Raw genomic sequence first — 57671 nt, 5'->3', positions numbered from 1 at the left:
GTCGCCTTCGGAGAGAACTTTAACGGTACCGGCCAGGTTGAATTTGCCCTGAGCCATAACCATTTTCACACCGGGGTGATCTTCGAGAGCGACGTCCCAGAAGTTTTCGGAGTCTTCGCCGTGGCCTTTGAAGACGGTCTCGCATTCCCACTTCTTTTCTTCGTCGGTGAGGGCGTACTTTTCGTCAACCTTCATGGTTGCGTAGATAACGCCGTCTTTACCAACGAGAGCGATTTCTTCGCCAGCAGCGACAGCTTCGTCGTTGGTGTCACAGACAACCGGAACCGGCCAGAAGGTGCCGTCCTGCATGAGCATTTTTTCGCAAACGCTCTTCCAGTCAGCTTTACCCATGAAACCGTTAAGCGGGGAGAAACCGCCGATACCCATCATGATAAGGTCGCCCTTAACACGGTTGGAGATCTCAACTTTCTTGAGACCTTCAGCTTTTTTCTGTTCAGCCTTAAGTGCTTCACCTTCGAGCAGGCAACAAACTAAGCCCTTACCACCATGAGGGGGCAGCAGATTGGACATTGTGGACTCCTTTACAATTGGAATTTGAGAAATTTCACTTACTCAACCACCACAGCCTATGTCGAGGCAGTCTCCCATTTTCCCCAAAAATTGGCATAGTTGGAAGGGGAAAGAGGTCTATGGGGAGAGCCACCGGACTCGTCGAAATTCACATTTCAAGCCCTGTAAGAGGGGTTTGTGAAAAATTTCCGCAATTGTCAAGTGCCCTTCTGAGTCATTTTAGGGGCAAAATCATGCCAAAACTCAACGAAACCAAGGCTCAAAGTGACTTTGCACTTTTTTTCACCAATGACGCAAAAAGATCAGATTCACCGCAACGGCTCCACCAGAGACACAGGAAAGACACTTTTTTACTCTAAAATATCGGATAGCTGACATTTTCCCGTCAACCGCCCTTTTTCCCATAGTATACCTTCCCTAGTGCAGAAGTTTCCGGTCCACTCTTGCCAAAATTTCCGCTTGGTTGTATAGGGTTTCGTGCATTGGATAAACGTTTTTACGCGTGATGCTATATATTGCATTAAGGTCATGATTCCAGCACCCTTGAGGAAAATTTCTGACGCTTGGGATATTATTCACTTTCGCCTTGACAGGCGATAGGAGCCTTGCTAGACCTGACCTTGCTTGTTCAATCCATCACAAACGTCGAAAAAGGCGCTAATTACCGATGCTTGTGCAAGCCCCCGTAAGGGCCGTTGTTTGACACGTAGCTCCAGTCTCCCCTGAACGGTTAAACCGCCAGACGCGGTCCAATTCGGCGAAGATCGGGACGCTGCACAACGTTCCGTAAAAAAAAGCGGAGAACCTTGCTTCCCTGTTTTTTCATTCTCCTTATTGGGGATGTTTTTGAAATGGTTGTTTTTTCAACCCTAATTTGTTGGAGGATTCACTATGCCTACTTTTGTTGATCCCTCAAAGTGCGATGGCTGCAAAGGCGGCGAAAAGACCGCTTGCATGTACATCTGCCCCAACGACCTCATGATCCTCGATCCTGAGGAGATGAAGGCCTACAACCAGGAACCTGACGCATGCTGGGAGTGCTACTCCTGCGTGAAGATCTGTCCTCAGGGCGCTATCACTGCCCGCCCCTACGCTGACTTTGCTCCTATGGGCGGCACCTCTATCCCGATGCGTTCTTCCGAAGACATCATGTGGACCATCAACTTCCGTAATGGCTCCACCAAGCGCTTCAAGTTCCCCATCCGTACCACCCCTGAAGGCTCTATTAAGCCCTTCGAAGGTAAGCCCGAACCGGCAGATCTCGAAAACGAGTACCTGTTCACCGAGACCGAGCTGACCACTCCGAAGGAAGCTCTTGGCAAGAAGTTTGACGTGGCCGAGGCCGACAAGACCTGGACCGTCAAGGACGTCCAGTAGTCCAACAGCTTTAGCACTGTCTCACTTATTACGCTTACTTAAGGAGCAAAGAGATGCCTAAGATTCCTGTTAAAGAAGCCCCTCGTGGTATTGCACTCGCAGAACCCACAATTGAGGAGCACGATGTAGATATCCTGATCGTTGGTGGTGGTATGGGTTCCTGCGGTGTTGCTTTCGAAGCAGTCACATGGGCCGACAAATTCGCACCCGAAGCAAAGATCCTCCTGCTCGACAAAGCTGCTCTGGAACGTTCCGGTGCTGTTGCTCAGGGTCTTTCCGCTATCAACACCTACATTGGTGAAAACGACGCTGACGACTACGTCCGCATGGTCCGTACTGACCTCATGGGCCTGGTTCGTGAAGACCTCATTTACGACCTCGGCCGTCACGTTGACGACTCTGTCCATCTGTTCGAAGAGTGGGGCCTGCCGATCTGGTGCAAGTCCGACGACAACAAGAACATGGACGGTGCTTCCGCAAAGGCAGCTGGCAAGGCTATCCGCAAGGGTGACAAGCCTGTCCGTTCCGGCCGTTGGCAGATCATGATCAACGGTGAATCCTACAAGTGCATCGTCGCTGAAGCTGCAAAGAACGCACTCGGCGAAGAACGCTACATGGAACGTATCTTCGTTGTTAAGATGCTCCTCGACGCCAACACCCCGAACCGTATCGCTGGTGCTGTCGCTCTGGACGCTCGTGACAACAAAGTTCATATCTTCCGCACCAACACCGCATGTGTTGCTTGTGGTGGCGCAGTTAACATCTACCGCCCCCGCTCCACCGGTGAAGGCATGGGTCGTGCATGGTACCCGGTTTGGAACGCAGGTTCCACCTACACCATGTGTGCTCAGGTCGGCGCCGAGATGACCATGATGGAAAACCGCTTCGTCCCCGCCCGTTTCAAGGACGGCTACGGCCCGGTTGGTGCATGGTTCCTGCTGTTTAAGGCTAAGGCAACCAACTACAAGGGTGAAGACTACTGCGTGACTAACCGCGCAATGCTGAAGCCCTACGAGGACCGCGGATACGCCAAGGGTAACGTTATTCCTACCTGCCTGCGTAACCACATGATGCTCCGTGAAATGCGTGAAGGCCGTGGCCCGATCTTCATGGACACCAAGACCGCTCTCCAGGATTCCTTCAAGACCCTGTCTCCTGCTGAGCAGAAGCACCTTGAAGCTGAAGCTTGGGAAGACTTCCTCGACATGTGTGTCGGCCAGGCTAACCTCTGGGCTGCCTCCAACTGCGCTCCTGAGGAACGTGGTTCCGAGATCATGCCTACTGAGCCTTACCTGCTCGGTTCTCACTCCGGTTGCTGTGGTATCTGGACTTCCGGCCCTGACGAAGCTTGGGTGCCTGAAGACTACAAGATCCACGCAGACAACGGTAAGGTCTACAACCGTATGACCACCGTTAACGGCCTGTTCACCTGCGCTGATGGTGTTGGCGCATCTGGTCACAAATTCTCCTCCGGTTCCCACGCAGAAGGCCGTATGGTCGGTAAGCAGCTGGTCCGCTGGTACGTTGACCACAAGGACTTCAAGCCTACCCTGAAGGAAAGCGCTGAAGACCTGAAGCAGGAAATCTATCGCCCGTACTACACCTACGAGGCTCACAAGAACGGTTCTACCGACCCGACCGTGAACCCCGAGTACATCTCTCCCAAGAACTTCATGATGCGCCTGATCAAGGCTACCGACGAGTACGGTGGCGGTGTTGGTACCTACTACACCACCTCCAAGGCTCTGCTCGATACCGGCTTCTGGCTGCTCGACATGATGGAAGAAGATTCTCAGAAGCTCGCTGCTCGTGACCTCCACGAACTGCTCCGCTGCTGGGAGAACTACCACCGCCTGTGGACCGTACGCCTGCACATGCAGCACATCCACTTCCGTGAAGAAACTCGTTACCCCGGCTTCTACTACCGTGGTGACTTCCTCGGCCTGGATGACTCCAAGTGGAAGTGCTTCGTAAACTCCAAGTACGACGTCGAAAAGAAAGAGACCGTCGTCTTCAAGAAGCCTTACTACCAGATCATCCCCGATTAAAGATGACTGAAATGGAGGTCGCGGTTCGCCGCGACCTCCTGCTCAGAAAAATGGTCTAAGCCTGAGCAGACAAGAACCCTCTTTGTTCAGGGTTGTTGTTCAGGATTAGGCCATTTTTCAAATGGCCCGAACCTGATTTCGTAGGGAGGATTGAAATGCCAAACAACAGCGTGCTCGTTGTCGGCGGCGGGTTCAGCGGCATGACAGCCGCCCTTGAAGCCGCAGAAGTTGGCCACGAGGTCTTTCTTGTCGAGAAGACTCCGTTCCTGGGCGGACGAGTATCTCAGCTCAACAAATATTTCCCCAAGCTTTGCCCGCCTTCCTGCGGGTTGGAAATTCAGTTCCAGCGCATCAAGAAAAACCGCCTGGTTAATGTCTTCACTTTGGCGGAAGTTGTCTCCGTCTCTGGCTCCAAGGGTGACTACAAGGTCACTGTCAAAATCAAACCCCGCTATACGACCCCCGGCAGCATCGACCTCACCGAAGCCGCAAACGAACTTGGCGGCTCCAAAGAGAGCGAATTTGAGCTTGGCATGGGTACCAGAAAGGCTCTTCACAAAGACATGCCTTTTGCCTACCCCAGCCGCTTTGTGCTCGAAAAAGACGAGTGCTCGGCCGCAGAACTGGAAGAACTTCAGGGTGTGACGGGCATTGATCTGGACGACAAAGAGAAGACTGTCGAGCTTTCGGTTGGCGCCATTGTTATCGCCACTGGCTGGAAGCCCTATGATGTTTCGAATTTGACGAATCTTGGTGCGGGCTCTCTCCAGAACTGCATTTCCAACATGCAGATGGAACGCCTGGCTTCCCCGTCTGGCGCAAGCCACGGGCTTATTCAGCGTCCCTCTGATGGCCGCTCTCCAAAGCGTCTTGCGTTTATTCAGTGTGCTGGCTCTCGTGACGAGAACCATCTCAACTACTGTTCATACATCTGCTGCATGGCTTCGCTCAAGCAGGCCAGCTACGTGCGTGAACAGCACCCTGACTGTCAGGTAACTATTTACTACATCGACCTGCGTACCCCCGGCCGTTACCAGAAATTCCGCGATCGCATCCTGAGCGACGAAGGTGTTCATCTGGTCAAGGGCAAGGTGGCCGAAGCCGCACAGGGCGAGGACGGTAATGTCATCCTGACTGTGGAAGATGCCGTTGCAGGTACCAAATCCCGTGAAGAATACGACATGGTCGTCTTTGCCACAGGTATGCAACCGACTCTGTCTCAGGAACAGCTGCCTATTGATGTTCACGTCGACGAAGATGGTTTCGCAGAGGAAAACGAAGGTAAGGGCATCTTCGTTGCCGGTTGTGCCAAGAGACCTCTCGACGTCATGAAGTCTGCTCAGTCTGGTACCGGAGCAGCCATGAAGGCAATTGAGGCAGTAAGAGGGAGGTAAGGACAATGGCAGAAAAAATAGGTGTTTATTTCGACGAGTCTAGCGTCGGACCGTACTTTAACGTGGAAGAGCTGGTCGAATTCGTCCAGACCCGCTGGAGCAGCGATTGCCCCGTGGTCAAGGCTCACCCGGTTCTTCCCGGCGAAGACGGTATGAATATGATTAAGTCGGACCTGGATGCTGGGACGATTGACTCCGTCCTCATCTGCGGTTCCTCCCCACGTATCGACTGGGAAATCTACGACTTTGGCAAAAGCATCCTCGTTGAGCGCGTCAACCTGCGTGAGCAGTGTGGCATGTGCTGCCCCGACGATGCTTCTGATGACAAAGTGCTCATGGCAAAAGATTACATCAACATGGGCGTCATCAAACTTCAGAAGTCCGCTCTCCCCGAACCCGAGCTGATTGACACCGTCAAGACCGTGCTGGTCGTTGGTGGTGGCTGGACTGGCCTGAACGCAGCACTCCACGCTGCCCGTTCCGGTTACGACACTGTCCTGCTCGAAAAAGACGGTGACCTTGGCGGCCACGCTGCAAAGCTCTACAAGACCGTTCCTCTGGTTCACCCCTTCACCGAAGCTCACAGCACTGGCATTGAAAAGCTCATTGCTGATGTTCGCACCGAGCCTCGCATCAAGATTATTACCGGTGCTACCCTCTCCGCCCTCGAAGGCGCCCCAGGTTCATACACCGCCAAGTATACCAACGGTCAGGAAGACAAAATCGGTGCAGTCGTTATGGCGACCGGTTGGGTCGAACAGGACCCCGAAGTGCTCGCCCCCATGGGTTACGGCAAGTTCAAAAACGTCGTGACCACATGGCAGATCGAAGAAATGGCCAAGAAAGGCCAGATCCTTCGTCCTTCTGATGGCAAGCCCGCCAAGCGCGTCGCTTTCCTGCTCAACACTGAGCAGCTGGAACCAAAGGACCTCTACAAAAAAGAAGAGGTTTCCGAGGAACCCACAGAAGAAGCCAAGACGGAAGACGGCGAGACTCCTCACGTTGACGAATACAAAGATCTCGAAAGCCTCCGCCACCTGCCTTACTCCAGCGGCATCAACTCCGTTGTTGCCCTGAAAGAAGCAAACTACATCACCGAGATGTACAACGACGGTCAGGCCTACATTATCTATCAGGACATGATCGTCCAGGGCATCCACGAAAAGTACTACAAGGCTGCTCAGGACAATCCAGGCGTCATGATGAGTAAGGGCACCATTGGCTCCATCCGCGAAGATCGCGATGGCGGCCTGCTCATTACCATCACGAACAACCTGCTCGGCGAAGACATCGAACTCAAGGCCGACATGGTCGTCCTGCCTACGGGTATCGTTCCCACCACGGCAAAAGACCCGGTCATGAACTTTGTCTACCGTCAGGGTCCTGCATTCCCGGATCTGGACCTCTTTGATGGCTTCTGTGATTCCAACTACATCTGCTTCCCGTACGAAACCCGCCGTACCGGTGTTTACGCCGCTGGCTGTGTTCGTCAGCCGATGTTCATGGACAACGCAGAAGACGACGCCGCAGGCGCAGCGCTCAAAGCCATTCAGTGCATTGAGTCCGCAAACCACGGTGTTTCCGTCCATCCCCGTTCCGGCGACCTCACCTTCCCGGTCTTCAACTTCGTGCGCTGCACACAGTGCAAACGCTGTACGGAAGAATGTCCGTTTGGTGCTCTGGATGACGACGAAACCGGTACGCCTAAGCCGAATCCGACCCGCTGCCGTCGCTGCGGTACCTGCATGGGTGCCTGCCCCGAACGCGTTATCAGCTTCGACAACTACAGCGTCGACCAGGTTGGTTCCATGATTAAGGCCATTCAGGTGCCTGACGACATGGAAAAAGACGGCCCGCGTATCGTTGTTCTCGCCTGCGAAAACGATGCATATCCGGCTCTGGATATGGCCGCCATGCGTGGCAAAAAATGGAGCCAGTATGTGCGTATCATTCCTGTTCGCTGCCTTGGCTCTGTCAACGCCATCTGGATCGCTGACGCCATGTCCAAGGGCGTTGACGGCGTGATGATGCTCGGCTGCAAGTACGGCGACGACTATCAGTGCCACTTCGTTAAAGGCTCCGAAATCTGTAACCGCCGTAAGGAAAACATCGCAGAGACTCTTGACCGTCTCGGCGTTGAACCAGAACGCGTGGAGCAGTATCAGGTCGCAATTGACGAATACGACAAGCTGCCGGGTATGATCGAAGAGTTCCAGAACATGATTCTGGAGATGGGTCCCAACCCGTTCAAGGGCTTCTAAGAGGAGTACGTCATGTCGAAAGCTGTACGGATCGAACCCGATGTGGAGTTTATTAAGGAACTCCAGTCGGTGGGTGGTGACACCCTGAAAAAATGCTATCAGTGCGCCACATGTTCGGTGGCCTGCCCGCTCTCTCCCGCTGATGCGCCCTACCCCAGAAAAGAAATGATCTGGGCACAGTGGGGACTCAAGGATAAGCTGGTCAATGACCTCGACATCTGGCTTTGCCATAACTGCGGTACCTGTTCTGACCTGTGCCCCCGTGGCGCCAAGCCCGGAGACCTGCTCTCCGCCCTGCGCAACATGGCATACAAGAACCTCATGGAACCGAAAATTATCGGTAAGTGGATGAGCTCCTCCAAGTATCTGCCCATCCTCATTGCCATCCCTGCCGTGCTCTGGGCCTTTGTCTGGTTCCTGACCACTGGCTTCGCCATCCCCGAAGGCGAAATCGTCTTTGGCAAGGTCTTCCCCGGAGACTACACCATCGACCCGATCATGATGCTGACCTTCTTCTTCATGCTCACGACCTTCGGACTCGGTGTTGTTAAACTCATCAAGGCATTCCAGGCTGCCCCCGGCACCTTCTTCATCGGCGCTCATGAAAAAGCTACCCTCTGGGCAAGCATCAAGGACGTCCTGATTAACGAAGTCGGTCAGCACACCAACTTTAAGGACTGCAGTGCAGGACAGGACAAGCCCGAAGACAACGAGCGCTTTAAAGGCCACCTCATGCTCTTTTACGGCTTTGTCGCACTCGCGATTACAACCGGTATTGTCGCTTTCTGCCACTGGGGTGGAAAAGTGGTCGAGTTCATCGCTCCAGCTGGTCACACCCCGCTGCCGCTTTGGGCTCCGCACAAACTGCTCGGTAATCTCGGCGCCATCCTGCTCATCATCGGCCTGACAAAACTCACCCGCCGTCGTATGAACCTCGACGAGTCCAAGTTCAAGTCTACCTATTATGACTGGTTCCTGCTCGGACTTATCTGGGTCATCGGCCTCACCGGTGTCTTTTGTGAACTGCTGAGACTCGCCGACGTGGCTACTCTCGCCTACCCGATGTATTACGTGCATCTGGTGTCTGTATGGATGCTCTTCGCCTACCTGCCGTGGTCCAAACTCGGCCACGTGGTCTACCGTACCGTCGCGCTGATCTATGCACGGTATATCGGCCGTGTACCGCTGGGCTAGGTTTCGAGCTACTTGGGTAACAACTCATTTTCCTTGATGACAATTTAGGAGGATATCATGGCTGAGAGCGTAGACCGCAAGGTTTTCCCCATGAGCACCTTTGCCGCGTACCTCACCGGCGAAGACTACGACGGACACCGTTCCAGCATTCGCGAAATGCTGGGCTACATGACCAAAATGGATATCGATGCAACTGCTGAACCCTTCGCAGCTGCTATCGCCAAGGCATGGATTTATGAACAGAACCCTGAGCTGACTGGCATCAAAGGTAATGCCGACAAGTTCGGCGCTCACGTCTCCCTGCCTCCGCTGCCGGAAGACGCCTGTGCCATGCTCACCGCTGTTGTGAGCGAACTCAAAGACACTCAGGCTAAAAATAAAGACCAGGCTTCCAAAATCTCCGAGCTTGAAAAGAAGCTCGCTGACACCGAAGCCCAGCTTAAAGACTCCAATGCAAAGGTGACCACGTACGAAGCTCAGCTCGCAGAAGGCGACAAAAAGCTCCAGGTCTCCGAAACTCAGATCGACTCTTACACCGGTAAGGTCGACACCCTCCTCGCAAAAATCGAAGAGGTTATTAAACACGGCGTCGTGACCGCCGCCGCAGGTGGTGCCGCAGCTGAGGCTGCCGGTGCCGCTGACGCAGGCGAAAGCTCCGACGGAAACGTCGACTCCCCAGGCGAAGTCTCCGCAGACTTCGGCTTCGGTACCGACGATGACGGCGGTGGCTTCGGTTTCTAAGCCCTTGCCTCCCGTTCTGACCAATAAAAGCCCTGCCCTGTGCAGGGCTTTTTCGTGGCCTCTCGGAGCCACGAGACTCTGTCTCGTGCTCTGCAAGGGGCGCCGGGCGGGTGGGGGTTACGAGACTCCGTCTCGTGCTCTGCAGGGGCGCTGCCCCTTGACCCCGCCCAAGGACGAGGCCCTTGGGAATCCCGCTATCGCCCAAAATTTAAGGGCCGGATGTAAGTGAAAGCCCTTGGCTTTCACTTACATCCGGCCCTTAAATTTTGGCCTAATCAACTGGGCGTGTGTTCTTTTTCTTTGCGCTCCAACCCTTTCTTTCTGAACGCTCGCGTTCAGAAAGAAAATGGTGACGAACTCGCAGAAGAAAAAGAGGCTCTTTACGCCTTCTCACCCAAGTTTAAAAGCCGTGCAAGCGAAGCTTGCACGGCTTTTAAACTCGATGAGGATACGTAAGGGAATCATTCCCTTACGCGGGGGTTTGGGGGCTGGCCCCCAATCTCTCTCCTCCCACCCATCCAGCCCTCGCGGGCTGGGGCTGTGGCCCCCAATTTTCCTTCTTCAACTAAAAATAATTTGCAGTCACGATAATCACGCCAAACACAGAGGCGAGGACGAGAGCGGCAGTACCGCCACAGACCTGATAGGAGTTGGCTCGCAGGCCATTGCGACGAATTTTCCACGCCATGGCACAGGGGAGGAAAATAGCCAAAATAGCGAGGGCTGCACCAGCATGAGAGAGCGCCTGAATAAACTTGCCGGGGGCAAGCAGCCCTGCAATCAGAGGCGGACCAAGCACAATCACAACGTTGAGAAAACGCTGCGCGTGGGAATTACCGAGACGAAAAACTTCGGCAATGAGATCAAAAAGAGCAAGCGCGACACCGAGAAAAGAGGTCAGCAGGGCAAGCGCAGCAAAAGAAGACAGGACAGAGCCGAGAAAGCTAGAACCTCCTGCAAGCGCAGAAACGAGCAGCTTCACACTCCCGTGCATAGAGCCAAGGTCTGCGGCAGAGGTGCAGCCAAGGGAAACAATGAGCCAAAAAATATAGCATAAGAGCGGCAAGGTGCTCCCGACAAGGACAACAGGACGAAGCCTTTTCGTGCCGACGCCAAGGTAGCGAACAATGCTTGGAATACAGGTCTGAAAACCAAAAGAAGTAAACAGAACGGGGAGGCTCATCACGATAAGCGTGGAGTCTGGGCCACCGACAAAAAGATTGCCGACCTGAACGTGAGGCGTGAGGCTAAAGAGCGCAACACCCATTGCGACGAGCATCGCATAAAAAAGAAGCTGATTCACTCGAACAACGATGTTGGTTCCGAGATAAATAATCAGCATTCCAATGATAGCAAAATAAACGGTTCCAGACTGCTGGGTAACTTCCATGCCGACCCCACCGGCCATGCGAGAAATCAGATCGCCTGTACCTGTCAGATAAGCCACGAGAAGGGCATAGAGCAGGAAAACCATACTTCCGGTTGCGACAAACTGCCCACCAGTGCCGAGAACTTTCTTTGCCATGTTGTTAAAGTTCTCGCCAGGAGCAACCTTGAGGTTAATCTCAAGCAGCAGCAACGCAGAAAAGGATGCCAAGATCCAGAGCAGGATAAGCAGTCCAATTCCCATAGTGATGCCGAGTCCACCAACGACCATTGGCAGGCCAAGCATACCTGCACCAATGGCAGTGCCTGCGACGATGCACGCCGCCCCCATTTCTTTAGACAGAATCTGTTTCATAATAACCAGCAGTTGTTAAAAGACTTAAATGAATGCGTTCGTGTGTCACGATGTCAGACGAATACCCAAACTCTCCCAAAAGCTGCGAATGCCTGTCGGAAAAGGAAAAGATATTTACTCAGGTAACGCCACCTGAGATTCTATGAATTTTAAAAGTCTCGCACGATATGTCTCCCCCCAGCATACGTCAAGCTATGGCGTTCAAAGGAAAACAACACAGGAAAAACAACGGGTAATGCAGTTGGGGGACAGAGGAAGGAGTGGCGCTCGCGAAAAGGAAAGGAACTGCCCCATACCCCCTACGTATAGGGCAGTTCGTTGAGAGCTGACGAGGTCATACCACATAACAGCGACAGTGTACCTTTCACTCTGGGCGTCCTCACAGTCTCAAAAAATCAAAAGATGAAAGGACCATATGAAACTTTTTATACAATTGCATTTGTATTCAACAACTGTTGCGTTCAAAAACTGCGTTTTCTCTGCAGAAAAAAGGCTTTTTTACGAGGACTTCCTGGTGCAAAACTAGGAGCAAGAAAAACTTTTTTTTTCTGTCATTTTCTCCCGGTCCTGGCATACACAAAAGCACGAGGCGGGCTAAACCTTGCAGGCACCTGACAGCAAGAGTATGCCCTTTCCGACGCATGACGTTTTTTTTTGCCGCACAGCAGGAAAAGACGTACAACAACATTTCGCATGTTTCTAAATGGTTGGGCTCGCCAGCCTGAACCCTGTGCAGAGCGCGGAGACTTCTCCCCCACTCTTTTCTGGGCGGCAGGAGCCGATAGCGGAATTTGCAGGAACGCCAAGATTGGACTACATGCGACAGTCCGAAAACGATTCTCCGCGCGGGGTATTTGTATAAAACAGGAATCTCCACGCGCAGCACCGTGTCACGGCCTACGACTTTTTACATCTGAGCGCATGGCGCTTTTTTCATATGTGGCACTCATGTGCAGTGCCAAAGGCTGAGGAACCACCCAAGGTTTTATGAAAACCACCTTGGAAAAGAACTCCCGCAGGAACGGTTTTGCGGATAACTGACAAAGGACATCCCCATGAGCTACAGGCTGCCTGAGAGCCATATCCCATACACTGACGCATACTTTTTGCACTCCAGAAAGATTCTTCACAAAGAGGGGCTTAACCCTCATGTCACCATGCAGGTTTTTCTGCGCAAAGGCCCCGGAAAAATCTACGGCATTGAAGAAGCTGTGGAACTCATTCGGACTTTTAGCGCAAACAATGCAAAGAATCTGAAAGTGCACGCCCTGCCCGAGGGGTCCGACTACGCTCCTCTCGAGACGCTCATGACCATCGAAGGTCCCATCTGCGACTTTGTCGAGCTGGAAACGCTGTATCTCGGAGCCATCACCGCTGCGACATCTGTCAAAAACGGTGGCCCAGAGCCAGACCTCGCCAGCATCACAGCACGCGCACGCGAAATTCGCGACGAGCTGCCAGACAAGACCCTGCTCTATTTTGGCTCCCGCCACTGGCACTGGAGCTGGGACGAGCGTATTTCCAAGGCCGCTATTGCTGGTGGTTTTGATGCCTGTGCCACGGATGCCGGTGCACACGCGAACAATCTCACCGGCGGCGTTGGCACCATTCCTCACGCCCTTGTGTTGAGCCTCGGCCATCACTACGGTCGCGACACTGGAACCGTTCGAGCCGCCGAAGCCTTTGACCGCCATATTTCTTCCTCTATTCCGCGCATCGCTCTGGTGGACACATTCAACCACGAGTGTGATGACGCCATCGCCACGGCACGCGCCCTTGGAAAGAATCTCTGGGGAGTCCGTCTCGATACTCCCGGAGAGAATCTCGGCCAGTGTGGCGCCCCGGATGATGGTCGACGCTACTGGACCGGCAACGGTGTGACAGTGGAGCTCGTTCATGGACTCAGGCAGCGCCTTGATGCCGAAGGCTTTGAGCACGTGAACATCGTTCTCTCAAGTGGCTTTGGAAATCTCGACAAGATTCGGGCTTTCAAGGAAGGTGAGGCCAAGTATGGCCGTCTCTTTGAATCCATCGGCATCGGAAGTCTTTTCCCCGCGCACTTTGCCACCGCCGACATTGTCCGCGTCGACGGCGAGGACTTCGCCAAGGCCGGGCGCTTTCTCCGCCCCAACTCCCGCCTTGTTCGTGTCATCTAGTTCAACTCCAGCGCCGGCCCCTCAACAGGTCGGCGCTTTTGTCTCGTGCACAGGCCCACCCCCTCACTGCACAAAAGGAAACGTGTAATGTCTCGCAAAAAAAATCGTCCGCTTCCAGAATCTCTTCAGCTCCCGGCTGGCGGTGTGGAAACTCACGCCCATCTCGACCCAGAGCACTTTGAAGGCGAAATCGACGCCGTCGTTGAACATGCCCGCCAGTGCGGCATCAGCCACATCGGAAACGTCTTTCTCAGTCCTGAGCGTTTTGAGGAAACCCTCCCCCTCTACGAAAAGCACCCCGAGATCTTTTATATTCTCGGCATTCACCCGCAGGACGCCAAGGACTACACTGACGAGCGTCTTGAGCACATGCGCCGCCTCTTTCTCGCCAACCCGCGCATCAAAGCCCTCGGCGAAATCGGCCTCGATTATTTTTACGAGCTGTCCCCGCGAGAGATTCAGTTTCACGCCTTTCGCAAGCAGCTCCAGCTTGCACGAGAACTGGACAAGCCCGTTGTCATCCACTCCCGTGATGCGCACGAGGACTCACTCCGCATTCTCATCGAAGAAGGATTCGACCAGCGCCCACTCCTTTGGCACTGCTTCAACGCCGACCGCGCTCTCGCTGAGGAAATCCTTTCCCACGGCTGGTATGTCTCCATCCCCGGCCCCGTGACCTACAAGAAAAACGTCGAATTTCAGGACGCCATTCAGTACATCCCACTCGACAGGATCGTCGTCGAAACTGACAGCCCCTATCTCACTCCTGAACCATACCGCGGCAAACGAAACGAGCCTGCCCTCGTCTGCTTCACGGCAAACAAGGTCGCGGAACTCCTCGGCATCGACCCCGCTGAATTTTGGCTCAAAGCAGGACAGAACGCCCGTACCTTTTTTGGACTTTAATACGTGGGTGGGGGGTGTTACGAGACTCCATCTCGCGCTCTGCAAGGGGCGCTAGGGTGGGCGGGTTACGAGACTCCGTCTCGTGCTCTGCAAGGGGCGCTGCCCCTTGACCCCGCCCAAGGACGAGGCCCTTGGGAATCCCGCTATCGCTCAAAAAATACGGCTGAATGGGATGAAAGCTTCGCTTTCCTCTCCATCAGCCGTATTTTTTGAGCTAGGGGAATTTCCTCAACGCGTGTACTTTTGCCTTTCCCAGAGCGCACTTCTTTTCTTTCTGAACGCTCGCGTTCAGAAAAAAAATGGCGGCGAACTCGCAAAAGAGAAAGAGGCTCTCGACGTTATGCCCAACAAGTTTAAAAGCCGTGCAAGCGAAGCTTGCACGGCTTTTAAACTCGATGAGGATACGTAAGGGAATCATTCCCTTACGCGGGGTCCGGGGCTGGCCCCGGTTCTTTCCCTCCCACCCATCCAGCACAACCGCGCTGGAACAGGTCTCCAATCTTTCTATGGCAGACGTCGAATAACGTGAACTTCTCGCAAGTCTTCAGCTTTAAGCCTGAGGAGTCCCCAAGAGGTTCTGCCATAAAAGGTAACTGCGGGGTCGATAGCGAGTGATTTTGAGCCACCTTTTTTCATTTCGACCTGCGCGACGATGGAACTGCCGCGACGGAAAAATTTTGCAGATCGAATGTCGGCGAGATCGATGCTTGCGTCTGCGCGTCCGATTTTCACAGGGATAAGGGTCAACCCTTCGACGGAAAAGTCAGTCACGGAATACGAAACATCGTCAATATCGACAATCTTGACGAGAAAATGCCTGTCGGGTTCGGGAATTTTCTTAATAATGCGAGAATCACCAAGGCCTCCCATACCGAGAGAGGCAAAGGCGAAGACACAAAGTACTGCAATCAGAATATTTTTCTTGAGCTGTCCCATCCAAGCCTTCCTTTTACGGTTGGAGCACGGCAGGATCAATTATCTCAAAATCGAGACCTTCATTTTGCATAGAGTGTAAGAAATCTCGGGCTTCACGTTCCTGCCCGGCAGTGAAAACACACTGCGCAATCCCGCCATACCGATCAATTGTACTCAAATATGCCAAGTTATCATAGCCCTCGAGGATAAACTTGAGGTACGCCATGTCACTGGTGTTCATCCGCAAATAGAGCCGCTTTGAACGGGCGGGCTGAATAGCCTGCTCGGCATACATACGGCTCTTTGCTTTTCCTATTCTTCGTTTTCTCACAAAACCTCACAAGCATCATCAGTCACGAGCACCATGTGCTCCCAGCGCACACCACCCCACTCGGGGTAATAGAGGCCCGGTTCTGCGGTCACAACCATACCGGGTTCAAAAAGCTGAATGCCGCGCATGGAAAGGCCGGGACCTTCGTGCGTTTCCAGACCAACGCCATGCCCAAAAGAGTGCGTAAAATACTTTTCGACACCATGCCGTTCAAAAACGCTGTTGGCCCGGTCGTAGACTTCCGGGATTGGTTCGCCACCGGCAATGGCGGAAATTCCAGCGCGCTGAGCCTCCTGTACAAGCTCAAGCGTGCGCTTGAATTCGTCAGAGGGGGAGTTACCGACCCAAAAAGTCCGCGTCTGGTCAGAGCAATATTCGTCAACGCGACATCCCTTGTCGATCAAGACAGGGCAATTCTCTGTGATGATGTCATCACCGGGAATAGCGTGCGGCAAAGCAGCGTTCTTGCCTACTGCAACGATGGTGGTAAAGGCAAGCTCGCTAGCGCCCTGCTCGCGGTACAGCTTTTCAATCATCCACGCAATCTCGCGCTCAGTGCGACCGGGGACGAGTTCTTTTTCAATCTGGGCAAAGACCTTGTGGTTCAGGGCATTTGCCTTGCGAATTGCGGCGATTTCCGTGTCATCCTTAATAAGGCGAAGCGCTTCCACATAGCCTGAACATGGCACCATGGAGATGGCATTGGACATGTTTTTCCAGTTGCGGAAACTCAAACTCTGGTCATCTACACACACTTCGGAATAGCCCAATGAGCGAATGTGCCGCCCAATGCTCTCCATGACCGGATAGCGATAGATAAAGACCCGCTCACGAGGCCAGACACGGGCCGCAGCATCGATAAAACGGGAGTCTGTCATAAGCCAGTCTTCACCGGAATCGGTGACGAGAATCATTCCCGCAGATTCATTGCACTGAGGGTCGTGCAGCTCAAAGCCGCTGAGATAATATCTGTTTGCGGCGAGCGGCACGAGCATAGCCTTGTATCCCTTGCCAGCCATAAGCGTCCGAAGACGATCCCGTCGCGCAGTAAAGACTTGAGTATTCATGAATGAACTCCTTCACTCGAAATGAAAAACAGAAAAAATTATTTCCAGCGAGTTGCTATCCGGGCAAGCTCGACTCCGTCGTCACGCAACACAGCATGTCGACACTGCGCTTCACCTTCGCAGACGCTGCGAGAGAGCACCCGGTCACCAAGCCGCGCTTCGGCACGAAAAGCAATGTCCAAAGAACAGGGACGACAGGCATAGGAACCGGGAAGCGATTCCAAGGCCCATTCCATGTAATGAACGTTGTTCACGTGGGCGTTGCTGTCGAGGTCGCTGTAGCGAGTCATGATGGAGCTTTCCGTGCTGTGCTCCCGAAGGCGCTTTACGGAACGGGAAGGCAGTTCCACACTGTGGACCGGGGTTTTGGGATACTGAGCGGCGACAAAGTCAGGCATAGGGGCAAGCTTTCGGCTCTCAATATCCATAATGGCCCACAGACTGGTTGCGGCACCAATCTGCTGATGCTGAGCGTCAAAAATCCGAAAATCACGACGCCCGACATTCCGCTCCAAAGACGCGGGCCAGGTACTTATGCACACACGCTCACCATATCCGGGATAGCGCTGCATTTCGATGTACTCCCGAATAAGCACCCAGACAACATTGGCTTTTTCTGCCAGCACGGCATTATCAAATCCAAGTTCACCGGCATGGACCGCTGCCGCATCCTGAAGCCAGCTCCCAACGCCAGCAATGCTGCCTTTTCCATCAAAGCCAGCTTCGGCAACGCGCACAGTGAAATTCATTTCTTTTCCTGCTGAATTCTCAAATTCCATTGTTTCCTCTCTGCACAAAAACTTCAAGAATCCTGTGCTTATACCAGAGGTTCAAAAACACGTCACCACGCAGAGGGGGCCAGAAAGGTCAAAACCTCGCAAGTGCTTGCGCCACAAGGCTTCCCTACGCTTATATGATGACAGGCACAGTTCATGCAGTCCTTTTTATTTTGCACAGAGCTTTGAAGCAAAGGCCGCCGCTCCAAACCCGTTGTCGATGTTCATGGCGGCGACACCGGGTGAACAGGAATTCAGCATGGCCATCAGCGATGAAACTCCGCCAAGCATGTTGTCTTTGCCAGAAGTGCTTGGCACGCCAAGGATAGGCGTAGGAACCAGCCCTGCCAAAACACTGGGCAAGGCGCCATCCATCCCGGCGACAACAATAAGCACCTTTGCTTTGGAGAGGTTCTCTATGTGCGGAGTCAGGCGATGCACACCAGCAACGCCAACGTCAGAAACCAGACCACAGTTCAGGCCAAAGAAACAGGCAGTCCCGTAGGCTTCGAGAGCAACGCCCATATCCGAGGCTCCGGCAGTGACAACAATGCACTCACCAGAGTGAGGGTAAGGCCCATCAAGCTCAAGAGAAAAGCCAAGGGTCAGCAGGCCGGAATGTTCATGGAAAACGGCGTCAGGAAAAATTTCGACCAGTGCTTCGCCCTTTGCGGCAGAAAGCCGGGTCACCAAAACGGGCTGCCCCGCATCAGCAAGCCCCTGCACACAATTTTTAAGCTGGGGAATGGTTTTTCCGGGGCCATAGACAACTTCTCCCTGCCCGGTACGGGCAAGGCGATGCGTATCAAGAGTCACGCCCTGCGCCAGTTCTTCAACTGGCTGGGTCTGAAAAGAATAGAGTGCCTGCTCAGGGCTAACGGCTCCTGAAGCAAGGCGAGTAAAAAGCTGAAAAAGATCGTCTCTGGTCATGGGTCCTCCACTCCACTCGTTTATTCGTGGACACGGTAGGAAACTCCCTTCGGAGCGTCAATGCACCCTGTAGGGCAGTCGGACAGCAAACAGAGATATCCTGTTTTGCCGGATGATTGAAAATACACAAAGGAAAGGCTATTACCGTCTCATGTTGGACAAGACTTTACTTTTTCTTTCCAAACCGCAATCCATAAGCGGGCTTTTCCCTGAGTTCAAAAAAGCGGGAATAACTGCTGGACTGGCCGAAAACCTCTCCGGTGCCCTCGACTTTATCCAAAAGAATAGACCATGCGTCATTTTTTCGGCACCTCGAATTGCGGGCTACCGGGCAGAAACACTCCTCAGTCAAGCAGAGCAGGACGGCAGCTTTCCTCCTGTCATTATATTTGATGAACGCGGCTCCGCAGATGATGCCAGACATTACATGAGCTGCGGCGCAAAAGATTACTGGCTGGAACCTCTGATTTGGGAAAAAATCGAGACCGTGCTCTCGCTTCCGTCTGAGGCAAAAGCCAAATCACAGCCAAGCCCCAAAAGCACGACTGTGAGCAAACATTCAACGGGCGTCACAATTATTGGTTCGCACCCGGCAATGCGACGCACCCTTGCCCTCGCCGCACAGGTCGCCCCATCAAAGGCATCAGTCCTTATTTCCGGGGAATCCGGTACGGGTAAAGAAATGTTTGCCCGCTACCTGCACGCCAAAAGCAAACGTGCAGATGGACCTTTCATTGCCATCAACTGCGCAGCCCTGCCTGAACACCTGCTGGAAAGTGAACTTTTTGGCCACGAAAAAGGTGCATTCACAGGAGCAATCAACCGCAAACCCGGCAAATTTGAACTTGCACACAGTGGCACCATCCTGCTGGACGAAATCACAGAGATGGACCTTGGCCTCCAGGCCAAGCTGCTTCGAGTGCTTCAGGAAGGCGAAATCGACCGCGTGGGTGGCACCGAAACACTCAAGGTCGATGTCCGCGTGCTGGCAACGACAAACAGAGACATCGAAGAAAGCGTCAAGAACAAGGAATTTCGACAGGACCTTTTCTTTCGCCTCAATGTCATTCCCCTGCGCCTGCCCGCCCTGCGCGAGCGAGGCGACGACATACTGCGGCTGGCCCAGTTCTTTGCAGCCCGCTACACATCCGAATATGAGCTGCCTGCTCCTTCGTTCTCTGACGATGCCCAGAAATGGCTCCTGTCCTACGACTGGCCGGGCAATGTTCGCGAACTCCAAAATCTGATGGAACGCGCCGTACTGCTGGCCGGAACAGGTCCAATCTCGACCAAACACTTCCTGCTTGACCCTGACGCCTGGCCTCTTCCAGAAGATGCTCTTCCTGAAGAAGAGCAAGAAACAGAGCACGCAGACACGCCCACGGCCAGAGCCGATACACCACTTGCCGACGCCTTGCAGGAAAATGAAATGCGACTTCAGGACATTGAACGCATTGCTATTCTCAAGCGTCTGGAGCAAACTTCTGGTAACAGAACGCAGGCAGCCGATCTGCTGGGCATTTCTGTTCGCACATTACGAAACAAAATTTCCGAGTACAAAAAACTCGGCCTTGCCGTGCCATAGCCCGACCGCACCCGGATCAGTACCGAGCTTTGCGATTCCTGCCTCTGCGCACGCAACTCCTCAACACGCATAAGGATACTGCCATGAAAATTCTTGCCACAGACATACAGGGGTACCTGGAACACTCTTCCATGATCCGAGAAATGTTTGAAGCTGGCCGCCAACTCAAGGCCCAGTACGGTGAGGACGCGGTTTGCGATTTTAGTCTCGGCAACCCGGACCTCCCTGCGCCCGCCGCTGTTCGTGACGGACTGGCAGCACTTTCCAAAGACGCTGAAAAACCATTCACTTTTGGCTACATGCCCAATGCTGGCTACCCCTCTGCCCGTGAAGCTCTGGCCGAACACCTGAGCAAAGAACAGGGTGTGCCGATTTCGCCAGAGGGCCTAATTTTGAGCTGTGGTGCCGCTGGAGGCATGAATGCCCTGTTCCGCGCCATTCTTGAACCCGGTGACGAAGTGCTTTGCCCGGCACCGTATTTCGTGGAATACGGCTTTTATGTTGCCAATCATGGTGGTCAGCTCAAGACCGTTCCGGCCCTGCCCCCAGAATTTGATCTGGATCTTGACGGCATGGAGCTGGCCATTGGACCCAAGACCCGCGCGGTTATCATCAACTCGCCAAACAACCCCACAGGTGCGCTCTACAGCCGCGAAACCCTCATGAAGCTTGCGGAAATACTGACTCGCAAATCCCGCGAGTTTGGCCGCCCCATTCTTCTTGTTTCTGACGAGCCGTACCGCTTCCTGTGCTATGACTGCGCAGAGGTTCCTTCTGTCCTTCCGCTGTATCCATACAGTGTCGTCATCAGCTCCTTCTCCAAAAATCTTTCTCTGGCTGGCGAACGCGTGGGCTATGTTGTGCCCTCCCCGTCCATGCCAGAACATCTTGAACTCATGAACGCCCTGACGCTCACCAACCGCATCCTTGGTTTCGTGAATGCCCCGGCGGTTGGGCAGCGCCTCATGGCTCATGCCCTTGGGTCACAGGTTAATGTCACGGTCTACGCCGAACGCAGAAAGGCCATGACCCGCGTACTGGACGAGGTCGGCTTTGACTTCGCCATGCCCAAAGGCACCTTCTACTTCTTCCCCAAGGCTCCGGGAGGAGATGACAAGGCATTCATCACCGCCCTGCTGGAGGAGCGAATCCTTGCGGTTCCCGGTTCCGGCTTTGGCTTCCCGGGCTACTTCCGCCTTGCGTTCTGCGTCGGAGAGGAAATCATTCACCGTTCACTGGACGGCTTCCGAAGGGCCTTCGAAAAAATGCAAAAATAAACTTTTGCCAACAAAAAAGCCCATGTTTCAGCATGGGCTTTTCTTTTCATAAAGACGACTCTGGTCTCAGCCAGAAAAATGCTTATTTCTTGTGCATCGCACTCAGGTCTTCATTCCACAAGTCTTCGTCAACAGCTTCGTCAACGAGCATAATAGGAATCTCTTCCCGAATGGGATACACGACTTTACAGGACGCGCAGTAGAGTCCTTCGCCTTTCGGCGTCTGCTGCACAGATTTTTTACATTTGGGGCAAGCCAGAATTTCGAGTAATTCCTTGTTCAGTGCCATTGGCGGACCTCCTTACGGGATGAGTTCTGCTATACGCAAAAAGGGAGAACGAGACAAGGCCGACATTGACAGCACGGCCCCCCTGCACTAGCCCTTTTCTCTCAATGCCAGCAACGTTCAACCGGGGAGTTTCCATGTCCAAAATAGACCTGCATACCCACTCTACGGCTTCTGACGGGACACTCACGCCCACAGAACTCATGGAGCTTGCAAAAGAATCTGGTCTTGAAGCCATTGCCCTCACAGACCACGACACGACCGGCGGTCTCAAAGAGGCGCAAGAGGCCGCAGACCGTCTGGGAATAGAACTTATTCGTGGCTGTGAACTCAGCGTCAAGCACGAAACTGGGTTCATGCATATTGTTGGACTCTTCCTGCCAGACAATCCCGAAAAACTGCTGGAAAAGATGCGCTGGCTCAATGAACACCGTGTCAGCAGAAATGCAAAAATTCTTGAAAAGCTAGAAGGCCTTGGCAAACATATTACCTATGAAGAGCTTGAAAAAAAAGCTGCTGGTGGCACCATTGGCCGACCGCACATAGCCCTGCTCCTCAAGGAAAAGGGCTATGTCGAAAGTGTCGAGGAAGCCTTTCGCAAATTTATTGGCGACTTTGCCCCGGCCTACGTCCCCAAGGTTGAACTCACTCCGCAGGAAGCCATTGAACTTTTGAAATCCGAAAATGCCACGGTCATTCTCGCCCATCCCTGCACACTTCGGCTCAGCTACGAAGAAATGTATCACGAGCTGAAAGAACTCATGGGATACGGGCTGGACGGCCTTGAATGCTATTATACAGACCACAGCACCAAAAACACGCTGGAATTTACTTCTCTTGCAAACCGTCTCGGACTTGTTGCAAGCGGTGGTTCCGATTTTCATGGCGAGGTCAAACCAGACATTCGTCTCGGCGTTGGGCGTGGGACGCTTTCCATTCCAGATGACGTGCTCGAAAAGCTCCGTGCGCATCGAGCCAAACAGGGACTGACAGCCTAAATGACATTTCTTCCAGAACTGCTGGCACCTGTCGGCAACCGAGAAAAACTCGAAACAGCAATCCGCTACGGCGCTGATGCCGTGTACCTTGGCGGTCCTATCATGAATCTGCGCGCCAAAAGCGCCGCGTTTGACTGGGACGCCCTGTGCGATGGCATTGCCTACGCGCACCAGCATGATGTTTCTGCATACATGTGCCTGAATGCCCTGCCCCGCGAGCAGGACCTGAAAAAAGTGGATGAGGCACTGGAGCACATTTCGGGCATGGACGACGCAAGCCGCCCTGATGCTCTGATTATTGCTGACCCCGGTGTGCTGGCCAAGACCAGAAAACTGCTGCCTGACATGCCTATCCATCTTTCCACACAGGCCAACACAGCAAACAGCAGTAGTGCAGCCTTTTGGCAGGACTTTGGCGTCAGCCGAGTTAATCTTGCCCGTGAGCTGGACTTGCAGGCCATTATGAACATCCGGCGTGCCCTGCCAGATCTGGAGCTGGAAGTCTTTTGTCATGGCGCAATGTGCATGGCTGTTTCGGGCCGCTGCGTCATGTCAGCACACATGAACAACCGCTCGGCCAACCTAGGCCTGTGCACCCATCCCTGCCGTTTTGACTATCAGGTCAAGGCCATTGCCATTGAAGAAAAAACCCGCCCAGGGACTCTGGCATGGGAAGTCTACGAGGAAGACGGCTACAGCTCCATTCTGGCCGCAGAAGACCTCTGCCTCATCAAATTTTTGCCGTGGTTCATGGAAAACGGCGTCCACGCCATCAAGATTGAAGGCCGCATGAAGTCTGGCGGCTACCTTGCGCAGGTTGTGGACAGCTACGCGACAGGGCTTCGCGCCCTCAAGGCGGGCACGTTCAGGGCTGACGATCATCTTGGTGAACTACTCAACACAGCGTCCCGTCCTCTGACCTCTGGCTTCTTCCTGCCCGAAGGCAAACGGGTCACCTATCCGGCCGCAGAAGTGCAGCACCCCATTGTTGGCCGCATTCTTGCGCAGACAGGAGACGAGAGCTGGCAGGTCGCCGTACGCACCCGCTTTGACTGTTCAAAGCCTCTATGTATCCTTGTGCCGGGCCTTGAGCGTCCGGTCATGGCATCCACGGAATACAGTTTTGAGAACCCTCAGGGCGAACGTCGCGATACGGTTCACTCAGGAACCACGCTCACGCTTCGGGCTTCTCACCCGGCCCTGAGTGAAGGACTCTTTTTGCGCGAGGCCGCAGAATAACTCACAAACAGACGATACAGAACAGCCCCCAAGCCAAACGCTTTTGGGGGCTTTTTTTATGCACAGCATCGTTCGTCTTCAAGCATTCGAAGCACGACCTTCGTCCATACCGCAACCATATCCGGGTCCCATTGCGACCCGGCCCCCTTCTCCAGAATGGCGAGAGCCTGCTCTGGAGTTCTGGCGGCCTGATATGCCCGATTAGACGTCATGGCTTCATAGCCATCCACAACACTAATTGCCCGGGCCAAAAAAGGAATGTCTTCCCCCTGAAGCCCCTGCGGATAGCCAGAGCCATCAAAATGCTCGTGATGATGGAGAACAATAGGAACCAGCTCCCGAAAAGAGCTGATGCTGGAAAGGATTTTTTTCCCCCATTCGGGGTGCTTTCGCATAATATGAAATTCTTCGTCAGTAAGCCGGTCTGGCTTGGTCAAAATGGAATGCGGAATGCTCACCTTGCCCACGTCATGCAACAGTCCGGCAAAATACAGCTGCTCAAGCTCATGCGTTGAAAGTCCAAGCTCCTGCCCCAGGCTGCGGGCAAAATTCCCAACCCGCTCCGAATGCCCACGGGTATACACATCCACCGCCTCAACTGCGGTAACGTAGGACATCACCACTTCGAGACTCATGTCTTCCAGCCGCTGCTTAACCCGTCGGTTTTCCTCTGCATTGGCGGCCTGAGCCGTGTACAGGCTCAAAAGATTCAGCTCATCGCGCAGGTACGGCGGAGACTGTCCATCGCGTAGAACAAGCACCCAGCCCGTCCGGCCAAACGGCGTCCGAAGTGGTGCGCACATACCGCTGATTCCCAGCCCATCAAGCTCTGGGCTACACAGCGAAAGGTACTCGCAGGAAAGTATCGCGGCCTCAGACAGGGCACAAACCCTTGCCCCAAGCGGTTCAATCCAGTCCGGGCTATTCGTAACAAGTGGACCAAGACTCAGCCTGCGAACAGGATCTCCCTCTTTTATTGAGGGCATAATCAGCACAATCCCCTGCGGAGAAAAGACTTTTCGCATCTCCACAATGAGCATGCGAATAAATTTTTTCATAGACGACTGCCGGGACAATGTTTTGCCAAACGCCAGCACAGCTTCCAGAGACTTTCCCTTGTTTGCCATGCGCAAACGTTTTTCTCGCCCAGCAAGCACCTGTCGAATTTTGCGCAAAAACTGCACCAGATCAAAAGGCTTGAGCAAATAGTCGCTCGCCCCGTTCTGGATACATTCCACGGCATTCTCTACAGTTCCGTATGCCGTAAGAAACATCACATCCGCATCAAGCCCCTTCGCATTGATACGCTGCAAAAGATCGCTTCCGCTGAGTCCGGGCATACACATGTCCGAAATCACCAAATCTATTTCTTCGGATTCCAAAACCATCAGTGCCTGTAACACGTCTTTGGCAGTAAAGACCTGGAAGCCTTCGTCCTCAAGACATTCCTTATTCACCGCAAGCAGTTCAGGCTCGTCATCAACAAGAAGTAAGCGGTGTTTTTTCATTTTCGGCCCTATTTTTGCTCTCTCCGGTACTGCAATGCCAGTTTTCTTTCAAAAAAACCGGGATGTTTGCCATGATCTCCCGTCCCATCTCAACCCTTTTTCGCAATACATGAGCGCCGGGGACTTGTCCACATGCACAAGCGAAGCAAAGACTCACTTTTTGTCCATCAAAATGACTCTTCAATATTTTGCCTTTTCCGGAGTCTTCACGTAGTTTGGCTCCTGAACTCATTTCCTTTCCCTGTGAAATCCTGTTTCTTTTCCCACATCATGTACAACCATAATTCAGGGCAAAAAGCATATGCACTTTGACGACAGTAGCGTTCTTGAAGAACGCACAAATGTGAAGACAATCATTCGTCACATTGATCAGCTGCCCTCGCCGCCACCAGTTGCGACAAAAGTGCTCACCGAGGTCCTGAACGGTGCAGCTGACTTTACTGAAATTTCCCGCCTTATCGAGACAGACCAGTCTCTGACACTCAAAATTCTAAAGATTGCCAACTCAATGGCATACGGATACCGGGGAAAAATCAGCACCATAGAGTCAGCTGTTGCGACCATAGGTCTGGACACGCTCAAAAACGCCCTGCTCTCAGTCATTATCCGCGATTCGTTTTGCAATGCACCAGAAGAAGGCGACGAGGAACTTGTCCGCATCTGGAAGCACACTCTGGCCACAGCCGTTGCCGCGAGCCTGCTTGCAGAACGGGTTCGCCCCGAACTCAAGGGCATCGCCTTTGCCGCAGGCATCGTGCATGACTGCGGCAAGCTTGTTTTGCTCACAGCATTGCCAGAGGACTACGAAAAGCTCCTCAACAAAAGTCGAGAAACAGGGCACTCCATACTGGACCTTGAGCAGCAACACTTTGGTGTTGCCCACACCCAGGTAGGCAAATGGCTTCTCCAGAAATGGGGCCTGCCCCAGACATTGAGCGACGTTACCTGGCTCCACCACCATTCGCCAGAGGCCCTGATTACTCTTGGTGGCAGTGCAGAAATTGCCGCACTCCTCTCCCTTGCGGGAATTCTGGCGCATGAAGTGATGCTTGATGAGCCAAATCAGGAGCACACGCAGGCAAAAGACGCCCTGCTCGCCTATTTTGATCTGCCCGCACAGGAGCTCTCAGCCATCATTCAGCGCATTGGTGAAGGCTACGCAAACCGGGCGGCCATGTTTAATCTCAAAAACGACGCCGCACTTTTTTATTTTGAGGCGCTCCAGCGCGCCAACAGCGTGCTCTCACTCAAAAATGCCGAGCTTCAGCAAAGTACAGGGCACCTGCGCCGGGCCAATGCCCTGCTTGAGGTCATTGGTGATGCCAGTAGCGCCTTGGCTGAACTTCACGACACATGGGACGTCCTGAACACTGTTGCCGACATTTTCCGGCTCCAGCTCAACGCCCGCGAAGGCTTCATTCACAGTCTGGATACAGAAAAGCAGTGTCTGCGAGGAATCTTCTGGTCCAGCTCAGAGAACACAGAAATCAGCCTTCCGCTTGGACAGGACGGGAATCCCAAATCGACCGGGCTGGACATCCCTCCACGACTTGCCGAGGCACTCCAGACCCTGTCCTACCGAATTCCAGAATCAGGCACGCCACGCCCAACCCGACTTTCTGGAGCAGGTCCATACTGCCTTGCTCCACTCTTTTCGAGTGATGGCTTTTCCGGAGAAATTATCTTTCGGCCCCAGCGGGACGGTCGCCGCTTCATTCAGGAAGAGCACAGCGGCTATCTCCAGCTCGCCCAGATTGTCGCCACGACACTGGAACGGCTTGCAATGGAAAACTCTCTGGAGCAACGCGCTGAGCGACTGGCAAGCACACTGGGGAAACTCCGCCGCCTGAACTCCAAGCTTGTCCAGACCGAACGCCTCGCGGCAGTCGGTCAGCTTGCAGCCGGAGCTGCCCACGAAATCAACAACCCGCTGGCCATCATCTATGCCCGAACGCAGCTCATGGCCCACCGGGAAAAAGACGACAAGAAGAAACACGATTTTCGACAGATGATGGACCAGATAGAGCGCATCACGTCCATTCTCAAAAACCTGATGGATTTTGCCCGCCCCACGCCACCGCGCATTGAAGCAACCTCACTCAATGCCCTGACCAAACGAACCCTTTCACTGGTGCAGGGGGAGCTGACAAAAAATCATATCCGGCTTGAGACGGCTTTTTTTGATGCACTCCCAGACATTCTGGGCGACGCCTCACAGCTTGAGCAGGTTCTGCTCAACTTGATTATCAATTCCGAACACGCCATTATCGAGCGGCTCAAGCGACCTGACATGTCCAATGAAGACGGTCTCATACATTTGACGACGGCCCTCGACAAACGTCAGCACAAGGCGCTTATTGTCCTCACTGATAACGGTATCGGCATTTCTCAGGAAAATCTGAAGAAAATCTTTGACCCCTTCTTCACCACCAAGGAAGAAGGCAAAGGCACCGGACTTGGGCTTTCCACCTCCTATGGCATCATTGCTGGACACGATGGTGAAATCCACTACGACAGCAGGGAAAAGGCCGGAACAACCGTCACAATCACGCTTCCGCTTGCTGCCGAGGCGTCTCCTGCTGCACCAAAGGTACAGACCACCAGTCAAGGGACAGCTATTCTGGTGGTCGATGATGAAAAGCACATACGGGAAATATTAAAAGAATCGCTGGAAAGCCGGGGCTACAGGGTACAGGCGGCTCCAGATGGACAAACAGCGCTGCAAAGGCTCTCGCAGAACCGCTACAGGCTCATGCTCCTTGATCTCAGAATGCCCTCGCGTGACGGATTTTCTCTTCTGGAGCATGCCCGCAAGCACATCCGGAAGATGCCCGTCATCATTCTCACGGGGATGGCAGGTCCAGAGGAAGAGCAAAAAGCGCTGGCACTGGGAGCAACACGCTGCGTGCACAAACCGTTTCAGATTAAGGCCCTTATGGATGACATTGAGAGCCTGCTGCGGGAGAAAATTTCATGACAAAGGTGACGCCGACAGAAGAAAAGCATGGTCCGCACCTCATTTCCATCGCCAGTGGCAAGGGAGGAGTTGGTAAAACCAATGTTTCCCTGAACCTTGCGTGGGCGCTTGGTGCACAGGGCTTTTCGGTCTGTATTCTTGATGCGGACCTTGGCCTGTCCAATGTGGACATTTTGCTCGGTATTCGCCCGACCTGCACGCTTGCCGACGTGCTGCTTGGTAAGCACAGCCTTGCCGAAGCCATTATGCATGTTGGTCCCGGAGTTGATCTCATTTCTGGAGCGTCTGGCGTTCCCCGCCTTGCCGAGCTAAACCGCAACGAGCAGGCCCGACTCCTTCAGGAATGCAAGGCACTCAATGAGTATGACTATGTCCTTATCGACAACTCGCCGGGCATCACCGGGCAGGTCACGTCGCTGTGCCTTTCTGCAAAAGACATCATCATTGTTGTCAATCCCGAAGCCAGTTCCATCACTGACGCCTATGCTCTCATCAAGGTGCTCTCACAGAATGGTCTGTGGTGGAGTCCCCTTATCCTGCTCAACAGGGTCAGGGGCACCAAACAGGCCGAACAGGTCTTTGCCAAAATCCAGAACACCGCATCAAACAGGCTGAACCTGAACTGCTCGCTCTTAGGCTACATTCCCGAGGATGGGGCAATCCGTGCCGCCAGCGCCCTACAGCGACCACTTTTGGAAACAGCCCCCGGCGCACTTGCGACCCGGGCCTTTACCGATGTTGCCAAACGCCTTTCCATGCGTGGCGACCGGCTCCAGCCCCGGAGCGTTTCGGCCAGCAATTTTCTGGAAAATTCCATTACCCGCCTGCGCGAACAGGGAGCACGGCGGAAGCAGGTTCCTGCCGAAGCCAAAAAAGAGCTGCGGAACATGCGCTCCTGCCTTTCTCACATGCAACGGCTTGTCGAGCACGTGACGCACCTGCCCCTGAGTACGCTTGCGCCTCTCCAGACAGAATTTGACCGCATGAGTAGCCATGTCGAGCATCTGGAATCCATGCTGGGCTTTAGCAAAAAAGCTCCGCATACAGATGAGCCTGCTCTTGAATCAAAAAGCGCCACGCATCCAGTACAAAAGAACCCTGCCTCACCCAGAGCACTTTTGGTCTGCCCGGATGACACGCTGTTTGAAGTACTCTCGGAAATTCTGAACAACACAGGCTTTGCCGTCAGCAAACAGGAGCTGGATGCGGACAAAATCCCTGCACACAGTAGCGCCCTCCTTGTCATCTGCATCAGTGGACCAGGACAGGACGCCAAGGCCCTGCTGAGCAAGGCTCCCAACCTGCCCACCGTGTGGCTGCGAGGCTACCGCAGCAAAAACGAAATTCCAACGCCACTCCCCCTCAATCTGACCGTGGTGGAGAAGCCTTTTGTCGTCAAAACCCTGCAATCACTCTTTCGCAAATCAGCAGGACTGCCACAACAGACCAAGACCTCTGAAAAGGCGTCTGCCTAGACGACCACGCACCATAAAGGCACGAAACACTCTTTTCGCGACATTCTCTCGACACAAAAAAGCCCTCAGGCCAAAACCTGAGGGCTTTTATACATATCCTCGGAAGCGATATATTTCTACGACCTGGCGGATGCCGGAGCCACAGAACTCTGCTCTTCACGAGCTTTCCGTCTGCTGCGGAAGTAGTCGCGTGTTTCACGCCCAACAACCGGAGAAAGCAGCAACAGACCAACAAGGTTTGGGAAAGCCATCATGCCGTTAAACAAATCGGAAAGCGTCCAGACAAATTCAAGATTGGCAACTGCACCGATGCCAATAAAGCAAATGTATACCAGACGATAAGGGCGAATAGCTCTCTGTCCAAACAGGAATTCTACGGATTTTTCACCGTAGTAGCACCAGCCAAGAATCGTCGAATAAGCAAAGAGAACCAGTCCGGAAGAGACAATATACTGTCCGCCGGGAAGGAGAGTCTCAAAAGCCTTTGCCGTCAACGCGGCGCCTGTCATACCCGAGGACCAGCCACCTGACACAATCAGGATAAGACCAGTCAGCGTGCACACGATCATGGTGGAAATGAAGGTCTGGGTCATAGACACCAGAGCCTGCACAACCGAATGACTCGTCTGCGCAGCTGCCGCTGCAATTGGTGCGCTACCAAGGCCAGATTCATTGGAGAAAATACCTCGGGCAACACCCATACGAATTGCCAGCATCACACTTGAGCCAGCAAAACCCCCTGTTGCAGCAGTCGGGTTAAAGGCTTTTTCAACGATCAACGCAATCGCCGCAGGTACGACTTCCCAATTCATGATGAGAATAGCCAAACCACCAAGCAGGTAGAAGGCCACCATCGTTGGGACGAGCACGCCTGTGACTTTGCCAATGTTTTTAATTCCGCCCAGAATGACCATTGAGCAGGTCACGAGCAGAAAGAGACCAGTCAGCCACGGTGCGATTCCAAAAGTTGAGGACATCACGTCCGCAACGGAATTGGACTGCACCATATTGCCAGTACCAAAGGCTGTAATTGCTGCAAAAACAGCAAACATTGCACCGAGCCACCACATATTCAGCCCACGGCTAATATAATACATGGGACCGCCGCACATTTCGCCCTTTGGGCTCACCGTACGGTATTTCACCGCAAGAAGAGCTTCGGCATACTTGGTTGCCATACCAAGCATACCCGTGACCCACATCCAAAACATGGCACCGGGACCACCAAGGGCAATTGCTGTGGCTACACCAGCCACGTTACCTGTCCCAACCGTGGCGGACAGGGCTGTCATCAGAGCCTGAAAGTTACTAATGTCGCCTTCAGTTCCTTCTTCCTTACGCTGAACAAATGCCAGCCAGAAAGAATATTTCAGTTTGGAAAGCTGAATACCCCGTAGACAGAAGGTTAAATAGACGCCAGTTCCCACTAGGAGAATTAGCATTGGAGCGCCCCAAACAAAGGCACTCGCAGCCTCAATCACGTGTTGAACAGATTCGAATGTACTCATGGACTTCCTCGCAGATGCCGGACGCAAGGCATGAGCCCCGCTTCCGGGCTCTTTCGTTTCCGACAAGATGCGGCGAACACGCGCACTCCTCGCAGAAGCGCTAAACCCCCTAGAATGTCCACCGAGCCACCACCGAATGATGTTCAGCGAAAAACCGTCAGTCAGCTGACGGTCTAGCTCGAAACTATATATATCACATGATATTTTTTGGCTATAGTTTTCGCATCATTATCGGAAAGAAAAATGCGGAGCCACTGTCTGACCTCAAATACCTTTTCGCGTCAAGAAAAAGGCCTCACCGCATATGCGGTGAGGCCTAAAAACTTATTCTGACGATGGCGTACTAAAAATCGTAACCAACGGTAATACCATACAGATGAGTCACAGTATCGTGTGCTTCTGACTCAAAAACACCTTCGGCAGGACGGTTATCAAAACTTCTGTCCTGTGCAATGAGGTAGGTGTATGAGAGGTCAACCGTCCAGTTCTCGTTAAAGCGGTAACCAGTACCAACAGAGAAGAGATGACGGTCACCGGTTGGAATCATGTAATCAGCCTGATCGCCATGAATCGGAGACTGGTCCCACACATAACCACAGCGCAGAGTCAGGGCGTCGCTGTAGGCGTATTCTGCACCAAGCTGGACACGCCATGCGTCGCGCCAGTTCTTGTCAGAAATAGATGCTTCCTGAGCCGGAAGGTCATCGTATTCAACGGTCAGGGTGCGGTACAGGCTCCAGTTGGTCCATACGAGGTCAGCCTCAAGAGAAAGCTTGGGGGTTGCCTGCCAGGACACACCAGCGAAAACTTCGTCAGGAAGAATGATCTTTGCACCAGCGGAAGAATTCTTGAAGAGCGTGCTATAAAATGCATTGTTTGCAGGATTTGAAGAATTGGGCAAACTAAAGGTTGCTTCGCCACGAACTTCCTGCTTCATCTGGCTACGGTAGGTCAGACCTGCTGCCCAGTCTTTATTGATCTGGTAGTGCAAAGCTGCGGTGAATCCGAGACCAACGCTGTCACCTTCGAGCATGGCGTCAATGTCTTCACCATGAGAGGTAGGATCCTGAGGAACCCCTGTCATGCCAACAGAACCTGGAACCCTAGAAGCTCCAGGACCGTTCTTTGCCTTATAAATGACAGAGTTTCCGTCCACGACTTTGTCGGAGCGGTACTTGAACCACATGAATTCCGGACCAACTGCCAGAGACAGCTTGTCAGTCATCTTCCATGCAATGGTTGGGTTCACAGAAAACGCATTGATGCTGGCAAAATTCACATTGTAGCGGCCAGTCCATGTCTCCTCGAACTCAGTTCCAAGGCCAAAGCGGGACATGACGCCAAGGTTCAGCCAAAACCGGTCGTTCAGCTGATGCGTGATGTAAAAGTGCGGCGGAACCCAGACATTGGACTTGCCTGTGGCATCTTCATATGCTCCAGAAAAATTTTCAAAATCAATCTTGGAATACGGATTGATAAATGTTGCACCAAACTGCATATGCGTTCCGGGCAGATTTGTGGTGTTCGCCGGGTTAAACGCAGCAGCGGCGGCATCTGGCGTCCGAGCGACAAGCGAGCCACCAAGCGCGTTACCACGAGCACTAAATTCATACAGACCATACCCGGCAGCCTGTGCGCCGACTGCGGTACACATCACCAGCAGCAGTGCAAGCAGACAGTTTCTCAAAGCAGTTTTCATGCAACCCCCTTCTCAACTCGCAGCAGATTTCATTCCGAATTCAAATAATACGGAGCCAGACTATGGCGTACGCTATTATTTGCTGCCCAAATTTTGTTTGAATCGACAATTATTATATTTTACAACTAGTTGCTAACGCAATCGTCGCGCTATCCAAAGGGAAAAGCGCGAATTCGGCAGACATAGCCGTTTTTCTGAGCAAAGACCAGTCTTTGCTGTTCAAAAAATTGAGAACATTCATAGCAAAGCTCTCCCCTTTCAGGCAATTTCTTTTTGCCCAAAACAGCCTGATTTCCATACACTTCGAGCATGAGCCAAAAAAAAAGACCCGCAAGGCGGGTCTTTTGCTTACAGGCTCTATTTATAAAAAAGTTTGATGCCATTTGTTTTTGTTTCCGGCTGTCCCGGAGGCATCGGCTGACCAGACGTGATGACCACAGACTGCCTCTGCTCTATGCTGGCTTCTCCTCGGATAAACGCAACCGCCCGCTCCAGATGACTCACAAGAGAGACATCCGCAAGCCGAGGGCGCACGCCCCAGAAAAAGTTCATTCCCCGAAGCACGCCCTCATCAGGGGACAGCGCAAAAATAGGCAAGCTTGGACGCCGGCTGGACAGCATGCGGGCTGTCGCACCACTCGTCGAATGGCAGACCAAAGCCGCACTATCCGCATGTTCCGCCACAAGGCACGCTGAATACGCAAGATATTTCACGATATTTTTTTCGGGACTCGGCACGTATGGGCCACCAAGCCGCTCAAGGTAGTAGTCCTCACAGCTCTGGGCGATGCCCTGAATAAACGCGCAGGTCTCAACCGGATAATTGCCTATAGCAGTCTCTTCAGACAGCATCACGCAATCAGCGCCATCCATAACAGCATTACCCACGTCAGTTGCTTCTGCACGCGTCGGAACCGGACTCTTGACCATAGACAGCATCATCTGGGTGGCAACAATAACGGCCTTCTGCTGATGCCGACAGGCGCGAATGATGCGCTTCTGCATAACGGGCAATTTGGCCAGCGAGCACTCAACGCCGAGGTCGCCACGGGCAACCATCACGCAGTCAGCAGCCGCCACAATCTCGTCAATGTGCTCAACGGCAGCCTTGCGCTCCAGCTTGGCAACCACCGGAACAATCCGCCCATGCTCCTGAATAAGCCTGCGCAGGCGTTCAACATCCTCTGCACCCTGCACAAAGGACAAGGCCACAGCATCAATGCCAATATCCAAACCTTCGCGCAGATCTTTTTCATCCTTTTCAGTCAACGCAGGTAGCGGATGGATCTTGTCCGGGAAGGCAATACCCTTGTGCGAAGTAAGCAGCCCCTCAGTGCGGGCAACCATTTCAAAAAGCTGATCAGGAATAAGCACACGATTAACCGTAAACCGAAGCATGCCATCAGCCAAAAAAACGGCGTCGCCAGCCTTGAGACCTTCCATCAATTCAGGAACATCCAGCGAAATAAAGACCCGGTCTTCTTCGGCGCGTTCCGCATGCTTGGGAAGGCCCAAAAGCACGCCCTGTCCTTTATTGATCTGGAGTGGAGAACCAGGAACTTCACCAATACGAATCTTTGGTCCACACAGATCGCCCATCACCGTGAGGCGGATTCCCATCTCCTGCTCAAGTTTTCGGATATCCTGCACCACAGGAACAAAGCTCGCGGCATCCGCGTGCGAAAAATTCAGTCGAAATATTCTGACACCATGCTCAACCATGCCCTTCATCACGTCGTATTTCATAGACGCCGGGCCAAGGGTGGCAATAATCTTCGTTCGCATCTGATCTTCCCCAGTGGTTAGATATTGCTTCACAGCCAATGACTAGCACATTCCGGCATCAAACACAGCTCAATCAGCTTTCGTCTGCGCGATCCATGTGCAGCCGTTTCAAAGTCTGGCTGTCCATATCTGAAAGCAGAGTGTCAAAATAGTCAATGGTTCTGGTGAGTCCGTCGCGTAAAGCGACAGTTGGTGTCCACTGGAGTTCTTTTTTCGCGAGGTCAATATCTGGTCTACGCCGTACGGGATCGTTACACGGCAAAGGGGCAAACACGAGCCGCGAGCGTCCACCAACAAGTTCAACAACAGTCTCGGCAAGCTCACGAATAGAAATTTCGGCCGGGTTTCCAATATTCACTGGCCCTGTGAGCGAGGACGGAGCCCCCATCAAACGAACAAGTCCATCTACCATGTCGTCAACATAGCAAAAGGACCGTGTCTGCGAACCATCGCCATAAACCGTCACATCATGACCACGTAACGCCTGAACAATGAAATTTGACACAACACGCCCGTCGTTGGGGTGCATTCGCGGCCCATATGTGTTGAAAATACGCGCGACCTTGATCTGGAGCTGATGCTGTCGATGGTAATCAAAGAACAGTGTCTCGGCACAACGCTTTCCTTCATCATAACAGGCTCGCGGACCGATGGGATTCACACAGCCCCAGTAGTCTTCTTTCTGTGGGTGCACTTCTGGATCGCCATAGACCTCTGATGTTGACGCCTGGAGGATTTTTGCATGAAGCCTTTTGGCAAGGCCCAACATGTTAATCGCTCCGTGGATAGAAGTTTTTGTGGTCTGAACAGGATCAAATTGATAGTGAACTGGCGACGCGGGGCAGGCTAGGTTATAAATTTCATCACATTCTACATAGAGAGGAAATGTGATGTCATGCCTCAGGCATTCAAAAGAAGGGTTTCCCAAAAGGGATGAAACATTCCATCGGGACCCTGTAAAATAATTATCAACACACAAGACGTCACAACCTGACGCAACAAGCCGCTCACACAAAAATGAGCCTAAAAATCCGGCACCGCCTGTAACCAGAACACGTTTTCGAATGTGCACAGTCCTCTCTCCAAACATCAGGGGATTTTGCCCCTTGTGAAAAAACTTTGCCCAGCACCGTACTGTGCTAGACTCTCTGGCGACTCACTGCCTGACGAAGGCGCTGTGTGTCCAGTAAAATCACCCCGGCAGATTCTAGCGTATCCTGCCTGCACGACCTTTTTTTGATGAAGACATATATGAGCACTCTTCGTTCCTGCTATCAGCAATTACTGCGTATTTATTGACTTCGACTCCCCTTTCGTTCAGAGTATCGTTAGAATTCAACCGTCTTTTCATCACCTGTTTTGAATATTAAGGATTGCATCATGATCTCCCTGACGCGGTCTCCTGCATGGGAAGCGCTTCTTGAGCACTACCGGGAAAGCTGTGACCTTCACATGCGGGACCTCTTCAACGCAGATTCAGAGCGTTTTGCAAAGTTCTCCATTCAACTTGGAGACCTTCTTTTTGACTATTCTAAAAACAGAATCACACAAAAGACTGTCACTCTCCTCATGGACCTTCTTCGAGATCGAGGTGTCATAGAACGCCGTGAAGCCATGTTTTCAGGTGGCCACATCAACGTGACCGAAGACCGGGCCGTTCTTCACGTCGCTCTCCGCCAGCAGGACGAGACGCCGGTCTATGTCGATGGGGAAAATGTCATCCCTCTCGTCCGCCAGATGCTAAAAAAAATGCGGGACTTCTGTGACCACGTCCGCTCGGGAGAGTGGAAGGGCTACACCGGACAACCCATCACTGATATTGTAAATATCGGCATTGGAGGTTCCGACCTTGGCCCGCAAATGGTCGCCCAGGCCCTGACCAGCTATGTCGACGGTCCCCGGCCCCACTTTGTTTCCAACGCGGATGGCACACAGCTCTCAGAAATTCTTCGAAATCTGGACCCACGAACCACACTCTTCATTGTGGCTTCCAAGACTTTCACCACGCAGGAAACATTGCTCAATGCTGGCTCAGCAAAAAAATGGTTCCTAAGCCGGGCAGGAAATGAAGAGTTCGTTGCCAAACATTTTGTCGCCCTCTCAACTAATCGCGAAGGCGTCCAGAATTTTGGCATTGACCCCGAAAACATGTTTGAATTCTGGGACTGGGTCGGCGGACGGTACTCTGTGTGGAGCGCCATTGGCCTCTCTGTTGCTCTCGCCATTGGCATGGACCGCTTTGAAGAGTTCCTTGCGGGTGCACACGAGGCTGACGTCCACTTCCGAACTGCACAGCCTGAGCGCAATATCCCCATGCTCATGGCAATGCTGGGCATCTGGTACAACAATTTCTATGGATGTGGCACACAGGCCATACTCCCCTATAACCAGTACCTGTCCCGCTTCCCTGCCTACTTCCAGCAGGGCGACATGGAATCCAATGGCAAAAGCATTTCTGTTGATGGTGTCCCGGTCAATTACGGAACGGGACCAATCATCTGGGGAGAACCCGGCACCAATGGACAGCACGCCTTTTTCCAGCTCCTGCATCAGGGCACAAAGCTTGTCCCCTGCGATTTCATCGCCTGCGCCCAGCCGCTAAACCCAATGGGCAAACACCACACGGTGCTCATTTCCAATTTTTTTGCACAGACAGAAGCCCTCATGCGCGGCCGAACCCTTGCCGAAGCTAAGGCAGAGCTGGAAGCACAGGGGCTTGCCCCGAATCGGGTCAGCGCTCTTGCACCGCACAAGACCTTTACAGGCAACCGCCCGTCCAACACCTTCCTGCTCAAGCGCCTGACGCCCTTCAATCTTGGTCTGCTCATGGCTCTGTATGAACACAAAATCTTTGTGCAGGGTACGATCTGGAACATTAATTCCTTTGACCAAATGGGTGTCGAACTCGGCAAGCAACTCGCGAAGAATATTCAGACCGAGCTTGCAGAAGGTGGCAGAGCAACACGACATGATGCCTCAACAAACGGGCTTATCAACGCCTACCAGCATATGTCGCGAGACAATTCCTAGTTTTCATTACCGCACAAAAAAGGCCGGAAGCTCACAGCTTCCGGCCTTTCTTTTTTCAGAATTCTACTCTGTATAAATCAGGAGACTGACTAAATCAGACCGAGACTCAGAGTGGCGAACACCACGGCACCGTAGAGCACGAGGTACGCGATGCAGACCTTGACGGTCTTGCCAAGAATTTCACCCTCGGAACCAATCAGGCCTGTTGCAGCAGTTGCAACAGCGATGGACTGAGGAGAAATCATTTTGCCTGCGGTTGCGCCACCAGCACTGGCGGCAACGAGCCAACGCGGGTCAACACCAATCTGGTTGGCAACTTCAAGCTGGAGCTTACCGAAAAGCACATTGGACGAGGTATCAGAACCCGTCACAAATGTTCCCAGTGCCCCAATAAGCGGAGAAAGCAGCGGGAAAACACGACCTGTCAGCTCAGCCATGACCACGGCAATAGAGTTAATCATGCCACTGTAGGCCATGACCTTTGCCATTGCGACAATAGCCACAACGGTGACACAGGACATCACCAGCTGCTTGCATGTTTTGATAAAAATACCTGCAATGCGCCCCAGAGACTCACCCTGAATCAGACCACCAATAAAGGTCGCCAGAATAATCAGCGTCCCCGGTGTGGCAATCCACTTAAAGGTAAACAGGTGGTCCTTGTAGATAGCAACCGTTGACTTCACGCTTCCCAGAGCATCTCGGATACCGGGGAAGAGGTTACTACACAGGATGATGAAGGAGAACACCAGAATATAGGGCAACCATGCCAAAAACTTCTGACGACCAGTCACAGACTCGTCCTTCTCGCCAGCGGTGTGGGAATACATCAGGCGAGTGACCAGCGTCGTTGCAGCCATACTGCACACACTACCAGCCAGACAGGGAAGTTCAGGTCCAAGGAATTTTGCCAAAGCAAGCTGGGGCAAAGCAAAGGACACGCCAGAAACCAGCGTCACAAAGAAAACGCCCTGGATGCCCTTTACACTCTTTTCCACCAGCATAACGAGCAGCATGGGAATAAGAATAATGAAGGGAGTAAGCTGAAGGCCAGTGTAATAGCTCAGCTCCATAGGGGAGAGTCCCGTCACGCTTGCCATTGTGGTCACCGGAATGCCGATGGCACCGAATGCAGTCGGAACGGTGTTTGCCACCAGACAGATCACAGCGGCGAACAGCGGATTGAAACCCATTGCAGCAAGGATACTTGCCGGAATTGCAACAGCAGTACCGTACCCTGCAACGCCTTCGAGGAAGCCACCAAAGCCCCATGCAATGATGAGGACAAGGATACGCTTGTCAGTCGTGATGGACGACAGCATTCCCTTGATGACTTCCATGCTCCCTGTTGCCAGAGAAAGATTGTACGTAAAAACGGCCGCGATGATGACGATCATAATGGGCCAGAGGGCGAGCGCGCCACCTTCCATAGCAGCACCAGCTGCCTCTGTCAGGGGCATTCCCCACCATCCAAAGACGGCGAGCAAAAATGTTCCAACAAGGGTCGCAACACATGTCTTGTGTGCAGGGAGATGCAGGACACCAAGGGAAAACATAAGCCACAGGATTGGCAGCAGAGCTACCCCAAACTTCACAAACTCCATAAGTACCTTCTCAGCGAAATGTTCCAAACCGGGGCACAGCACAGCGTGCCAAAAACACAGGTCGACGTTCCACCCGCACACCCAGCATTGCAGTTGGGCGGCTTTTCCCGTGCAGGGGAATCTCTGTCTGTTCAACCAAACAATTTTTCTGTGAAAATAGATTGAATGCACAAACAAGTTTGAAGATATAATGATTGAGCATTCAAACAATTTTTACAGAAAAAAATTGGCCCTTTTCAGTGAAAGAGACCGTTTCGGATGACCAGAAAACACGAAGAAAGTCAAGGTCATTTCACCAACACAGGACGCAAGAAGCTCTTTCAATACAACGTTTTCGGCTGTATGAGTAAACACTCACAGTCTAACTTTTTCATCAAAGACAGAGAAATACCCGCATTGCAGTTCTGGTAGATCTGTTTTGCAAAAAGTTGAAAAAAGGTTCTCCTCGGAAGGAAGGTTTTCCAAAAAGAAAGTTGCAGAGCGCAGGAGCGGCTTATGGAGAAAGGGGGGAGAAAAAAACAAGCAGGGCCAGCCACAACGAGGATTACGTCATGACTGGCCCTAAAATTTTGAGGTCCCGTGCAAGCTATGCGCGGACAACAGAAGCAGAAAGAAGTACGGCGAGAACATACAGAGTGATGCCCAAGAGGATACGCACCGCGAGTCCGGGTTTCTTTTTCAGGATTTTCATAATATCAAAAATTCTCCTTCCAACCTGTTTGGATATTTGAAGAATGTAACGCTAAAAAAATCAATGCAACTGTCTTATCACCTTCATAGGAGAAAGAAAAGAATCATTCCAGATTCAGGAACCTTACAGCACAGAAATGCCTATATTTGCTTGTCCATTTTTCGCCAACTTTCTAAAAAGAAAATCAGCGACCCTTTTCTCCGTACTTCTCCCCCAAGCTATCGATTCTTCTTTTCCTTTTTGGAAAAGCGCCTTAAAAAGGTCCGTAAGGTAGAATTTGTCAGCCTTATGACAGGCCTGTAATACCGCGAGGCTCCCAATAATATTTGTTTTCTGAATTGTTGACTTTTTTCGTTTATGAAAAGGATTTTTTTCTGTATTTTCGCGGGTTCACCACAAAAAGCCAAACTTCTTTTCTTGAGCCTTTTCTCTTCTGGCTGTAAGGAAGATAACGGAGCTTCCATCAGGAATTTTTTTTTACCACGAGAGATACACGCAGGAGATATTCATGGATACACATCACATGAGCTACGAAGGCTGGATTTCTGGAATCAATGAATGGACCTATTCAAAGATGCACAGGCTTCTTGAGAATGCCTTTGAAGACGTATCATACGAATATCTTGAAGCAGGGTCCGGAGCCTTTAAGATTTCAGGCCAGTCCCCGATGTTTGAGGAAGACGAGGAAAACAGGCTCGCCATTTTTGACCTGATTGCAGAGGTCATGGACAAGGAAGCCAAAGGTCTGATTGTCGGCAAGGTCTGGACGCTTGAGGGCCAGCTTATTCTGAGCTGTTTTGAGTTTTCCCCCAAAAAGTGGACCTGCAAAGAGATCACTTTACCCTAGCAAGTGGCATGCAACGCATTGACCCTTTTTTTGGTGAACGCTACACAGAGAGACTGGCGTTCACCTTTTTTATGGAGGATCACATGCGAAAGCTTCACGCCTTCCTTTGTGCTTTCAGTGTGTTTCTGCTTTTCCCGGTCTGTTCGCAGGCAAAGCAGCACATCACACTTTTCCCTGACTCAGCACAAATTCAGGAAAAAAAAGATATTTCCCCCTCGCCCCACGGGCGTTATATTTTGCCCCTACCCGCTGGAATTGATCAAAATTCCCTGCACATCAGTCTTATCAAGGGGAATTCACAGCTCAAAAGCCTCAGCTTCTCCACCATGCCCTATGGCGACAGCCCCGCGATCAAGGCTCTTCGAGACAAAATCGCCGCCGTTGAGCAACAAATTTCCGTCTTACAAAATCATCAGGCAGGGCTTCACTCCACGCTCCTCTTCTGGCGAAACATTGGCAGCAACATAAGTACCCCAGAGCAAGCCAAAACAATGGCCGCCTCTGTTGCAAAGAGCGTCGCAGCAACGACAAAAGAAATAAGCGCACTTGCACAAGAAATACGTCCTCTGCGCGACAGGCTTGCACGTCTCAACCGCAAGCTCAAGGCCCTTACTGGCGGCATCAAGGAGCTTCCGGTAGCAGTCCTGGCCCTCGACAAGCCCGGCTCCAAGCCCATCAGCATTGAAGCCCAGTATCGTGTCACGAACTGCGGCTGGTCATCGCTTTACAGCATCAATGCGCACCCCGAAGAACAGAACCTGAGTTTCCTCTGGCAGGCCCAGATTTATCAGAATTCTGGACTTCAGTGGAACGATGCGGAACTCACGCTCTCTACGGCGCAGTACACCGGAGCCATTACTCCCCCACCCTCTCGACCGTGGATTCTTGGACCTCGCCAGAAGCCCATGCCTCGCGCCAAGTCAGCAATGGAGAATGCCGCACCCGTCATGTTTATGGCCGCTCCCGCAGCTGACAGTGTCAGTATTGAGCAAGGCGAACTCTTTGATGCCATATCCCTTGGCACTGTCTCTCTGAACTCTGGACAAAAAAAGCTTCTCACGGTTCGCAAGGACAACTGGGATGCCAAATTTGACTATCTTATTCGACCGCAGGAGCGCCAGCAGGCCTTCCTGCATGCACGCGTCGACTTCAAGTCGCCTCTCAAGCTTCCCTATGGTCCGGCCCGTCTGCTTATTGACTCAAGCTTTGTGCAGCAGGTTCAGTTTGGCCTCAGCGACAAAAAAACAGAGCTTTTCTTTGGCCCTGCACCGCAAATTCGTGTCGACTTTGCCCTGCTCGACAAAAAATCTGGCTCCAGCGGCGTCATCAGCAAAAAGAGCACCGCTCGCTGGCAATGGAAGCTCACGGTTGAAAATCAGGGCAAAAAAGCTGCCTCAATTCGCGTCGAAGACGCCCTGCCCCAGCTTCGCGACTCCCGCATCAGCATGGACGCCTCGCTTGATGGTGCAAAGCAGAAAGACAATCTCGCCGTCTGGACCTTTGAACTCGACAGCGAAGACAGCAAGGACATTGAGTACGGCTACACCTTTGAATGGCCAAAAGACATGGAAATCCACTTCGGCGGCCGCTAGTCTGAGCACCTGCTCAGCTCACCTTGCGTCAAAATCAGGAAGCTCGTAAAACACAAAGGAACGTCACCATACTGGAGGCGTTCCTTTTTTCGTCACCACGGCTCGGTGCCCTGCATCAGCCCCTAAAACGCAAGCAGAACATTCATGACACTTTCATCACTGCCAGCTCCGCTCGTCGCCGTCCTTTTTGGGCTGCTTACTGGTATCCCAAGTGCGCTCTTTGTGCTCCGCTTCCTCGGGCAGCTCGACCCAGAAGAGTACACCACTCCCGGGGCCTTTTTTCGCCCAAGCATTCTTACCTTCTCCTGTGTGCTCCCTCTGGCCTACTCGTTCCAGTTCGGCCTCTCCGCGCACTTTTGGGTCTATTCAATTCTTGGCGTCCTTTTTCTCACCGCCAGCTTTATCGACCTCTACAGCTACATCCTCCCCGATGAGCTGATTTATCCAACCATGCTTTTCGCTCCCCTCGCCTCGCTCTTTCTCCTGCACATGCCCGCGAACCAGTGCTTCGGCGGCGCTGTCCTCGGTGCAGGCTTTTTTATTTTGCTCCAGTTCGCCTATCGAAAACTCCGCGGCATTGAAGGTCTCGGCACTGGCGACATTAAACTCATGTTCGCCCTTGGCGCACTCACCGGCCTTCACCTGCTCCCCATTGCCGTGCTCCTCGCCTGCATCAGCACCCTTATCGCCGCCGCAGTCGCCGACCTCGCAGGAAAAAAGCTCTCCCTTCACAGTCAGATGCCCTTCGGCCCCTTTCTCTGCCTCGGCACTGCCCTTACCCTTCTCTATGGCACTGACATCATGAACTGGTATCTTAAACTCGTTTTATAGTACGAGCACGAGAGGGCAAAGGTTGTTTTGTTGGGACGCTGTCCCAAGCCCTGCAAGGGGCGCTGCCCCTTGACCCCGCCCAAGGACGAGGCCCTTGGGAATCCCGATTTCGCCCGAAAAAAAGGGGCCGAAATGTGATGAGAGCTACGCTCTCCTCTCCATTTCGGCCCCTTTTTTTCGCCCTAGTGGGCGTTTCCCTAACGCGTGTTCTTCTGCCTTTTCCTGACCGCACTTATTCCTTTTGAACGCCTAAAGGCGTTCAAAAGGAATGGTGGCAACACACGGGAAAGAGAACGACGTTCTTTTCGTTTTCTCACCCAAGTTTGAATTTCATTCACGCGAAGCGTGGAGGGAATTCAAACTCGATGAAGATACGTAAGGGAATCATTCCCTTACGCGGGGGTTTGGGGGCAGCGCCCCCAACTTCCCCCACCCACACACGCATCAGCACTACACCCATGGCTCAATGAGCAGAGCACGTAAGCCTCTGTTCTTGTCGCCGAGGTCGGTGGTGCCATACCCGACGCCGGAGGCGACGACGACACCAGTAGGCCCTGTGACGAAGGAGTCAGCAAGCTGATCGACAATGAGGGCGCCTGTTGGGGTAATAATTTCCAACTCAAAATCTGAGGGGAAGACGGGCTTTCCTTTCATCAGCTCAAGAGCAGCAGGAGCAGGAAGAGGGAGAATACCGTGAGCACAGTGAACGCGGCCGCGAAACCAGGGAAGCGGAGAACACTGCACCTGAGAAACACCAAGCTGTTCAACGGCATAAAAAGCACCGACGACATCGATAAGCGTATCGACAGCTCCCACCTCATGAAAATGCACATGATCGAGGGGCATACCGTGCACAGCGGCCTCTGCTTCCCCGAGCCGGGTAAAGGCAGCGGAAGCCTTGGCGCAGACGCCATCACTCAGGGGAAGCGCTTCAATAATCTTGAGAATATCGGGAAGATGCCGAAGAGGCTGAGAGCTGGAAGATTCTATGGCAAGCTGCCGTCCGGCAAGCCCCCCAATGCGAACTTCTGGTGCATCGAGCGTCAATTCAAGGCCAGCGGTCGAAAACGCATTCTGTAAGGGGGCGAGATCAAGACCAAGGCCACAACTTGCAGCCAAAAACATATCTCCGGCAATGCCGAAAGAGCAATCGAGGAACAGGGTTTTCACGAAAATCCTCCGGGAAAAAGTAGATCAGAACTCACTGCATATGTTGTCATAAAAGACAGGGTATGCAATTTATACAAAAGGCCTCATTCTGTATATGGAGCAGAAGCCGTCCTAAAATCATTTTTTTGAATGTGCGGTGCGCACACAGAGAAAAGGAGTCCTGATGCTTGTCGGAAACTGGATGAACACCAAGCCGGTCACAGTCAGCCCAGAGACGTCCATGATGCGGGCGTCAAAACTGATGAAGGATACCAAAAGCCAAGGGCTTTGCGTGGTGGAAGAGGGAGGAAGACTTGTAGGCATTGTGACGGACAGGGACATAAAGGAAGCGTCTCCGTCCAAGGCCACAACGCTTGATGTCCATGAGCTGTACTACCTGCTGTCTGAGATTACGATCAAAGACATTATGACGACGAAGCTCCTGACAGTCCATACGAACGAATCAGTTGAAAAAGCAGCACTCATGCTCCAAAAGCACCAAATCGGTGCCCTGCCGGTGCTTGATGATGAAGAAAAGCTGGTGGGTATACTTTCGCAAAGCGATGTCTTTGATGTCCTTATCCGCATCACGGGCGTGCAGCACGGCGGGTTCCAGTTCTCCATTGATCTCGAAGACATTCCGGGGACAATGGCCGAGCTGGTGGACTTTCTGAATAAACGCCACGCACGAATTATGAGTATCCTCACCGCATACGAACCGGAAGATATCAAATACCGCAAAGTTTTTGTGCGTATCCAGGATATGCCCCACTCTGAACAGGAAAAGCTGCTGTCAGAACTAGGGGAGAAATACCATATCCGCTATACGCTGAAAGAAAATCTCTCCGACCTGCTCTAAAACTCCAGATCTCTGCTGCGTACGCCAAGTCACAAAAAACGCCCTGAGCCAAGGCTCCGGGCGTTTCTATTTCCTGCGGGCATTGCAGGTCGCATACGGACAAAATTCCAGTGCATCCTGCTGCCAGTGCCCTTCAGCGTCATATAAAATTAACGGCGGCTCAAGAGCGAGACCGGGGCGTCCATTCTTCACACATTCAACGAGCGCAAGACGGGCAGGCTTGGCAGCATGACCATGCACACAGCGAAGGCGCTTCGGCTCCAAACGGTGGTGCGCAGCATCAGCAAAAAACTCCGGCAACCGCTCCGGCAAGCCAATAAAACACACTCGCCCCCGATTCTTGACCAAAAAAGCAGCCGCAGCCAAAAAGTCAGCAATCTCTGCCTCAGCCTCAAACCGGGCCACGTCACGCCCAGCGTCAGGAGAACGCCGTCCACGCCCCGGCTGACGGTACGGTGGGTTGCACACAACAAGATCCGCAAATTCCGGTTCAGGATGAGCACGACGGACCTCGCGAACGTTGCAGTGTACGAGAGAAAAACGCTCAGTCAATCCAAGCAGGGCGATATTCTGCCGGGCAGAGGCAATCATCTCAGGATTCAGCTCCAGCCCGGTGACGTGAAGCCGCTCCGAGCCTGAGTTCAGAAGAAGCCCCAGTCCAACCACACCGCTCCCAGTCCCAAGATCAACAGCGCGACGCGCCGCTCCCGGCCCGGCAAAGCAGGCCAAAAGCAGCGCGTCGACTGAAAAATGAAATCCTGTTTCTGGCTGTTTGAGACCACGCGGAAAATACGCACGGGCCGCAGCACAGTCCCTGTCCATAGCTTACTCCAAAGCCTCGCGATCACTCATGCCAAGCAAATAGAGAATGCTGTCCAGACCAAGCGTGGAAATGGACTGACGGGCATCGCGGCGGACAACGGGTTTGGCATGGAAGGCAATGCCAAGACCGGCAAGGTGGAGCATCGGCAAATCATTTGCTCCGTCACCAACGGCGACAACCTGCTGCAGGTCCAGATTCTCCTTGCGGGCAATCTCCTGAAGCAAAGCGGCCTTACGGGCACCGTCAACGATCTCGCCATCAACGCGGCCAGTGAGCTTGCCGTCTTTCATTTCAAGCTCGTTGGCATGCACATAGTCAATGCCCAGCTCCTGCTGGAGCTTGCGCCCAAAATAGGTAAAACCACCGGAAAGGATGGCGACCTTGTAGCCAAGCTTGCGCAGATTGCCAAACAGACGGCGGGCACCGTCAGTAAGCTGAATACGCTCGGCGACGTTGTCCATAACAGACACGGGTAAGCCCTCAAGGTACGACACGCGGTGCCGCAGGCTCTGCTTAAAGTCCAGCTCGCCACGCATGGCGGATTCTGTAATCGCAGCCACCTTGTCCATGACACCTGCCTCGCGAGCCAGCTCATCAATGACTTCGGCCTGAATCAGGGTCGAATCCATATCAAAGCAAATCAGGCGACGGTTACGGCGATAAACATTGTCCTCCTGAAAGCCAATGTCCACCCCCTCTTCGCGTGAAATCTCCATGAATTCAGTACGAATGGCATCAGGGTCCTGCGGCTCACCGCGTACGGTAAATTCCACACAGCCGCGTGGAGCATCCTCAGGGTTGGCAAGAGAAATTCGGCCAGACAACCGGGTCACAGAGTGAATATTCATGCTGTGCGATGAAAGCACACCAGACACCCGCTCAACCTGCCTGGAGCTGACCTCGCGAGCCATGAGCGTCACAATGTAGCGACGGCTCCCCTGCTCTTTGACCCATGCCTCATGCTCTTCGCCAGACACAGGCTCAAAGGTGAGCTGTACTCCCAGCTCATGGGCACGAAACAAAACGTCCTTGATGACGGGAGCAGACGACTGCTCTTCTGGAATATGAATAATCAGCCCGAGGGACAGCGTGTTGTGAATAACCGCCTGCCCAATGTCCAAAATGCGCACTTCGTGGTGAGCCAGAACATCAGTCAGGGCATGGAGGATTCCGGGTTTATCCTCGCCTGTCACGCGAATCAGCACAATCTCGTCCATGAAAAACATCTCCGCTCATCTCCGCGCGTGGCACGGCGTTAGCGCACAGGGTCTAGCGAACCCTGCGCCGAACAGCATCAAGAAGCATGGTTGCCTCCGGGATACGGCACAGCAGCGCTCCAACAGCGTAGACCGCAGCCCACACCGGAATAAGCACGACGGCCCATTTCCCAAGCGGCACGGTACCCCATGCACCACATCCAATAACGATACTGAGTCCCAAAAACACTGGAACAATACGGTGATAGCTCGCCCAGCGCCCCAGTCGCCCGCGCAAACGCCAGACCAAAAAAGCCGCGTTCAGCCAGGAAGAGAGAGACGTTGCGAGAGCCAGACCAAGATGCCCAATGTACTGCATCATGCCTGCACCCGCGATGACATAGACCACGACACTCAGAGTTGCGGCAATGACTGGGGTCTTGGTGTCCTCAAGGGCATAAAATGCCGACACCAGAGGCCGGACCATCGCAAAAGCTGGCAAGCCAATGGCGTAGCCAACAAGCGCAATGGATGTTGCATCAACAGCGGCCGAGGAAAACGCTCCACGCTGAAAAAGCAGCTCCACCACAGGCCCGGCAAGACCGATAAGTCCTGCTGCTGCGGGGATACTGATAAACAGCGTCAGACGCATACTGGCGTTCAGGGCTTCCTTGAAACCATCCATGTCCTTGCGCGCAGCAAGTCGGGACAGGCTCGGAAGCGCCGCAGTGCTCACGGCAATGCCAAAAACACCCAGCGGGAACTGCACCAGCCGGTCAGCATAATACAGGTAGGAAATACTGCCTGCCGGAAGGAGCGAGGCAAGGAGCGTGCCCAAAAGAATATTGATCTGATACACGGCAGCGCCAAAAACCGTGGGCAGCATGAGCCGTCCCGTACGGCGGACGCCGTCGTTTTTGAGCGACCAGTGCCCAAACCAGCGAAGCCCCACAGAATGAAGTGCAGGTTGCTGGACGGCCCATTGCAGGACTCCAGCGACAAGCACGCCATAAGCCAGCATATGCGGGACAGAGAGCTTGAGCCAGACCGCGCCAAGGGCAGCAGAGATCAAAACAATGTTGAGCACACACGGGGCGAGCGCGGGCATGAGAAAGTGTCCCTCAGAGTTGAGGATTCCCATGCACAGGGCAACGCCACAAATAAAAATCGTATACGGGAAACAGATGCGAACCAGTTCCACAGTCAGCTGAAGCTGACGTGGTTCTCCGGCAAAGCCCGGAGCAATGGCAAGCGTGAGGGGGCGGGCAAAGTACATGGCCACAAGCGTCAACACACCCAGCACGAGAACGAGCCAGATGTGCATGGAGCGGGCCATGACGTGTGAGGCCTCCGCCCCGTGCTCTTCGCGCACTCGCGAATAGACCGGGACGAAGGCCATTGTCAGCGAACCCTCGCCAAAAAGCCTGCGCATGAGATTCGGCAGGCGAAAGGCCACAAAAAAGGCATCTGCCACAGGGCCTGCGCCAAGGGCGAACGCAATAATCAAATCCCGGACAAAGCCAAGGATTCTGGAAAGGAGCGTTGCCCCACCGACTACAGCGGCATTTTTGGCAATTCCTCTGGCGAGGCTACTCATGAAAACCCCTGCTTAGTGCTGGCACTTGGGGCAGAAGACAGTGGCGCGTCCAGCCACAGTACGGCGCTGCAATTCAGAGCCGCAGTTGACGCAAGCCTCTCCGGCCCGGCCATACACACGGAATTCATTCTGGAATGCACCAGCATCCCCGTGTGCATCACGGTAATCATTGATGGAACTGCCGTTAGCGGCAATGGCTTCTTTCAGCACGTCCTGCAAGGAAGCATGCAGTGCCTCAAGACGCTCACGCTCAACACTGGAAGCCAGTGCATGCGGCAGAATGCCAGCGCGGAACAAAGATTCATCTGCATAGATGTTGCCAACGCCAGCAATAAAGTTCTGGTCCAGCAGCAATGGCTTCACCTGACCACGGCGGCCCTTGAAGAGTTCCACAAAGTCATCAACGGAAACTTCAAGCGGCTCAGGGCCGAGGCTCTTGTAGAAAGGCCATGTGCTGAGAGCCTGCTGCGTCATAACCCGGCAGAACCCAAACTTGCGGGAATCCGCAAAGAACAGGGCGCGGCCATCAGGCAGACGGAAACGCAGGCGGCAGTGCTTGTCTGGAGCTGCAATGGTATCAGTCACCAGCAGGCGTCCAGTCATTTTCAGGTGAAAACAGATGGTCAGCTCTTTTTTCTTGAGCGTGACAATGTCAATCAGCAGCAGCTTGCCCCGACGCCAAACGCGACGAATCATGCTACCAGGCAGATGACGGGCAATCTGTGACGGAGACATTGCACCGTACTCTTTGTTGACGGCACCCTTGGACAGCAAGTCAAACGACAGTATACGCTGCTCGCGAAGCTCGTTGAGGAGTTCGCGGGCTATGGTCTGTACCTCTGGAAGTTCAGGCATATTGAATTAGGGTGTGCCAGTTGGGGCAACCGTGGTCCCCTTCCGACTGGTTCTGGAAAGTTGGATTGTCAGATGGTGGGATGTGCCCTCGCGCAGGACGTCAAAACGCAGGCGTCCTTTATCCTCACGATTGGCGCGAACCGCAGCCTTGTGCAATGTCCACAGAGCCTCCACAGGCATGCCCTGAGCACGGACAATGCAGTCCCCCTCTTTGAGTCCGGCCTTTTCTGCCCGAGACCCCGCAGCAATGGAAACGACCTGCGCACCGCAGGACTTCATTTCCACAACCAGACCCAGTTTGAGGGTCTGCCGGGGTGGACAGTAAAAAAACGCATCGGCCAGATCTGGCTCTGGAGCATCCCCGCCCCGCCACGGAGCAATGGAATACACCTGAGCCTCTGGATCAAGCGTTGCCAGACGATGCTCTATGCCCCAGCCATATTCAACATGGCCAGAGCCAACAATAATAGCTATCGGGCGCACAAACGAATGGCGGGCTTTCATTGCATTCTCAGCCATTGCAGTATCCCAAATGGACTGCACGGTCTGAAAACGCGAAACAGAAGCCTGCATGCGCTCCGGTGCTCCCTTCATCATTTTTTGATGCAGGGCAAACTGCTCTTGAAGAAATTCCTGCTGTTCCCGAGACGGGGGCAGGATTTTTTTCGGAAGAAAAACGCGATCGGCCTTTGTGAGCGCATCCGTCCCTTCCCGACCCACAGTGCGGGTCACGCGGCGGGGCACATTCAAGGCCACAAGGGGCATATTCTGTGCTTCTGCGACTTCAAAAACAGGCCGATACAGCTCATAGCCATAGCCCCAGACTTTTTTCCAGTCGAGAGCCTTGGCGAGTCCGTCTGCTCCTATTTCCCCAGAATTAAACCGGTCCAGCACGGGCTGATGGTCTACAGAGACCATTTCCAATCCAAGAGCAGGAACCGGGCGACCAGCTTCACAGGCGGCCCGACACAGGGCCTCAAGCATGCGTGCCTGTGCCAAATGATCGCAGGCCGAAGCATGACCTTCGCCAAGAAGGACATAATCAGCCTGCCCAGCAAACGCTGCCAGGCGGTCTAGGGGGAAAACATCTCCCTGAGCAGAAAGGAATGTGCCGGGAGCAACGGAAGGCACCTCAGGGACAGGTCCGGAGACCGGCCTGTGAGGCGCACAGGCGCCAAGGGCTGCCGCCACGAGGACGACAGCACCAAGACGTGTAAGATATGAGAAGAAACGCGGGGTTAATCCCATTTCCTCTTGTCCTCAATGGGACGAATCTGTGCTGGCAGCGTACCAGGAGCAACTACGTCCAGAGAAGGACGAAGCTTGATCTGCTGTCTAAAGGCGTGCAGCAGTTCATCCTCGCGGGTGAAGTTGCTGGCCTCAATGTGCAGAATCATCTCATCAATGCCACCAGGATTGGTGACTTCGATCTGCCAACGTTTAATATCTTCGAACTGAGACATGACCTGCTCAACCTGATGCGGGTAAACAAACATGCCCTTGATTCGGGTGGTGGTATCAACCCGGCCGACAATATTGCCAAGGCGCGGAGAAGTACGGCCACAGGCACACGGTGCGCGGTCGATGTACGACAGATCACCAGTAGCCAGTCGAATCAGCGGATAGGTATGGTTGAAAGAGGTGACAACAATTTCGCCAACCTCGCCATCCTTGAGCGGGATACCCGTGTCAGGATGACAGATTTCAACGTAAGCACGGTTCGACAAATGCAGGCCGTTGCAATGGTAACACTCATAACCAATGCAGCCAACATCTGCGGTGCCGTAGCCCTGACGCATAATCAGGTCGAATTTCTTTTCGATGGTCTGACGCATCTTTTCGGGGAATTTCTCACCCGTTACGAAAGCAACCTCAAGATAGAGGTCCTTACGCAGGTTCAGACCGGCTTCTTCTGCCTTCTGAGCCAGATGCATCAGGTAGCTGGGGGTACCCACGTAGCCCGTGGTCCGCAGCTTCTGCATGATCTCGAGCTGGGTTGCCGTGTTGCCCGGGCCAGCCGGAACAACGGAACAGCCGAGGTTTCTCAGCGGCTCTTCAAACATCAGACCAGCAGGAGTCAGGTGGTAGTTAAACGTCACCTGAGAGAGATCGCCAGAACGGAAACCAGCGGCATAAAAGCCTTCTGTCCAGCCCCAGTAATCTTCTGTTCTGTCTTCCGGGTCAAAGATCGGACCGGGAGACAGGAAGACGCGGCGCAGTTCACCAAGATCCTTGGTCAAAAGACCGCCCAGACGCGGACCCATAGACTGGAGAAAGATCAGTTCTTTTTTCTTGATGATCGGGATGTGCTTCAGATCAGAAAGAGAGCGGAATTTCTCAACATTAAACTGGGCGCGGTCAAAACGCTTTTTGACGTCTTCGGAATATCTGTAGGCGTAGGCCAGCAGCTCCTTGAGCTGGATCTGGTAATACTGGCGACGTTCAGACTCGTCCAGCACCTCACGACGAGAGTAGATGCCTTCGGTACGGTCCTTACGGGTCATGTTCTTACCTCACCTTTAAGATTTTAAAAATATCGTGCACGCATGCTTTATGACATGCGGAAATACCACATTTTGCAGCGTGATTTCAACCCACACACGCAAAACAGCGAAATTTGCTCCAGCATTCGTCAAAAAACGACAAAAACTGGAGCAAATCAATTATAACCGTTCAGAATTGGCACAAAACAGGTTTTACCCCATTTTTATGCTGATTCTTCCTGATTTCCTTCGCCTTCGGCGTCAGAATTTTTTGCTGCTTCGGCAGCAAGGCGCTTTTCGCGTGCCTTCTGCTGCTTGCGCTCACGAGTCCCAAGCGGACGCGCGGCTTCAAACTCATCATTGCCTTCCTGATGGCGGGCAAAAACGAGGAAACCTGTGTGGGCCACCATGCGGTCATCAGGACGCATACGATCTGGCACAGTCTTCCAGCGGCGAACCAGAATTTCGGCAACCTCAAGGTCTGCAAACGGGGCAGCCTCAAGCGCCTTGAGCAGATCGCTCACCTGAGAAATCGTCGGCAGCAGGAAAGCCACGGGAGAACCGGGCTTGATTGCTGCGGGAATCAGGTGCACATACTCCCAGGGAGTACGGACGTCGAGGAACAGTGCGTCTGCACGTGTGCCCTCTTCTTCTGTGTTGCGAACAAAGCCTTCTGCGACATCATGGCCAATGACCTGTGTCACATTCGCGCCAAGACCGTAACGATCAAGGTTGCTGCGGCACAGTTCTGCAAACTCGGGACGGCGTTCATATGTGAACACCCGGCCGTCGTTGCCAACAGTGTGCGAAAGGGCAACCGTCAGGCTGCCGGAGCCGCTGCCAGCCTCAATAACCGTCTTACCGGCACCAATGCCAAGACGCACCAGCAAGTAGCCGATGTCCTTGGGGTACAGTACCTGTGTCTGGCGGCGTACGCCCTTGACCATATCCGAGAGGGTAGGACGCACCACTCGGAACGGGCGTCCAAGGTGCGTATGTACGATGGTACCATAGTCTGCCTTGGCTACATCAGCCATCAGCAGAATGCCTTCCTGCGTATGCAGGTCCTTTTCAAGATCAAGGACCTTCATGTAACGCTTGCCCTTCGGGCTGATGAGCAGTACCAGTTGACCGGGTTCAAGCATAATATCCTCCAAAGTAGACCCGTGAGGTATTGTCCCCGGCACGGAAAGTCAAGCCTCTTTCCCATAGCCGGCAAATTGAGTATAAGAGGTTTTGTGACGATGGGATATAAATATGTATTCGGACCGGTACACTCCGGTCGCCTTGGTCTTTCACTTGGTCTGGATCTCGTTGGAGACGCTATCTGCTCACTCGACTGCATTTATTGTGAAGTCGGAAAGACAACATGCCTGACGACAGAACGAAAGGCATATGTTCCTGCCGCTGACATTCTGGCAGAACTTGCAGACTGGAAAACCCGCGCACCGCAGCACCCGGACTTTGTTACCCTTGGGGGACAGGGTGAACCCACCCTGAATAGCGAAATGGGCGCCGTCATCCACGGTGTGAAAAAGCTTTTCCCGAATACCCCAGTTGCGGTACTCACAAACTCGACGCTGTTTTATGACGAAGACGTCAGAACAGAACTTCTTGAGGCAGACGTGATTCTGCCGTCAATAGATACTCTTGTGCCCGCAGAGATGCGGCACGTTAACAGACAGCACGCATCCCTTGATGTCCACAAGCTTACTTCTGGACTCTTGGCATTCAAAAAGCAGTTTACCGGAAAAATTTATCTGGAAGTCCTGCTTGTGAAAGGCGTCAATGACTCCGACGAAAACAGAACGCTGCTGCGCGAGTTTATTGCCGAACTGCGCCCAGACAGAGTGGACGTCGTGACCATGACCAGACCCGGAACCATGCGTGCAGCATCGCCAGTTTCTGCGGAGCAGCTTTCGCTCTGGAAGAAAGAACTCTCTTCCGCAGCATCTGCCGATGCTGATTGTCAGCATACAGTGGCGTGTCGGAACGCCCAAGATATTTTAGAGGATGATGGGGAAACCGATCTCGAAAACGGGCGGGAACTCCCACTTCCGACAGCGATGGAACTGATCCTGAATTCAGTTTCCAGACGCCCTCAGACAGCACCCCAGCTCGCCACGGCGCTAGAAATAGCGTTGCACGTCGTGGATGAGGCCCTTCTCCAGCTCGAAAAGGACAACCAGATTTTGTTCAGGCTGGAAGGTGATGACAAATTTTTTTCCGCTGTCAGAGAGTAGTCTCATGAAAATTCCACCGCTTGCATCCATCAATTTTTCTACTACAGAGGCTCTTTTATGGCAGACTCCAAGGTAATGAACATCAGTGTTCTGGCCGAGGAACGCATCGAAATGGGCATTGTCCAAAACGGTGTGCTCGAAGAATATTACGTCGAACTGTTTAATCAGAAAAAGACCCGCGGCAACATTTACGTCGGCGTGGTCAACAACATCGACACCAGCCTCCAGGCTGCATTCATCAACTACGGCGCCGAGCGAAACGGCTTTTTGCAGATTGATGAAATCCACCCCGAATATTTCCACGTCCAGCAGTCCGAATCTTCCGGACGCCCCCGCTTTCCACCGATTCAGAACGTTATGCGCAAAGGCGACCTCGTCCTCGTGCAGGTCGTCAAGGAACCCACAGGAAAAAAAGGGGCATTCCTGACCACCTATCTTTCCTTCCCGGGCCGCTACTTCGTGCTGACCATCGGTCGTGAACAGATTGGCATCTCCCGCAAGATCACCGACGAAAACGTCAGAAAAGACCTGCGGGAACTCGTCCAGAAACAGGATCTCGGCACCGGCCTTGGCGTGATTGTGCGTACCGCAGCAGCAAGCGCCAGCAAAACCCGCCTTATTCGTGATCTGAAGATTCTGAAAAAGCTCTGGACCAACGCCCGCGACTCTGCGCAAAAATCCACCCCCCCCTCTCAGCTTTTTGCAGAGATCGACCTCTCCGGCCGTGCCATCCGTGATTACATGGATAACGACATCACCGAGGTCTACGTTGACCACGAAGAGACCATTGAACGCGTTCGCGAGCTGATGCAGATTATTGCTCCCCGCCGCCTCAATCGCCTGAAATATTACAATCTCCGTGAGCAGGGCAAATCCTGGTGGGAAAGCAACCACGTTGACAAGCAGGTGCAGGCACTTTACAGCCGTGAAGTCACCCTGCCCTCTGGTGGCCGCCTTGTCTTTGATACCACAGAGGCGCTGACCGCTGTGGACATCAACTCTGGCAAGATCGGTGGCAAAACAAATTTCCGCGACATGGCACTTTTGACCAACATCGAAGCTGCCCGCGAAATTGCCCGACAGATTCGCCTCCGCGACATCGGCGGGCAGATCGTGATTGACTTCATCGAAATGAAGGACAAATCCCATTGTCGCGAAGTGGAACGTACCATGCGCCTTGAGGTCAAAAAAGACCGCGCACGCACGGACGTTGGGCGTCTGTCCCGCTTTGGCCTGCTCGAACTCGTTCGTCAGCGCCTTGGCTCTTCCGCCCTGTCCACCAGCACCGAGAGCTGTCCGCACTGCGGCGGCACTGGCGTCCGGAGAAATCTGGAATGGCAGGCCGTCAATGCAATCCGAGAGCTGTATGCAAAGATCTGGGCGCACACCCCCACGCAGGGAGCGCCAAATCCGACAGTGCTCAATTATGAATGTCATCCCGACATTATGCACTATTTGCTGAACAACAAGTTGAGCAAGCTCCACAACATGGAGACAGAGCACAACGTGAAGTTCAGCTTTATCCCAAAAGTCTGAACCATCTGCGCGGCGTCTTTCTGACGCCGCGCTTTTTCAGGAATCATTATGCCTCGTATCCTTCTCCACATCTGTTGTGGTCCATGTTCCATAGCCCCAATCCGGCGTTTGCAGGAACAGGGCTTTGAAGTAACCGGATTCTTTTACAACCCTAATATCCATCCCCTTATGGAATATAAGCGTCGCAGGGATGGAGCGCTCGAAGTCGCAGAGCGCATGGGGATTCGGGTGATTGTAAAAGATGAGGAATATGACCCGCAGAAGTACTTCCGCGCCATTACATTCCGCGAACAGAACCGCTGCTTCCACTGCTATGCAATGCGGATGGAACGCACGGCTCAGATCGCCGGGCGTGGGAGATTCGACAGGTTCACCACAACCCTGCTTTACAGCAAGTTCCAAAAACACGATGCAATCGCCTCCCTTGGACGCGACCTGCAGGTGGGCTGCCCCGCCAAATTCCACTATCAGGATTTTCGTGAAGGCTGGAAAGAAGGGATTGAGGTCTCAAAAGAATGGGGCATTTACAGACAGCAATACTGTGGCTGCCTGTATAGTGAAAATGAGCGGTACCAGAACGAGCTGCGCAACGCATAAGGCCCGTTTTGGCCGTTGCCTCCCATTCTCCAACTCACCCCAATTGTACCGAACAGGTTCCATTCACTTATGATAGGACAAACACTCTACACAACGACGCTGCTTCACAGCCCCGTGACCTGGCCCATGTACATGTCTTTCGTGGCCGCAGGCATTCCTGCTTTTTTTCTCGCCCCGATTTTCATGCGCTCCCATCGTCTGATAAGCTCCATTCTGTGGATGCTGATTCACGCAGGGGCCTACATGGCTATTATCAACATGATATCCAGCGGCTATGCCTACACACTTTTTCTGTGGTTTAGCCCGCTTGCTCACTCTGGAGCGACCGCGATTCTCTCCACCTCCATGCTCGACAGGCTTCAGGTCTTTGTCGTACCTGCCCTTGCCCACGGTGGAATAGCATCCCTTGTCTGCTTCGTTATCTGGGCCATTTTGCGCCCGGCACCAAGCCGCCGCAAATCCCTTCTCTAAACGCTAAAAACGGAAACCACCGCCATGCTGCTCTATGTTCACGTCCCCTTTTGCAAAAGCAAATGCCACTACTGTGCATTTCACTCCACCACATCAGGTGAGGCAGAACGGGAGCGTTACACAGAGCTGGCTGTCAAGGAACTCACCCTGTGGGGAGAGCGACTTCCACAGCAGCAGGTTTCAACCCTGTTCTTTGGCGGTGGGACTCCGAGCCTTTTACGCCTTGACCAGCTTGAACGCATCATCAACACCGCGCAAAAGCATTTTCGCTTTGCTCCAGATTTTGAATGCACTCTTGAAGCAAACCCGGATTCCGTGGCTCAGCTCACATACCTGAATGGCCTCAAGAGCCTTGGATTTAACCGTCTAAGCCTTGGAGTTCAAAGTACGTCCAAAGAGATGCTCGCCCTCTTGGGACGCCCTCACAGCCCCGAACAGGCCCGGCAGGCAGTCAGCCTTGCTCGACAGGCAGGCTTTTCCAATCTGAGCGTCGATCTGATCTGGGGACTTCCCGGCCAAAGGCTTTCCCAGTGGCTCAAGGAACTCAACACGGTCATTTCAT

48 protein-coding genes (2 of these 48 running past the window's edge) are annotated in these 57671 nt (G+C 53.2%); 25 read left to right on the top strand and 23 right to left on the bottom strand.

What is annotated here, in order from left to right; all coding sequences use genetic code 11:
• Positions 1-531: the 5' end (the start) of a sulfate adenylyltransferase gene (gene sat, locus B5D23_RS02105; RefSeq protein ID WP_078683736.1), read on the bottom strand. The gene continues 750 nt to the left of window position 1, outside the view; the window shows 531 of its 1281 coding nt (coding positions 1-531); the start codon lies at positions 529-531; its stop codon lies off the left edge, out of view.
• Between the two features lie 891 nt (positions 532-1422).
• Between sat and aprB the strand changes: the two genes are divergently transcribed.
• The 7 genes from aprB to B5D23_RS02065 all read left to right on the top strand — a co-directional run bounded on the left by aprB (position 1423) and on the right by B5D23_RS02065 (position 10002).
• Positions 1423-1908: an adenylyl-sulfate reductase subunit beta gene (aprB, locus tag B5D23_RS02095; protein ID WP_078683734.1), complete on the top strand. Its 486-nt coding sequence runs from the start codon at positions 1423-1425 to the stop codon at positions 1906-1908.
• A 53-nt stretch (positions 1909-1961) separates the two neighbouring features.
• A complete protein-coding gene (gene aprA / locus B5D23_RS02090) occupies positions 1962-3956 on the top strand; it encodes an adenylyl-sulfate reductase subunit alpha (protein WP_078683733.1) in 1995 nt (664 codons plus the stop codon).
• Between the two features lie 155 nt (positions 3957-4111).
• Entirely contained in the window at positions 4112-5350 is a 1239-nt protein-coding gene (locus B5D23_RS02085; protein WP_078683732.1) for a CoB--CoM heterodisulfide reductase iron-sulfur subunit A family protein, read from the top strand.
• Between the two features lie 5 nt (positions 5351-5355).
• On the top strand, positions 5356-7611 hold the full coding sequence (locus B5D23_RS02080) for an FAD-dependent oxidoreductase (protein WP_078683731.1): 2256 nt from the start codon (positions 5356-5358) through the stop codon (positions 7609-7611).
• Positions 7612-7623: 12 nt separating this feature from the next.
• Entirely contained in the window at positions 7624-8805 is a 1182-nt protein-coding gene (qmoC, locus tag B5D23_RS02075; protein WP_078683730.1) for a quinone-interacting membrane-bound oxidoreductase complex subunit QmoC, read from the top strand.
• A gap of 57 nt (positions 8806-8862) precedes the next feature.
• Entirely contained in the window at positions 8863-9546 is a 684-nt protein-coding gene (locus B5D23_RS02070; protein WP_078683729.1) for a hypothetical protein, read from the top strand.
• A 225-nt stretch (positions 9547-9771) separates the two neighbouring features.
• Positions 9772-10002, top strand: coding sequence for a hypothetical protein (locus tag B5D23_RS02065; protein ID WP_078683728.1), 231 nt, complete (start codon positions 9772-9774; stop codon positions 10000-10002).
• Between the two features lie 109 nt (positions 10003-10111).
• Here the strand turns inward: B5D23_RS02065 and B5D23_RS02060 are convergent, their stop codons facing one another.
• On the bottom strand, positions 10112-11287 hold the full coding sequence (locus tag B5D23_RS02060; protein ID WP_078683727.1) for an amino acid permease: 1176 nt from the start codon (positions 11285-11287) through the stop codon (positions 10112-10114).
• Between the two features lie 1055 nt (positions 11288-12342).
• Here B5D23_RS02060 and B5D23_RS02050 point away from each other — a divergent pair.
• Positions 12343-13443, top strand: coding sequence for a beta/alpha barrel domain-containing protein (locus tag B5D23_RS02050; protein ID WP_200803613.1), 1101 nt, complete (start codon positions 12343-12345; stop codon positions 13441-13443).
• Positions 13444-13530: 87 nt separating this feature from the next.
• Positions 13531-14349, top strand: coding sequence for a TatD family hydrolase (locus tag B5D23_RS02045; protein ID WP_078683724.1), 819 nt, complete (start codon positions 13531-13533; stop codon positions 14347-14349).
• Positions 14350-14853: 504 nt separating this feature from the next.
• Here the strand turns inward: B5D23_RS02045 and B5D23_RS02035 are convergent.
• The 5 genes from B5D23_RS02035 to larB all read right to left on the bottom strand — a co-directional run bounded on the left by B5D23_RS02035 (position 14854) and on the right by larB (position 18368).
• Complete coding sequence (locus tag B5D23_RS02035) at positions 14854-15285, bottom strand: hypothetical protein (RefSeq protein WP_078683722.1); 432 nt, start codon at positions 15283-15285, stop codon at positions 14854-14856.
• A gap of 13 nt (positions 15286-15298) precedes the next feature.
• Entirely contained in the window at positions 15299-15595 is a 297-nt protein-coding gene (locus B5D23_RS02030) for a DUF4911 domain-containing protein (protein ID WP_144012508.1), read from the bottom strand.
• Entirely contained in the window at positions 15592-16662 is a 1071-nt protein-coding gene (locus tag B5D23_RS02025; protein ID WP_078683720.1) for a M24 family metallopeptidase, read from the bottom strand. Before B5D23_RS02025 ends, B5D23_RS02030 begins: the two co-directional genes overlap by 4 nt.
• Positions 16663-16700: 38 nt before the next feature.
• Positions 16701-17411 (bottom strand): acyl-[acyl-carrier-protein] thioesterase, encoded by a 711-nt coding sequence (locus tag B5D23_RS02020; protein ID WP_159445873.1) that lies wholly within the window; start codon positions 17409-17411, stop codon positions 16701-16703.
• 195 nt (positions 17412-17606) lie between these two features.
• Positions 17607-18368, bottom strand: a complete 762-nt coding sequence (larB, locus tag B5D23_RS02015; RefSeq protein WP_078683718.1) for a nickel pincer cofactor biosynthesis protein LarB — start codon at positions 18366-18368, stop codon at positions 17607-17609.
• A gap of 151 nt (positions 18369-18519) precedes the next feature.
• Here larB and B5D23_RS02010 point away from each other — a divergent pair, with 151 nt between their 5' ends.
• Complete coding sequence (locus B5D23_RS02010; protein ID WP_078683717.1) at positions 18520-19953, top strand: sigma-54 dependent transcriptional regulator; 1434 nt, start codon at positions 18520-18522, stop codon at positions 19951-19953.
• An 83-nt stretch (positions 19954-20036) separates the two neighbouring features.
• Positions 20037-21230: a pyridoxal phosphate-dependent aminotransferase gene (locus tag B5D23_RS02005; protein ID WP_078683716.1), complete on the top strand. Its 1194-nt coding sequence runs from the start codon at positions 20037-20039 to the stop codon at positions 21228-21230.
• Positions 21231-21312: 82 nt separating this feature from the next.
• Here B5D23_RS02005 and B5D23_RS02000 read toward each other — a convergent pair whose 3' ends face one another.
• Positions 21313-21519 carry a Trm112 family protein gene (locus B5D23_RS02000; RefSeq protein ID WP_078683715.1) on the bottom strand — a complete coding sequence of 69 codons (207 nt, stop codon included), beginning with the start codon at positions 21517-21519 and terminating at the stop codon, positions 21313-21315.
• Between the two features lie 134 nt (positions 21520-21653).
• Here B5D23_RS02000 and B5D23_RS01995 point away from each other — a divergent pair, with 134 nt between their 5' ends.
• Positions 21654-22514, top strand: coding sequence for a PHP domain-containing protein (locus B5D23_RS01995; RefSeq protein WP_078683714.1), 861 nt, complete (start codon positions 21654-21656; stop codon positions 22512-22514).
• On the top strand, positions 22515-23753 hold the full coding sequence (locus tag B5D23_RS01990) for a peptidase U32 family protein (RefSeq protein ID WP_078683713.1): 1239 nt from the start codon (positions 22515-22517) through the stop codon (positions 23751-23753).
• A 56-nt stretch (positions 23754-23809) separates the two neighbouring features.
• Here B5D23_RS01990 and B5D23_RS01985 read toward each other — a convergent pair whose 3' ends face one another.
• Both B5D23_RS01985 and B5D23_RS15165 read right to left on the bottom strand, forming a co-directional pair.
• Positions 23810-25261: an HD domain-containing phosphohydrolase gene (locus B5D23_RS01985; protein ID WP_078683712.1), complete on the bottom strand. Its 1452-nt coding sequence runs from the start codon at positions 25259-25261 to the stop codon at positions 23810-23812.
• Positions 25233-25493 (bottom strand): hypothetical protein, encoded by a 261-nt coding sequence (locus B5D23_RS15165; protein ID WP_144012507.1) that lies wholly within the window; start codon positions 25491-25493, stop codon positions 25233-25235. The genes B5D23_RS01985 and B5D23_RS15165 overlap by 29 nt, the downstream gene beginning before the upstream one ends.
• A 69-nt stretch (positions 25494-25562) precedes the next feature.
• Here B5D23_RS15165 and B5D23_RS01980 point away from each other — a divergent pair, with 69 nt between their 5' ends.
• Positions 25563-28238 carry an HDOD domain-containing protein gene (locus tag B5D23_RS01980; RefSeq protein WP_078683711.1) on the top strand — a complete coding sequence of 892 codons (2676 nt, stop codon included), beginning with the start codon at positions 25563-25565 and terminating at the stop codon, positions 28236-28238.
• Positions 28235-29713, top strand: coding sequence for a MinD/ParA family protein (locus tag B5D23_RS01975; RefSeq protein WP_078683710.1), 1479 nt, complete (start codon positions 28235-28237; stop codon positions 29711-29713). The genes B5D23_RS01980 and B5D23_RS01975 overlap by 4 nt, the downstream gene beginning before the upstream one ends.
• 116 nt (positions 29714-29829) lie before the next feature.
• Here the strand turns inward: B5D23_RS01975 and B5D23_RS01970 are convergent, their stop codons facing one another.
• The 4 genes from B5D23_RS01970 to B5D23_RS01950 form a co-directional block, all read right to left on the bottom strand.
• The gene (locus B5D23_RS01970) at positions 29830-31221 is read right to left on the bottom strand and encodes an alanine/glycine:cation symporter family protein (RefSeq protein ID WP_078683709.1); all 1392 of its coding nucleotides are present in this window, start codon (positions 31219-31221) and stop codon (positions 29830-29832) included.
• Between the two features lie 343 nt (positions 31222-31564).
• Complete coding sequence (locus B5D23_RS01965) at positions 31565-32920, bottom strand: OmpP1/FadL family transporter (RefSeq protein WP_078683708.1); 1356 nt, start codon at positions 32918-32920, stop codon at positions 31565-31567.
• 357 nt (positions 32921-33277) lie between these two features.
• Complete coding sequence (pyk, locus tag B5D23_RS01955; protein ID WP_078683706.1) at positions 33278-34705, bottom strand: pyruvate kinase; 1428 nt, start codon at positions 34703-34705, stop codon at positions 33278-33280.
• A 73-nt stretch (positions 34706-34778) separates the two neighbouring features.
• Positions 34779-35777, bottom strand: a complete 999-nt coding sequence (locus B5D23_RS01950; RefSeq protein ID WP_200803612.1) for a UDP-glucuronic acid decarboxylase family protein — start codon at positions 35775-35777, stop codon at positions 34779-34781.
• Positions 35778-36085: 308 nt separating this feature from the next.
• Between B5D23_RS01950 and pgi the strand changes: the two genes are divergently transcribed.
• Entirely contained in the window at positions 36086-37735 is a 1650-nt protein-coding gene (gene pgi / locus B5D23_RS01945; protein ID WP_078683704.1) for a glucose-6-phosphate isomerase, read from the top strand.
• A gap of 89 nt (positions 37736-37824) precedes the next feature.
• Here pgi and B5D23_RS01940 read toward each other — a convergent pair whose 3' ends face one another.
• Entirely contained in the window at positions 37825-39339 is a 1515-nt protein-coding gene (locus B5D23_RS01940) for an L-lactate permease (protein ID WP_078683703.1), read from the bottom strand.
• A 1199-nt stretch (positions 39340-40538) separates the two neighbouring features.
• Here B5D23_RS01940 and B5D23_RS01935 point away from each other — a divergent pair.
• The 3 genes from B5D23_RS01935 to B5D23_RS01925 all read left to right on the top strand — a co-directional run bounded on the left by B5D23_RS01935 (position 40539) and on the right by B5D23_RS01925 (position 43300).
• Positions 40539-40877: a hypothetical protein gene (locus B5D23_RS01935; RefSeq protein WP_078683702.1), complete on the top strand. Its 339-nt coding sequence runs from the start codon at positions 40539-40541 to the stop codon at positions 40875-40877.
• Positions 40878-40960: 83 nt separating this feature from the next.
• On the top strand, positions 40961-42469 hold the full coding sequence (locus tag B5D23_RS01930; RefSeq protein ID WP_159445872.1) for a DUF4139 domain-containing protein: 1509 nt from the start codon (positions 40961-40963) through the stop codon (positions 42467-42469).
• A 144-nt stretch (positions 42470-42613) separates the two neighbouring features.
• Positions 42614-43300 carry a prepilin peptidase gene (locus B5D23_RS01925; protein ID WP_078683700.1) on the top strand — a complete coding sequence of 229 codons (687 nt, stop codon included), beginning with the start codon at positions 42614-42616 and terminating at the stop codon, positions 43298-43300.
• A gap of 450 nt (positions 43301-43750) precedes the next feature.
• Here the strand turns inward: B5D23_RS01925 and B5D23_RS01920 are convergent, their stop codons facing one another.
• Positions 43751-44470: a nickel pincer cofactor biosynthesis protein LarC gene (locus tag B5D23_RS01920; RefSeq protein ID WP_078683699.1), complete on the bottom strand. Its 720-nt coding sequence runs from the start codon at positions 44468-44470 to the stop codon at positions 43751-43753.
• 163 nt (positions 44471-44633) lie between these two features.
• Between B5D23_RS01920 and B5D23_RS01915 the strand changes: the two genes are divergently transcribed.
• A complete protein-coding gene (locus B5D23_RS01915; RefSeq protein WP_078683698.1) occupies positions 44634-45308 on the top strand; it encodes a CBS and ACT domain-containing protein in 675 nt (224 codons plus the stop codon).
• Between the two features lie 66 nt (positions 45309-45374).
• Here the strand turns inward: B5D23_RS01915 and B5D23_RS01910 are convergent, their stop codons facing one another.
• From B5D23_RS01910 to B5D23_RS01880, 7 genes are all read right to left on the bottom strand, one after another.
• The gene (locus tag B5D23_RS01910) at positions 45375-46130 is read right to left on the bottom strand and encodes a tRNA1(Val) (adenine(37)-N6)-methyltransferase (protein ID WP_078683697.1); all 756 of its coding nucleotides are present in this window, start codon (positions 46128-46130) and stop codon (positions 45375-45377) included.
• A 3-nt stretch (positions 46131-46133) separates the two neighbouring features.
• Complete coding sequence (gene serB / locus B5D23_RS01905) at positions 46134-47348, bottom strand: phosphoserine phosphatase SerB (protein WP_078683896.1); 1215 nt, start codon at positions 47346-47348, stop codon at positions 46134-46136.
• Between the two features lie 52 nt (positions 47349-47400).
• Positions 47401-48924: a murein biosynthesis integral membrane protein MurJ gene (murJ, locus tag B5D23_RS01900; RefSeq protein WP_078683696.1), complete on the bottom strand. Its 1524-nt coding sequence runs from the start codon at positions 48922-48924 to the stop codon at positions 47401-47403.
• Positions 48925-48936: 12 nt separating this feature from the next.
• Entirely contained in the window at positions 48937-49779 is an 843-nt protein-coding gene (gene mutM, locus B5D23_RS01895) for a bifunctional DNA-formamidopyrimidine glycosylase/DNA-(apurinic or apyrimidinic site) lyase (RefSeq protein ID WP_078683695.1), read from the bottom strand.
• A 6-nt stretch (positions 49780-49785) separates the two neighbouring features.
• Entirely contained in the window at positions 49786-51027 is a 1242-nt protein-coding gene (locus tag B5D23_RS01890) for a ChaN family lipoprotein (RefSeq protein ID WP_078683694.1), read from the bottom strand.
• Positions 51018-52283 carry a phenylacetate--CoA ligase family protein gene (locus B5D23_RS01885; RefSeq protein WP_078683693.1) on the bottom strand — a complete coding sequence of 422 codons (1266 nt, stop codon included), beginning with the start codon at positions 52281-52283 and terminating at the stop codon, positions 51018-51020. Before B5D23_RS01885 ends, B5D23_RS01890 begins: the two co-directional genes overlap by 10 nt.
• A gap of 203 nt (positions 52284-52486) precedes the next feature.
• Entirely contained in the window at positions 52487-53407 is a 921-nt protein-coding gene (locus B5D23_RS01880; protein WP_078683692.1) for a tRNA (adenine-N1)-methyltransferase, read from the bottom strand.
• A 99-nt stretch (positions 53408-53506) separates the two neighbouring features.
• On the opposite strand from B5D23_RS01880, the gene B5D23_RS01875 reads away from it, so the two are divergent.
• The 5 genes from B5D23_RS01875 to hemW form a co-directional block, all read left to right on the top strand.
• A complete protein-coding gene (locus B5D23_RS01875) occupies positions 53507-54505 on the top strand; it encodes a radical SAM protein (RefSeq protein ID WP_078683691.1) in 999 nt (332 codons plus the stop codon).
• A 57-nt stretch (positions 54506-54562) separates the two neighbouring features.
• Entirely contained in the window at positions 54563-56041 is a 1479-nt protein-coding gene (locus tag B5D23_RS01870) for an Rne/Rng family ribonuclease (protein ID WP_078683690.1), read from the top strand.
• A 48-nt stretch (positions 56042-56089) separates the two neighbouring features.
• Complete coding sequence (locus B5D23_RS01865) at positions 56090-56638, top strand: epoxyqueuosine reductase QueH (RefSeq protein ID WP_078683689.1); 549 nt, start codon at positions 56090-56092, stop codon at positions 56636-56638.
• Positions 56639-56707: 69 nt separating this feature from the next.
• Positions 56708-57109, top strand: a complete 402-nt coding sequence (locus tag B5D23_RS01860) for a hypothetical protein (RefSeq protein WP_078683688.1) — start codon at positions 56708-56710, stop codon at positions 57107-57109.
• Positions 57110-57133: 24 nt separating this feature from the next.
• A protein-coding gene (hemW, locus tag B5D23_RS01855; protein ID WP_078683687.1) for a radical SAM family heme chaperone HemW crosses the window boundary here: on the top strand, positions 57134-57671 show its 5' portion. Its footprint extends 626 nt past the window's final position; only the first 538 of its 1164 coding nucleotides appear in the window; it begins with the start codon at positions 57134-57136; its stop codon lies beyond the right edge, outside the window.

It is taken from the genome of Desulfobaculum bizertense DSM 18034 (assembly GCF_900167065.1).
GTDB classification, from domain to species: domain Bacteria; phylum Desulfobacterota; class Desulfovibrionia; order Desulfovibrionales; family Desulfovibrionaceae; genus Desulfobaculum; species Desulfobaculum bizertense.
This window is presented reverse-complemented; position numbering and strand designations above follow the sequence as displayed.

Bases quoted from the DNA above. Each gene is read 5' to 3' on its own strand.
- pgi (WP_078683704.1), top strand. From the start codon at position 36,086: ATGATCTCCCTGACGCGGTCTCCTGCATGGGAAGCGCTTCTTGAGCAC.
- B5D23_RS01860 (WP_078683688.1), top strand. From the start codon at position 56,708: ATGATAGGACAAACACTCTACACAACGACGCTGCTTCACAGCCCCGTG.
- B5D23_RS01985 (WP_078683712.1), bottom strand. From the start codon at position 25,261: ATGAAAAAACACCGCTTACTTCTTGTTGATGACGAGCCTGAACTGCTT.
- aprB (WP_078683734.1), top strand. From the start codon at position 1,423: ATGCCTACTTTTGTTGATCCCTCAAAGTGCGATGGCTGCAAAGGCGGC.
- B5D23_RS01990 (WP_078683713.1), top strand. From the start codon at position 22,515: ATGACATTTCTTCCAGAACTGCTGGCACCTGTCGGCAACCGAGAAAAA.
- larB (WP_078683718.1), bottom strand. From the start codon at position 18,368: ATGACCAGAGACGATCTTTTTCAGCTTTTTACTCGCCTTGCTTCAGGA.
- B5D23_RS01935 (WP_078683702.1), top strand. From the start codon at position 40,539: ATGGATACACATCACATGAGCTACGAAGGCTGGATTTCTGGAATCAAT.
- aprA (WP_078683733.1), top strand. From the start codon at position 1,962: ATGCCTAAGATTCCTGTTAAAGAAGCCCCTCGTGGTATTGCACTCGCA.
- B5D23_RS02060 (WP_078683727.1), bottom strand. From the start codon at position 11,287: ATGAAACAGATTCTGTCTAAAGAAATGGGGGCGGCGTGCATCGTCGCA.
- B5D23_RS02035 (WP_078683722.1), bottom strand. From the start codon at position 15,285: ATGGGACAGCTCAAGAAAAATATTCTGATTGCAGTACTTTGTGTCTTC.
- B5D23_RS02025 (WP_078683720.1), bottom strand. From the start codon at position 16,662: ATGAATACTCAAGTCTTTACTGCGCGACGGGATCGTCTTCGGACGCTT.
- B5D23_RS02045 (WP_078683724.1), top strand. From the start codon at position 13,531: ATGTCTCGCAAAAAAAATCGTCCGCTTCCAGAATCTCTTCAGCTCCCG.
- B5D23_RS01940 (WP_078683703.1), bottom strand. From the start codon at position 39,339: ATGGAGTTTGTGAAGTTTGGGGTAGCTCTGCTGCCAATCCTGTGGCTT.
- B5D23_RS01980 (WP_078683711.1), top strand. From the start codon at position 25,563: ATGCACTTTGACGACAGTAGCGTTCTTGAAGAACGCACAAATGTGAAG.
- B5D23_RS01970 (WP_078683709.1), bottom strand. From the start codon at position 31,221: ATGAGTACATTCGAATCTGTTCAACACGTGATTGAGGCTGCGAGTGCC.
- B5D23_RS01880 (WP_078683692.1), bottom strand. From the start codon at position 53,407: ATGCTTGAACCCGGTCAACTGGTACTGCTCATCAGCCCGAAGGGCAAG.
- B5D23_RS02080 (WP_078683731.1), top strand. From the start codon at position 5,356: ATGGCAGAAAAAATAGGTGTTTATTTCGACGAGTCTAGCGTCGGACCG.
- B5D23_RS01910 (WP_078683697.1), bottom strand. From the start codon at position 46,130: ATGGACAGGGACTGTGCTGCGGCCCGTGCGTATTTTCCGCGTGGTCTC.
- B5D23_RS01875 (WP_078683691.1), top strand. From the start codon at position 53,507: ATGGGATATAAATATGTATTCGGACCGGTACACTCCGGTCGCCTTGGT.
- B5D23_RS15165 (WP_144012507.1), bottom strand. From the start codon at position 25,493: ATGAGTTCAGGAGCCAAACTACGTGAAGACTCCGGAAAAGGCAAAATA.
- serB (WP_078683896.1), bottom strand. From the start codon at position 47,348: ATGGACGAGATTGTGCTGATTCGCGTGACAGGCGAGGATAAACCCGGA.
- B5D23_RS01975 (WP_078683710.1), top strand. From the start codon at position 28,235: ATGACAAAGGTGACGCCGACAGAAGAAAAGCATGGTCCGCACCTCATT.
- pyk (WP_078683706.1), bottom strand. From the start codon at position 34,705: ATGCGAACGAAGATTATTGCCACCCTTGGCCCGGCGTCTATGAAATAC.
- B5D23_RS01890 (WP_078683694.1), bottom strand. From the start codon at position 51,027: ATGGGATTAACCCCGCGTTTCTTCTCATATCTTACACGTCTTGGTGCT.
- B5D23_RS01915 (WP_078683698.1), top strand. From the start codon at position 44,634: ATGCTTGTCGGAAACTGGATGAACACCAAGCCGGTCACAGTCAGCCCA.
- murJ (WP_078683696.1), bottom strand. From the start codon at position 48,924: ATGAGTAGCCTCGCCAGAGGAATTGCCAAAAATGCCGCTGTAGTCGGT.
- B5D23_RS02005 (WP_078683716.1), top strand. From the start codon at position 20,037: ATGAAAATTCTTGCCACAGACATACAGGGGTACCTGGAACACTCTTCC.
- B5D23_RS01865 (WP_078683689.1), top strand. From the start codon at position 56,090: ATGCCTCGTATCCTTCTCCACATCTGTTGTGGTCCATGTTCCATAGCC.
- B5D23_RS01965 (WP_078683708.1), bottom strand. From the start codon at position 32,920: ATGAAAACTGCTTTGAGAAACTGTCTGCTTGCACTGCTGCTGGTGATG.
- B5D23_RS01925 (WP_078683700.1), top strand. From the start codon at position 42,614: ATGACACTTTCATCACTGCCAGCTCCGCTCGTCGCCGTCCTTTTTGGG.
- B5D23_RS02070 (WP_078683729.1), top strand. From the start codon at position 8,863: ATGGCTGAGAGCGTAGACCGCAAGGTTTTCCCCATGAGCACCTTTGCC.
- B5D23_RS01870 (WP_078683690.1), top strand. From the start codon at position 54,563: ATGGCAGACTCCAAGGTAATGAACATCAGTGTTCTGGCCGAGGAACGC.
- mutM (WP_078683695.1), bottom strand. From the start codon at position 49,779: ATGCCTGAACTTCCAGAGGTACAGACCATAGCCCGCGAACTCCTCAAC.
- B5D23_RS01885 (WP_078683693.1), bottom strand. From the start codon at position 52,283: ATGACCCGTAAGGACCGTACCGAAGGCATCTACTCTCGTCGTGAGGTG.
- B5D23_RS01995 (WP_078683714.1), top strand. From the start codon at position 21,654: ATGTCCAAAATAGACCTGCATACCCACTCTACGGCTTCTGACGGGACA.
- B5D23_RS02000 (WP_078683715.1), bottom strand. From the start codon at position 21,519: ATGGCACTGAACAAGGAATTACTCGAAATTCTGGCTTGCCCCAAATGT.
- B5D23_RS02050 (WP_200803613.1), top strand. From the start codon at position 12,343: ATGAGCTACAGGCTGCCTGAGAGCCATATCCCATACACTGACGCATAC.
- B5D23_RS02085 (WP_078683732.1), top strand. From the start codon at position 4,112: ATGCCAAACAACAGCGTGCTCGTTGTCGGCGGCGGGTTCAGCGGCATG.
- qmoC (WP_078683730.1), top strand. From the start codon at position 7,624: ATGTCGAAAGCTGTACGGATCGAACCCGATGTGGAGTTTATTAAGGAA.
- B5D23_RS02010 (WP_078683717.1), top strand. From the start codon at position 18,520: ATGTTGGACAAGACTTTACTTTTTCTTTCCAAACCGCAATCCATAAGC.
- B5D23_RS02020 (WP_159445873.1), bottom strand. From the start codon at position 17,411: ATGAATTTCACTGTGCGCGTTGCCGAAGCTGGCTTTGATGGAAAAGGC.
- B5D23_RS01930 (WP_159445872.1), top strand. From the start codon at position 40,961: ATGCGAAAGCTTCACGCCTTCCTTTGTGCTTTCAGTGTGTTTCTGCTT.